This window comes from Plantibacter sp. VKM Ac-2876, assembly GCF_015350715.1.
In the GTDB taxonomy this organism is placed as follows: domain Bacteria; phylum Actinomycetota; class Actinomycetes; order Actinomycetales; family Microbacteriaceae; genus Plantibacter; species Plantibacter auratus.
Window position 1 is genome coordinate 1,078,885 of record NZ_JADKSI010000002.1, and the last position, 55,838, is coordinate 1,134,722.

The 55,838-nt window shown below is 69.5% G+C and carries 53 protein-coding genes, 1 tRNA gene and 1 riboswitch; of the genes, 29 read left to right on the top strand and 25 right to left on the bottom strand.

Translation table 11 applies throughout. The features are described 5' to 3' along the window. Window positions 1-166 precede the first annotated feature (166 nt). Both ITJ62_RS11495 and ITJ62_RS11500 read left to right on the top strand, forming a co-directional pair. Window positions 167-1,276, top strand: coding sequence for an ABC transporter ATP-binding protein (locus ITJ62_RS11495; protein ID WP_079705359.1), 1,110 nt, complete (start codon window positions 167-169; stop codon window positions 1,274-1,276). 104 nt (window positions 1,277-1,380) lie between these two features. After that, window positions 1,381-2,661 (top strand): DUF4032 domain-containing protein, encoded by a 1,281-nt coding sequence (locus tag ITJ62_RS11500; protein ID WP_064296363.1) that lies wholly within the window; start codon window positions 1,381-1,383, stop codon window positions 2,659-2,661. Window positions 2,662-2,757: 96 nt separating this feature from the next. Here the strand turns inward: ITJ62_RS11500 and rlmB are convergent, their stop codons facing one another. Next, window positions 2,758-3,768: a 23S rRNA (guanosine(2251)-2'-O)-methyltransferase RlmB gene (gene rlmB / locus ITJ62_RS11505; protein WP_137242092.1), complete on the bottom strand. Its 1,011-nt coding sequence runs from the start codon at window positions 3,766-3,768 to the stop codon at window positions 2,758-2,760. Beyond that, entirely contained in the window at window positions 3,758-5,212 is a 1,455-nt protein-coding gene (cysS, locus tag ITJ62_RS11510) for a cysteine--tRNA ligase (RefSeq protein WP_194602072.1), read from the bottom strand. Before cysS ends, rlmB begins: the two co-directional genes overlap by 11 nt. Window positions 5,213-5,252: 40 nt before the next feature. Between cysS and ITJ62_RS11515 the strand changes: the two genes are divergently transcribed. Continuing rightward, window positions 5,253-6,365, top strand: coding sequence for a winged helix DNA-binding domain-containing protein (locus ITJ62_RS11515; protein ID WP_194602075.1), 1,113 nt, complete (start codon window positions 5,253-5,255; stop codon window positions 6,363-6,365). Window positions 6,366-6,376: 11 nt separating this feature from the next. Here the strand turns inward: ITJ62_RS11515 and ispD are convergent, their stop codons facing one another. Then, window positions 6,377-7,621: a 2-C-methyl-D-erythritol 4-phosphate cytidylyltransferase gene (ispD, locus tag ITJ62_RS11520; RefSeq protein ID WP_194602078.1), complete on the bottom strand. Its 1,245-nt coding sequence runs from the start codon at window positions 7,619-7,621 to the stop codon at window positions 6,377-6,379. A gap of 46 nt (window positions 7,622-7,667) precedes the next feature. Next, a complete protein-coding gene (locus ITJ62_RS11525; RefSeq protein WP_064296368.1) occupies window positions 7,668-8,150 on the bottom strand; it encodes a CarD family transcriptional regulator in 483 nt (160 codons plus the stop codon). Window positions 8,151-8,361: 211 nt separating this feature from the next. On the opposite strand from ITJ62_RS11525, the gene ITJ62_RS11530 reads away from it, so the two are divergent. Next, the gene (locus tag ITJ62_RS11530; protein ID WP_194602081.1) at window positions 8,362-8,895 is read left to right on the top strand and encodes a hypothetical protein; all 534 of its coding nucleotides are present in this window, start codon (window positions 8,362-8,364) and stop codon (window positions 8,893-8,895) included. A 76-nt stretch (window positions 8,896-8,971) separates the two neighbouring features. On the opposite strand, the gene ITJ62_RS11535 is transcribed toward ITJ62_RS11530, so the two are convergent. Both ITJ62_RS11535 and ITJ62_RS11540 read right to left on the bottom strand, forming a co-directional pair. Beyond that, the gene (locus ITJ62_RS11535) at window positions 8,972-9,655 is read right to left on the bottom strand and encodes a response regulator transcription factor (protein WP_064296370.1); all 684 of its coding nucleotides are present in this window, start codon (window positions 9,653-9,655) and stop codon (window positions 8,972-8,974) included. Next, window positions 9,652-10,818, bottom strand: coding sequence for a cell wall metabolism sensor histidine kinase WalK (locus tag ITJ62_RS11540; RefSeq protein WP_137242097.1), 1,167 nt, complete (start codon window positions 10,816-10,818; stop codon window positions 9,652-9,654). Before ITJ62_RS11540 ends, ITJ62_RS11535 begins: the two co-directional genes overlap by 4 nt. Before the next feature lie 166 nt (window positions 10,819-10,984). Here ITJ62_RS11540 and phoU point away from each other — a divergent pair, with 166 nt between their 5' ends. Then, entirely contained in the window at window positions 10,985-11,653 is a 669-nt protein-coding gene (phoU, locus tag ITJ62_RS11545) for a phosphate signaling complex protein PhoU (protein ID WP_064296372.1), read from the top strand. Between the two features lie 76 nt (window positions 11,654-11,729). Here phoU and ITJ62_RS11550 read toward each other — a convergent pair whose 3' ends face one another. The 3 genes from ITJ62_RS11550 to ITJ62_RS11560 form a co-directional block, all read right to left on the bottom strand. Continuing rightward, window positions 11,730-13,151 (bottom strand): chaplin family protein, encoded by a 1,422-nt coding sequence (locus ITJ62_RS11550; RefSeq protein WP_194602084.1) that lies wholly within the window; start codon window positions 13,149-13,151, stop codon window positions 11,730-11,732. Window positions 13,152-13,261: 110 nt separating this feature from the next. Further along, window positions 13,262-14,128, bottom strand: a complete 867-nt coding sequence (locus ITJ62_RS11555) for a hypothetical protein (RefSeq protein ID WP_194602087.1) — start codon at window positions 14,126-14,128, stop codon at window positions 13,262-13,264. 162 nt (window positions 14,129-14,290) lie between these two features. Then, the gene (locus ITJ62_RS11560) at window positions 14,291-15,040 is read right to left on the bottom strand and encodes a phosphoglyceromutase (RefSeq protein ID WP_121289753.1); all 750 of its coding nucleotides are present in this window, start codon (window positions 15,038-15,040) and stop codon (window positions 14,291-14,293) included. A 71-nt stretch (window positions 15,041-15,111) separates the two neighbouring features. Between ITJ62_RS11560 and ITJ62_RS11565 the strand changes: the two genes are divergently transcribed. Then, window positions 15,112-15,936, top strand: coding sequence for a class I SAM-dependent methyltransferase (locus ITJ62_RS11565; protein ID WP_194602090.1), 825 nt, complete (start codon window positions 15,112-15,114; stop codon window positions 15,934-15,936). A gap of 19 nt (window positions 15,937-15,955) precedes the next feature. Here the strand turns inward: ITJ62_RS11565 and ITJ62_RS11570 are convergent, their stop codons facing one another. The 4 genes from ITJ62_RS11570 to ITJ62_RS11585 all read right to left on the bottom strand — a co-directional run bounded on the left by ITJ62_RS11570 (window position 15,956) and on the right by ITJ62_RS11585 (window position 19,382). Next, a complete protein-coding gene (locus tag ITJ62_RS11570; RefSeq protein ID WP_194602093.1) occupies window positions 15,956-17,080 on the bottom strand; it encodes an FUSC family protein in 1,125 nt (374 codons plus the stop codon). Between the two features lie 5 nt (window positions 17,081-17,085). Then, complete coding sequence (locus tag ITJ62_RS11575) at window positions 17,086-18,228, bottom strand: folate-binding protein YgfZ (RefSeq protein WP_194602563.1); 1,143 nt, start codon at window positions 18,226-18,228, stop codon at window positions 17,086-17,088. A 25-nt stretch (window positions 18,229-18,253) separates the two neighbouring features. Beyond that, a complete protein-coding gene (locus ITJ62_RS11580) occupies window positions 18,254-18,958 on the bottom strand; it encodes an FABP family protein (protein WP_192018296.1) in 705 nt (234 codons plus the stop codon). 133 nt (window positions 18,959-19,091) lie between these two features. Beyond that, window positions 19,092-19,382 (bottom strand): hypothetical protein, encoded by a 291-nt coding sequence (locus ITJ62_RS11585; protein ID WP_064296602.1) that lies wholly within the window; start codon window positions 19,380-19,382, stop codon window positions 19,092-19,094. A 110-nt stretch (window positions 19,383-19,492) separates the two neighbouring features. On the opposite strand from ITJ62_RS11585, the gene ITJ62_RS11590 reads away from it, so the two are divergent. The 8 genes from ITJ62_RS11590 (at window position 19,493) to pstB (ending at window position 28,605) form a co-directional block, all read left to right on the top strand. Continuing rightward, a complete protein-coding gene (locus tag ITJ62_RS11590; RefSeq protein WP_175116223.1) occupies window positions 19,493-20,182 on the top strand; it encodes a response regulator transcription factor in 690 nt (229 codons plus the stop codon). Further along, window positions 20,154-21,059, top strand: a complete 906-nt coding sequence (gene mshD, locus ITJ62_RS11595) for a mycothiol synthase (RefSeq protein WP_194602096.1) — start codon at window positions 20,154-20,156, stop codon at window positions 21,057-21,059. Before ITJ62_RS11590 ends, mshD begins: the two co-directional genes overlap by 29 nt. Window positions 21,060-21,149: 90 nt before the next feature. Further along, entirely contained in the window at window positions 21,150-23,345 is a 2,196-nt protein-coding gene (locus tag ITJ62_RS11600) for an RNA degradosome polyphosphate kinase (RefSeq protein ID WP_079705346.1), read from the top strand. Window positions 23,346-23,397: 52 nt separating this feature from the next. Further along, the gene (locus ITJ62_RS11605) at window positions 23,398-24,336 is read left to right on the top strand and encodes an NUDIX domain-containing protein (protein ID WP_191940681.1); all 939 of its coding nucleotides are present in this window, start codon (window positions 23,398-23,400) and stop codon (window positions 24,334-24,336) included. A gap of 193 nt (window positions 24,337-24,529) precedes the next feature. Further along, window positions 24,530-25,621: a phosphate ABC transporter substrate-binding protein PstS gene (gene pstS, locus ITJ62_RS11610; protein ID WP_342365660.1), complete on the top strand. Its 1,092-nt coding sequence runs from the start codon at window positions 24,530-24,532 to the stop codon at window positions 25,619-25,621. 139 nt (window positions 25,622-25,760) lie between these two features. Beyond that, window positions 25,761-26,705, top strand: a complete 945-nt coding sequence (pstC, locus tag ITJ62_RS11615; RefSeq protein WP_064296608.1) for a phosphate ABC transporter permease subunit PstC — start codon at window positions 25,761-25,763, stop codon at window positions 26,703-26,705. Next, a complete protein-coding gene (pstA, locus tag ITJ62_RS11620) occupies window positions 26,705-27,805 on the top strand; it encodes a phosphate ABC transporter permease PstA (protein WP_137242105.1) in 1,101 nt (366 codons plus the stop codon). The genes pstC and pstA overlap by 1 nt, the downstream gene beginning before the upstream one ends. Window positions 27,806-27,825: 20 nt before the next feature. Beyond that, complete coding sequence (gene pstB, locus ITJ62_RS11625; RefSeq protein ID WP_056007815.1) at window positions 27,826-28,605, top strand: phosphate ABC transporter ATP-binding protein PstB; 780 nt, start codon at window positions 27,826-27,828, stop codon at window positions 28,603-28,605. Window positions 28,606-28,730: 125 nt separating this feature from the next. Here pstB and ITJ62_RS11630 read toward each other — a convergent pair whose 3' ends face one another. The 3 genes from ITJ62_RS11630 to ITJ62_RS11640 form a co-directional block, all read right to left on the bottom strand. Further along, window positions 28,731-29,579 carry an anti-sigma factor domain-containing protein gene (locus ITJ62_RS11630; RefSeq protein ID WP_194602099.1) on the bottom strand — a complete coding sequence of 283 codons (849 nt, stop codon included), beginning with the start codon at window positions 29,577-29,579 and terminating at the stop codon, window positions 28,731-28,733. Further along, on the bottom strand, window positions 29,576-30,166 hold the full coding sequence (gene sigK / locus ITJ62_RS11635; RefSeq protein WP_229940357.1) for an ECF RNA polymerase sigma factor SigK: 591 nt from the start codon (window positions 30,164-30,166) through the stop codon (window positions 29,576-29,578). Before sigK ends, ITJ62_RS11630 begins: the two co-directional genes overlap by 4 nt. A gap of 348 nt (window positions 30,167-30,514) precedes the next feature. Continuing rightward, a complete protein-coding gene (locus ITJ62_RS11640; protein ID WP_191940678.1) occupies window positions 30,515-31,144 on the bottom strand; it encodes a DNA-directed RNA polymerase subunit beta in 630 nt (209 codons plus the stop codon). Window positions 31,145-31,273: 129 nt separating this feature from the next. On the opposite strand from ITJ62_RS11640, the gene ITJ62_RS11645 reads away from it, so the two are divergent. The 3 genes from ITJ62_RS11645 to ITJ62_RS11655 all read left to right on the top strand — a co-directional run bounded on the left by ITJ62_RS11645 (window position 31,274) and on the right by ITJ62_RS11655 (window position 33,011). After that, a tRNA-Lys gene (locus ITJ62_RS11645) sits at window positions 31,274-31,349 on the top strand. Between the two features lie 48 nt (window positions 31,350-31,397). Beyond that, complete coding sequence (locus tag ITJ62_RS11650; RefSeq protein WP_370581901.1) at window positions 31,398-32,363, top strand: pyridoxal-phosphate dependent enzyme; 966 nt, start codon at window positions 31,398-31,400, stop codon at window positions 32,361-32,363. 138 nt (window positions 32,364-32,501) lie between these two features. Then, window positions 32,502-33,011: a hypothetical protein gene (locus ITJ62_RS11655; protein WP_194602102.1), complete on the top strand. Its 510-nt coding sequence runs from the start codon at window positions 32,502-32,504 to the stop codon at window positions 33,009-33,011. A gap of 54 nt (window positions 33,012-33,065) precedes the next feature. Here ITJ62_RS11655 and ITJ62_RS11660 read toward each other — a convergent pair whose 3' ends face one another. The 3 genes from ITJ62_RS11660 to ITJ62_RS11670 form a co-directional block, all read right to left on the bottom strand. After that, the gene (locus ITJ62_RS11660) at window positions 33,066-33,719 is read right to left on the bottom strand and encodes a ScbR family autoregulator-binding transcription factor (RefSeq protein ID WP_194602105.1); all 654 of its coding nucleotides are present in this window, start codon (window positions 33,717-33,719) and stop codon (window positions 33,066-33,068) included. Between the two features lie 301 nt (window positions 33,720-34,020). After that, the gene (locus tag ITJ62_RS11665; RefSeq protein ID WP_194602108.1) at window positions 34,021-34,824 is read right to left on the bottom strand and encodes a hypothetical protein; all 804 of its coding nucleotides are present in this window, start codon (window positions 34,822-34,824) and stop codon (window positions 34,021-34,023) included. Between the two features lie 4 nt (window positions 34,825-34,828). Beyond that, window positions 34,829-35,440 (bottom strand): TetR/AcrR family transcriptional regulator, encoded by a 612-nt coding sequence (locus tag ITJ62_RS11670; protein ID WP_194602111.1) that lies wholly within the window; start codon window positions 35,438-35,440, stop codon window positions 34,829-34,831. Between the two features lie 106 nt (window positions 35,441-35,546). Between ITJ62_RS11670 and ITJ62_RS11675 the strand changes: the two genes are divergently transcribed. Continuing rightward, window positions 35,547-37,043 carry an MFS transporter gene (locus ITJ62_RS11675; protein WP_228498171.1) on the top strand — a complete coding sequence of 499 codons (1,497 nt, stop codon included), beginning with the start codon at window positions 35,547-35,549 and terminating at the stop codon, window positions 37,041-37,043. 81 nt (window positions 37,044-37,124) lie between these two features. Here the strand turns inward: ITJ62_RS11675 and ITJ62_RS11680 are convergent, their stop codons facing one another. Beyond that, complete coding sequence (locus ITJ62_RS11680; RefSeq protein ID WP_194602117.1) at window positions 37,125-37,481, bottom strand: DUF2200 domain-containing protein; 357 nt, start codon at window positions 37,479-37,481, stop codon at window positions 37,125-37,127. A gap of 117 nt (window positions 37,482-37,598) precedes the next feature. On the opposite strand from ITJ62_RS11680, the gene ITJ62_RS11685 reads away from it, so the two are divergent. Continuing rightward, on the top strand, window positions 37,599-38,675 hold the full coding sequence (locus ITJ62_RS11685; protein ID WP_194602120.1) for a CPBP family intramembrane glutamic endopeptidase: 1,077 nt from the start codon (window positions 37,599-37,601) through the stop codon (window positions 38,673-38,675). Here ITJ62_RS11685 and ITJ62_RS11690 read toward each other — a convergent pair. Then, a complete protein-coding gene (locus ITJ62_RS11690) occupies window positions 38,617-39,132 on the bottom strand; it encodes a YbaK/EbsC family protein (protein WP_194602123.1) in 516 nt (171 codons plus the stop codon). The genes ITJ62_RS11685 and ITJ62_RS11690 overlap by 59 nt on opposite strands. A gap of 79 nt (window positions 39,133-39,211) precedes the next feature. Continuing rightward, the gene (locus ITJ62_RS11695) at window positions 39,212-40,024 is read right to left on the bottom strand and encodes a DeoR/GlpR family DNA-binding transcription regulator (protein WP_064296618.1); all 813 of its coding nucleotides are present in this window, start codon (window positions 40,022-40,024) and stop codon (window positions 39,212-39,214) included. 83 nt (window positions 40,025-40,107) lie between these two features. Here ITJ62_RS11695 and galT point away from each other — a divergent pair, with 83 nt between their 5' ends. From galT to ITJ62_RS19045, 3 genes are all read left to right on the top strand, one after another. After that, on the top strand, window positions 40,108-41,259 hold the full coding sequence (gene galT / locus ITJ62_RS11700) for a galactose-1-phosphate uridylyltransferase (RefSeq protein WP_194602126.1): 1,152 nt from the start codon (window positions 40,108-40,110) through the stop codon (window positions 41,257-41,259). Continuing rightward, complete coding sequence (gene galK, locus ITJ62_RS11705; protein WP_194602130.1) at window positions 41,256-42,416, top strand: galactokinase; 1,161 nt, start codon at window positions 41,256-41,258, stop codon at window positions 42,414-42,416. The genes galT and galK overlap by 4 nt, the downstream gene beginning before the upstream one ends. Window positions 42,417-42,990: 574 nt before the next feature. Then, the gene (locus ITJ62_RS19045; protein ID WP_228498173.1) at window positions 42,991-43,467 is read left to right on the top strand and encodes a hypothetical protein; all 477 of its coding nucleotides are present in this window, start codon (window positions 42,991-42,993) and stop codon (window positions 43,465-43,467) included. A gap of 26 nt (window positions 43,468-43,493) precedes the next feature. On the opposite strand, the gene ITJ62_RS11715 is transcribed toward ITJ62_RS19045, so the two are convergent. Together ITJ62_RS11715 and glyA are read right to left on the bottom strand one after the other, a co-directional pair. After that, complete coding sequence (locus tag ITJ62_RS11715; protein WP_071259424.1) at window positions 43,494-44,366, bottom strand: bifunctional methylenetetrahydrofolate dehydrogenase/methenyltetrahydrofolate cyclohydrolase; 873 nt, start codon at window positions 44,364-44,366, stop codon at window positions 43,494-43,496. Between the two features lie 11 nt (window positions 44,367-44,377). Beyond that, window positions 44,378-45,649: a serine hydroxymethyltransferase gene (gene glyA, locus ITJ62_RS11720; protein ID WP_064296623.1), complete on the bottom strand. Its 1,272-nt coding sequence runs from the start codon at window positions 45,647-45,649 to the stop codon at window positions 44,378-44,380. Between the two features lie 42 nt (window positions 45,650-45,691). Continuing rightward, window positions 45,692-45,810: riboswitch (ZMP/ZTP riboswitch) on the bottom strand. Between the two features lie 159 nt (window positions 45,811-45,969). Between glyA and ITJ62_RS11725 the strand changes: the two genes are divergently transcribed. Then, a complete protein-coding gene (locus tag ITJ62_RS11725; RefSeq protein WP_194602136.1) occupies window positions 45,970-47,472 on the top strand; it encodes a family 20 glycosylhydrolase in 1,503 nt (500 codons plus the stop codon). A gap of 404 nt (window positions 47,473-47,876) precedes the next feature. After that, entirely contained in the window at window positions 47,877-50,087 is a 2,211-nt protein-coding gene (locus tag ITJ62_RS11730) for a sigma-70 family RNA polymerase sigma factor (protein WP_194602139.1), read from the top strand. A 39-nt stretch (window positions 50,088-50,126) separates the two neighbouring features. Here ITJ62_RS11730 and ITJ62_RS11735 read toward each other — a convergent pair whose 3' ends face one another. Continuing rightward, window positions 50,127-51,353 carry an MFS transporter gene (locus tag ITJ62_RS11735; RefSeq protein WP_194602143.1) on the bottom strand — a complete coding sequence of 409 codons (1,227 nt, stop codon included), beginning with the start codon at window positions 51,351-51,353 and terminating at the stop codon, window positions 50,127-50,129. A gap of 184 nt (window positions 51,354-51,537) precedes the next feature. Between ITJ62_RS11735 and ITJ62_RS11740 the strand changes: the two genes are divergently transcribed. The 5 genes from ITJ62_RS11740 to ITJ62_RS11760 are packed head-to-tail and all read left to right on the top strand — an operon-like array spanning window position 51,538 to window position 55,760. Continuing rightward, window positions 51,538-51,930: a MerR family transcriptional regulator gene (locus ITJ62_RS11740; RefSeq protein ID WP_161578547.1), complete on the top strand. Its 393-nt coding sequence runs from the start codon at window positions 51,538-51,540 to the stop codon at window positions 51,928-51,930. Between the two features lie 54 nt (window positions 51,931-51,984). Continuing rightward, complete coding sequence (gene purU, locus ITJ62_RS11745) at window positions 51,985-52,854, top strand: formyltetrahydrofolate deformylase (protein ID WP_194602569.1); 870 nt, start codon at window positions 51,985-51,987, stop codon at window positions 52,852-52,854. Between the two features lie 40 nt (window positions 52,855-52,894). Beyond that, the gene (locus ITJ62_RS11750; RefSeq protein ID WP_234993927.1) at window positions 52,895-53,251 is read left to right on the top strand and encodes a YrdB family protein; all 357 of its coding nucleotides are present in this window, start codon (window positions 52,895-52,897) and stop codon (window positions 53,249-53,251) included. Next, window positions 53,248-54,402 (top strand): N-acetylglucosamine-6-phosphate deacetylase, encoded by a 1,155-nt coding sequence (nagA, locus tag ITJ62_RS11755; protein ID WP_194602146.1) that lies wholly within the window; start codon window positions 53,248-53,250, stop codon window positions 54,400-54,402. The genes ITJ62_RS11750 and nagA overlap by 4 nt, the downstream gene beginning before the upstream one ends. Beyond that, the gene (locus ITJ62_RS11760) at window positions 54,399-55,760 is read left to right on the top strand and encodes an FAD-binding oxidoreductase (RefSeq protein WP_194602150.1); all 1,362 of its coding nucleotides are present in this window, start codon (window positions 54,399-54,401) and stop codon (window positions 55,758-55,760) included. The genes nagA and ITJ62_RS11760 overlap by 4 nt, the downstream gene beginning before the upstream one ends. Window positions 55,761-55,838 lie beyond the last annotated feature (78 nt).

The window sequence follows — 55,838 nt, forward strand, 5'->3', positions numbered from 1 at the left end:
AGGCCGGGAGCCGGCTGTGGGTCCACCGAGAGATCCACTGTCCGCTGGACCTTCCATTCACAGGTGGTCGTGGCATACTGGGACGGCGAACCGGCCATCGATGACGGGTTCGCGTCCATTCACAACGGATCGTCCGGCACGTACCTGCCGGTGAAGGAGAACAACCATGGCGTCTGTGACGTTCGACAACGCAACCCGTTTCTACCCGGGTGGCACCCGCCCCGCGGTCGACAAGCTGAACCTCGAGGTCGCCGACGGCGAATTCCTCGTCCTCGTCGGCCCGTCCGGCTGCGGCAAGTCCACCTCCCTCCGCATGCTCGCCGGCCTCGAAGAGGTCAACGACGGCCACATCTTCATCGGCGACCGCGACGTCACCGACGTGCCGCCGAAGGACCGCGACATCGCGATGGTGTTCCAGAACTACGCGCTCTACCCGCACATGACCGTCGCCGAGAACATGGGCTTCGCGCTCAAGATCGCCGGTGTCGGCAAGGAAGAGCGTGCCACCCGCGTGCTCGAAGCCGCCAAGCTCCTCGACCTCGAGGACTACCTGACCCGCAAGCCGAAGGCGCTCTCCGGTGGTCAGCGTCAGCGCGTCGCGATGGGTCGAGCCATCGTCCGTCAGCCCCAGGTCTTCCTCATGGACGAGCCGCTGTCGAACCTCGACGCCAAGCTCCGCGTCCAGACCCGCACCCAGATCGCGTCGCTGCAGCGTCGTCTCGGCGTCACCACCGTCTACGTCACCCACGACCAGACCGAGGCGCTCACCATGGGCGACCGCATCGCGGTCCTCAAGGACGGCATCCTGCAGCAGGTCGGCACCCCGCGCGACCTCTACGAGAAGCCGAACAACGTCTTCGTCGCCGGCTTCATCGGCAGCCCGGCCATGAACCTGTTCGAGGGTGAGATCGCCGACGGCGGCATCAAGCTCGGCGGATTCATCATCCCGGTCGAGCGCGAGATCACCGATGCCGCTCCGTCGAAGAACGTCACGGTCGGCGTGCGCCCCGAGGACATCACCGTGTCCAGCAACTCGGGCTCCGGCATCGAAGTGACCGTCGACCTCGTCGAGGAGCTCGGCGCCGACGGCTACCTCTACGGCCACACCGACGTCTCCGGCAAGCGCACCGACATCGTCGCTCGCGTCGACGGCCGCAACCACGCGCACATCGGCGACACCGTGTTCCTCGCGCCGACGCCGCACCACGTGCATGCGTTCGACTCGGCATCGGGTGAGCGTCTGGGCAACAAGCCGGTCGTGTCCTCCTCGATCTAGTTTCCCGCCGACGATGGTCGAGCGGTCGGTCTCCGATCGCTCGACCATCGTCGTTTTCGCTTGTCCAGTCTCAGCACGACGATCCCCGAGGAGCGCTCCGCACCATGTCCGGCGCATTGAACATCACCGCTGCCACCGTCGACCCGGCGCTGCTCGACCTCCCCTGGGAGCTCCCCCTCGAGAACTGGCCGAATGAGGCCATCGCCTCGCTCCCGAAGGGCATCTCACGCCACCTGGTCCGGTTCGCGAACCTGTCCGGCTACGTCATCGCCGTCAAGGAGACGACCGCGGAGATGGCGAAGGGCGAGTACGACATGCTGCGCACCCTGCAGCGCCTCGACATCCCCTGCGTCGACCCGCTCGCGGTCATCACGAACCGGAGCGACCGCAAGGGCCGCGAGCTGCCGAGCGTGCTCGTGACGCGGCACCTGAAGTTCTCACTCCCCTACCGTGCGCTCTTCCAGGGCACCCTCCGGCCCGACACCGCGACCCGCCTCGTCGACGCGCTCGCCGTCCTCCTCGTCCGCCTGCACATCGTCGGGTTCTTCTGGGGCGACGTGTCGCTGTCGAACACGCTCTTCCGGCGCGACGCGGGTGCTTTCGCGGCCTATCTCGTCGACGCCGAGACGGGCAAGCTCTACGAGGGCGGGCTGTCGAACGGGCAGCGCGAGAACGACCTCGAGATCGCCCGGGTGAACATCGCCGGCGAGCTCCTCGATCTCGAGGCCGGCGGACGCGCCGACGCCGAACTCGACCCCGTCACCGTGAGCAACGGCATCGTCGCCGCCTACCGGTCCCTCTGGAAGGAGCTCACGGGCTCCGAGTCCTTCGACGCGTCCGAGCGCTGGCGCATCACCGAGCGCGTCCACCGTCTGAACGAACTCGGCTTCGACATCGAGGAACTCGCGATCAAGACGACCGACGAGGGCTCGACCGTGCGGATCCAGCCGAAGGTCGTCGACGCCGGGCATCACCAGCGCCGCCTCCTGCGGCTCACCGGCCTCGACGCGGGCGAGAACCAGGCGAGGCGCCTGCTCAACGACCTCGACGCCTACTCGGCCTCGTTCGGGAAGGACGGGTTCGACGAGGAGATGGCGGCGCACGAGTGGCTCATCCGCGTGTTCGAGCCGGTGGTGAAGGCGATCCCGCGCGAACTCCGCGGCAAGCTCGAGCCCGCCGAGATCTTCCACCAGCTCCTGGAGCACCGCTGGTTCCTCGCGCAGAACGAGGGTCGCGACATCCCTCTGGCGGAAGCCGTCGGTTCCTACGTGAACACCGTCCTGCGGCACCGCCGCGACGAGGCGACCATGATCGTGCCGCCGACCGAGGCGATCAGCATCCCCGCCGCCATGACCGGACCGGTCGACTGGCGAGACCTCGTCTGACCACGTCCGTCACCTCGTCTGACGACAGACAGGCCCTCGGAACGGAGATCCGTTCCGAGGGCCTGTCCTCGTTCGTGCGGTGCGAGCGCCGATCGCCTACTCGGCGTTGCGGCGACGCGCGATCTCGTACAGCGTCACGCTGGCCGCGATCCCGGCGTTGAGCGATTCGGTCGAGGCCGAGATCGGGATCGACACGACCGCGTCGCAGGTCTCGGTGACGAGGCGGGACAGGCCCTTGCCCTCGCTGCCGACGACCACGAGGATCGGCTGGTCGGCGAGTTCGAGCCCGGGGAGGGAGACGTCGCCGTCGCCGTCGAGACCGATCACGAAGACGCCGCGCTCCTTGAACGCCTTGAGCGTCTGGGTGAGGTTGGCGGCCATCGCGACCGGCGTGCGAGCCGCCGCTCCTGCCGAGGTCTTCCACGCGGAGGCGGTGAGGCCCACGCTCCGGCGCTGCGGCAGGATCACTCCGTGACCACCGAAGGCTGCGGTCGATCGGATGATCGCACCCAGGTTCCGGGGGTCGGTGATGCCGTCGAGGGCGATGAACAACGGGTTCTCGCCACGGGAGATGACCTGGTCGAGCAACTCCATGGGGTGCGCGTACTCGTAGGGCGGCACCTTGATGGCGAGGCCCTGGTGCACGCCGTCGAACCCGGCCATGCGGTCGAGCTCCGGACGCATGACCTCGAGCACCGGGATCCCGCGTCGGGTGGCGATGCTGAGCGCCTCCTTCACCCGGTCATCCATCTCGATGCGGGTCGCGACGTACAGCGTGGTGGCTGGGATCTTCGCGCGGAGCGCTTCGAGGACGGAGTTGCGGCCGGTGACGACCTCGGACTCGTCGCTCGACTTCTGCTTGGTCCGGCCGTTCGTGGACGGGCGTCCGTTCTGGCCGGCCGCCTGCCTCGGCTTGCCGGTGCCGCCGGAGGCCGCGTAGCGCTCCTGCGCGGCCTTCCGCTTGCCGGCGGGGTGCCAGGCGCGGTCCTCGGCCTTGGGGGTCGGTCCACGACCCTCGAGCGCCTTGCGGCCGAGGCCACCGGTGCCCTTGGTGGGACCCTTCTTCGCTTTCTTCGGCCCGGTCGGGCGGGAAGGCTTACTTGCCACTGATACTCCAATGTGCTCCGGACGGGGTGTCTTCGATGGTGATCCCAGCCGCTGTGAGTTCGTCGCGGATCCGGTCGGCCGCTGCGAAGTCCTTGGCGACCCTGGCGTCCGCGCGATCGACGAGCAGACGCTCGACGAGTGCGGACAGGGATCGGTGAGTGACGGGGTCGGTGCCCGACGACCACGAAGGGTCGGTCGGGTCGATGCCGAGCACCCGGGTCATGTCGAGGACGGCGACCGCACGCTCGCGGGCTGTCGCCAGGTCGTCGCCGCCATCGAGGGCGGCGTTGCCGACGCGCACGGCGTCATGCAACACGGCGAGCGCGCGGGGGATGTTCAGGTCGTCGTCCATCGCCTCGACGAAGGCGGCCGGGAGCGTCGCTCGGCTGGCGGCCGTGGTCGTCTCGGTGAGCAGGTCGGCGCGGGCGGCACGATCGAGGAAGCCCTCGATGCGTCCGAGTGCGGCTTCAGCCTCGGCGAGTGCGCCCGGATGGAACTCGAGCGTCGATCGGTACTGCGCTGCACCGAGGTAGTAGCGGACCACGAGCGGCCGGGCTGCTGACAAGAGGTCGGCGGCGTAGACGGAGTTGCCGAGGGACTTCGACATCTTCTGCCCGCCGGTGACGGCGACCAGCCCGTTGTGCAACCAGTAGCGGGCGAAGGGGTCGCCGGCTGCGCTCGACTGGGCGAGCTCGTTCTCGTGGTGGGGGAAGCGGAGGTCGAGTCCGCCGCCGTGGATGTCGAACTCCTCGCCAAGGTACTTGGTCGACATCGCCGAGCACTCGATGTGCCAGCCGGGCCGTCCCTCGCCCCACGGAGACATCCAACTCGCCGAGCGCGGCTCCCCAGGCTTGGTTCCCTTCCAGAGCGCGAAGTCGCGGGGATCGCGTTTGCCGCGCGGGTCGGCGTCGGTCGCGGCCTCCATGTGCTCGGCGCTCTGCCGCGTGAGTTCGCCGTAGCGGCTCCATGAAGCGGTGTCGAAGTAGACGTCGCCGGAGTCGTCGGGAGCCGGGTACGCGTGCCCGGCGTCGATGAGCCGCTCGATGAGCTCCTGCATCTCCGGGATGCTCGCCGTGGCGCGTGGCTCGTAGCTCGGGGGCAGGATGCCCAGGGCACGGTAGGCGGCCGTGAACTCGAGTTCGTACCGGTAGGCGAGCGCCCACCACTCCTCCCCGGGCTGGGCGAACCCGCCCTCGACGCCGGCGGCGGCGTTCGCGAGGATCTTGTCGTCGATGTCGGTGACGTTGCGGACGAGCGTGACGCGGACCCCGGAGGCCGTCAACCAGCGTCGCAGCTGGTCGTAGACGAGCGCGCTGCGCAGGTGTCCGATGTGCGGAGAGGACTGCACGGTCGGTCCGCAGACGTACAGCCCCGCCTCGGCTTCGCGGAGCGGCACGAAGTCCCGGAGGGACTGCGTTTTCGAATCGTAGAGTCGGAGGGCCACGAGACCAGACTAGCCGCCGTCGTCCGGGCATGATGGTCCCATGACCACGGGACGCGACGACCAGCAGGTTCTCCGCGCGCGACTCGCGGCCCAGCTCCTCGCCGGAGCCGATCACCGCTCCCCCACGAGTGTCGTCTCGCGGCTGCTCGCGGTCCAGGCCCAAGACCTCGCCTCGTCGCTGTGGGCGGTCGGCGTCAGGTCGAGCGGCACGACGATGGACGAGGTGCTCGCGGCGCTCGAGGACGGCTCGATCGTCCGGTCCTGGCCGATGCGCGGCACCCTGCATCTCGTCGCCGCAGAGGACCTCGGGTGGCTGCTCGGAGTCGGTGTCCCGCGGGTCCGCTCGACGATCGCGGCCAGACACCGTCAGCTCGAGCTCGACCCCGAGACCTTCTCGCGCTCCCGTGCGCTCACCGAGGGCATGCTCAGCGGGCATCGACGCGTGACGAGGGACGAGCTGTTGACGGCCCACACCGATGCCGGGATCCCGATCGACGGACAACGAGGCTCCCACCTCATCATGGAACTCGCGATGTCGGGCGTGGTCTGCTGGGGACCGCCCGCTGGGAGACAGCAGGCGCTCGTCCTGAGTGAGGAGTGGATCCGCGCTCCGCGGGTGCTCGAGGCCGACGAGGCGCTCGGCGAGTTCGTCGTCCGGTATCTCACCGGCCACGGCCCGTCGACGATCGCCGACCTCACCTGGTGGTCGAAGCTCACGGTCGCCCAGGCGAAACGCGGCGTGGAGGTGGCCGCCGGACGGCTGGTCTCCGAGTCGCGCGACGGAATCACCCGTTGGTCGACGGCCGAGGGTGTCGAGCCGTCATCCGCTCCACGACCACCGCGGGTGCTCGCGCTGCCCGGATTCGACGAACTGCTCCTCGGCTACCGCGACCGCGAGTTGACGCTCCCGGCGGCGTTCGCAGACCGCATCGTGCCCGGCGCGAACGGCATCTTCCTCCCGATGATCACCGTCGACGGACGCGTCGTCGGCACCTGGCGCCGGCGGACGAGCGCGACCGGCGTCGTCGTCACCCCGACGCCGTTCCAACCGCTGTCGCAGCGGGTGCAGGCGGGATTCCGACGAGCCGCTGGCGAATACGGCCGGTTCCTCGGGCTCCGCGCGTCGGTCGACGAGGGCACGTCCGCCGTCTGAGGACCGACCCGTCAGCGGCGCTCGATGAGGGCGGTGGCGATGGCTGTGACACCCTCGCCACGGCCGGTGAACCCGAGCGCATCCGTGGTCGTCGCCGCGATGCTGACCGGCCCGTGGACGAGCGCGCTCAGCACGCCCTCCGCCTCCGTCCGACGTGGCGCGAACCGAGGGCGGTTGCCGACGAGCTGCACCGCGACGTTGACGACGACGAAGCCCGCGGCGTGCAACCGTTCGACAGCTGCTCGCAGGAAGACCTCGCCGCTCGCCCCGGCGAAGCGGGGGTCGTCCGTGCCGAACATGGAGCCGATGTCACCGAGGCCGGCAGCGGACAGCAGGGCGTCGATGATGGCATGGGCGACCGCATCCCCGTCGCTGTGTCCGGCCAGCGGCCGTTCCCCCGGCCAGCTGAGGCCGGCGAGGCTCAGCTCGCCGTCGTCGGCGAAGGCATGGACGTCGATGCCGATGCCGGTCCTGATCGTCGAGGTCGGCCGTGCGCCCACCTCCTGCGCCCGGTCCCGGTCCGCCAGGAGTCGCTCCGCACGCTGGGCGTCCCACGGGGTCGTGATCTTGAACGCCGTCTCCGACCCGTCGACGGTGAGGACGGGGTGTCCGGCGTCCGCGTAGAGTGCCGCATCGTCGGTGGCTGCCGCGAGGCGGTCCTCGGCGACGCGGAAGGCCGCGACGAGGGCATCGCGCGGGAACGCCTGCGGTGTCTGGACGGCTCTGAGGGCGGCCCGATCCACGGTCTGCTCGACGAGGGCGCTCGCGTCGACCCGTTTGATCGTGTCGGTCACCGGAAGCCCCGGTACGACCCCCCACCCCGTCCGCGCGGCGGCGTCGATCACCCGTTCGAACTGTTCGGTCGGGGTGAGTGCCCGTGCGGCGTCGTGGACGAGTACCGTCCGCACTCCCGGCCACAGGGCGGCGAGCCCGGCGAGGACGGAGGACTGTCTCGTGTCGCCTCCGACGACGACACGGAGGTGGTCGGCCGCCTTCCCCGCGGCGCGACGACCGATGGTCTCCGCCTCACCGACGCGATCGGCGGGGACGACGACGACGACCTGGACCGCGTCCCGCAGGCGGAAGACCGGGCCGAGGGCATGTTCGAGCACGGTGCTGCCGGCGATCGACACGAACGCCTTGGGGATCCCGGCACCGAGGCGCGTCCCACTACCCGCCGCCACGACGATCACGCCGACAGCCGGGCCGTCCAGGGATGGGTCGGCAACAGCACCCGGTTCGTCGATCGCAGTCATGCCACGAGCCTACTTCTCGGGCGCCGCGCCCGAGGGGACGGTCGGTTCAGGAGGCGAGGACCTCGTCGAGGACCGACGAAGCCTGCTCCTCGTCGGTCTGCTCCGCCAACGCCAGTTCGGAGACCAGGATCTGGCGAGCCTTCGCGAGCATCCGCTTCTCTCCCGCAGAGAGGCCTCGGTCCTGGTCGCGACGCCACAGGTCGCGGACCACCTCGGAGACTTTGATGACATCGCCCGAGGCCAGCTTCTCGAGGTTCGCCTTGTAGCGGCGGGACCAGTTCGTCGGCTCCTCGGTGAACGGCGCACGGAGCACGTCGAACACGCGGTCGACGCCCTCACGCCCGATGACGTCGCGCACACCGACCAGGTCGACGTTCTCGGCCGGGACCTCGATCATGAGGTCGCCCTGGGTGACGCGGAGCTTCAGGTAGAGCTTCTCCTCGCCCTTGATGATCCGGGTCTTCACCTCGGTGATGGTCGCGGCGCCATGGTGCGGGTAGACGACGGTCTCGCCAACTTCGAAGATCATGGGTCTCGGTCCCTTCAGCGTCTCCCAGAATACCACGGGACCCCTGATCAGAGCCGGGTACCGGGTGCGCCGCGGACCGGGTGGCGCACCGGCCGATCACGGGTCGACGACCCGGCCACACCCCTTCGCAGCCGTGGGCTAGACTCGAATCCGGATCCCGGGACACCTGTCACTCGTCTGCGCCCGGGGCCACCACATCTTGGAGGGTTCTGTGAAGGCGCGTCTCATCGCTTCCATCGTCGTCGCGGGTGCTGTCGCACTCGGCATGAGCGGTTGCAACCTCATCGCGCCGCAGGCGACCCTGAAGCAGTACGACGCCTCGGACGGCGTCGGTGTCACCGTCGGCTCGGTGGCCGTCCGCAACGCCATCGTCGTCTCCGACGACGGCGAGACCGGCAACCTCGTCTTCAGCGTCGCGAACCGCGACGACCGCGCCCACACGGTGCTGATCGAGATCGAGGGCAAGGACGAGCAGTTCCAGGTCCTCGCGGAGCCCGGCCTGACGACGTTCGACGGCTCGGGAGCCAACGACCCGCTGCGCATCGAGTCCCTCGGCACCCAGCCTGGAGCCGTCCTGGACGTCTTCTTCCAGTACGGCGACGAGACGGGCGCCACGGCGAGCGTGCCGGTCCTCACCGGCCAGCTGCTCGAGTACTCCACGCTCGTCCCGACGCCGCTGCCGACGGATGAGCCCACCGAGACGCCGACGCCGCTCGCGACGCCCACCACGGAGCCGACCGAATAACGCTCCGTCGCCTCACACGACCGAACGCCCCGCACCTCTTCGGAGGTGCGGGGCGTTCGTCCGTCTTGGACCTGCGTCAGGCCTCGAAGCGGTAGCCGAGCCCACGCACGGTGACGAGCATCACCGGTTCCGAGGGGTTCGCCTCGATCCGGGAACGGATGCGCTTGATGTGGACGTCGAGCGTCTTGGTGTCGCCGTAGTAGTCGCTCCCCCACACCCGGTCGATCAGCTGGCCACGGGTGAGAACCCGTCCGGCGTTCCGCAGGAGCAGCTCGAGCAGCTCGTACTCCTTGAGCGGCATCGGGATCGGCGCCCCGTTGACCTCGACGACATGGCGCTCGGTGTCCATCCGGACCGTGCCGGCCTCGAGCAGCACCTCCTCCTGCGCCTGGTCCGCCTCGACACGGCGCCGCAGCACCGCCCTGATCCGCGCGAGGAGCTCGCGGGTCGAGTAGGGCTTCGTGACGTAGTCGTCGGCGCCCAGCTCGAGCCCGACGACGATGTCGACCTCGGAGTCCTTCGCGGTCAGCATGATGATCGGCGTGCTCGAGACCGCGCGGATCTGACGGCAGACCTCCGTCCCGGGGATGCCGGGGAGCATGAGGTCGAGCAACACGAGGTCCGCGCCGCGAGCCGTGAATGCCTGGACCGCCGAGGGGCCGTCCTCCGCCACCTCGACCTCGTACCCCTCCCGTTCGAGCAGGTAGCTCAGGGGTTCACTCAGGGACGCTTCGTCTTCGACGAGCAGGATGCGGGTCACGGGGTACTCCTTGCCGTGCCGGTGGAGAGGTCCTCCGGCGGGGTCGTTGCTCTGGGGAGGCGGATGGTGAACGTCGAGCCACGGCCCAACTGCGACCAGACCTTCACTTCGCCGCCGTGGTTCTGGACGGTGTGCTTGACGATGCTGAGGCCGAGGCCGGTGCCGCCCGTGTGGCGGGACCGCGCCTGGTCGACGCGGAAGAACCGTTCGAAGACCCGGTCGCGGTCCTCTTCGGCGATCCCGACGCCCTGATCGGTGACGGCGATCTCGACGACGTCGTCGACCGCCCGGACACCGACACCCACGTGCGCGCCGGTGGGCGAGTAGTGGATGGCGTTCGAGATGAGGTTGTGCACGGCGACGACGAGCATCGCCTCGTCACCGTACACCTCGAGGTTCTTGCCGCCTTTGAGGGAGAGCCCCACCCCGGTCGCCTCGGCCGGCACGCGGTTCTGATCCACCGCCGCGGCGATGACCCGATCGAGGCGGACGAGTTCCGGCTGGTGGAGGGCGTCGGCCGCCTGCAACCGCGAGAGGTCGATGATCTCGGCGGTCATCCGGGTGAGTCGCTGTGACTCGGTCGCGAGCCGGCTGGCGAAGCGCTTCACCCGTTCCGGGTCGTCGGCCGCCGTGTCGAGCGCTTCCGAGAGGAGCCCGATGGCGCCGATCGGCGTCTTCAACTCGTGGCTGATGTTCGCGATGAAGTCCCTGCGGACCTCGTCGAGGCGACGCGCCTCGGTGTGGTCCTCGGCCAGGAGGAGGATGAAGCGAGAGCCGAGCGGCGCTGCGCGGACGCGCAGATGCCGGGTGGCCTCACCGAAGCGCCCGAGCGCGAGTTCCAGATCGCTCGTGACGGCCTCGCCGGTGCGTCGAACCTCGAGCGCGAGGTCGATGAACTCCTGGTTGTCGAGCACGCGGTCGCGCACCAGCCCGAGCGCGAACGCCCCCGGGGAGGCCTTCAGCACGTTGTTGGACGGGTCGACGACGATGCCCGCGCTGTCGAGGGCTTCGAGCACCTGGTCGACCCCGTCGGGCACGACCGGGTTGACGACCGTCGCGGCGCGCTCTCCGCGACGGAAGGCGAGCGAGGTGAGGGCGACGAAACCGCCCCCGACGATGAGGCCGAGTGCCAGGGCGATCAGCACCAACCACATGGTGTCCATAGGTACTACGTTACTCAGTCCGCCGAACGCCGAACTCGCGAATACCCCGCCACTTCGACGACTGTTCACGCTTGGGGCCCCAACTGTTAACCTTGGTTCGGCATCATCGGCGGAGCGGGCATCTGCCTGCCCACCGCCAGGTCACGGAAGGACGGCACCCAGAGCCATGCGCGAGGTATTCCAGCAGTCACTGCGAGAGGTCCAGGATCGCCTGGTCGAGATCGCCGAACTCGTCACGATCTCCATCGAGAAGGCGACGCAGTCCTTCGGCAACTCGGACGTCGCGGTCGCTGAAGAGGTCATCGCCAACGACAACCGCATCGACCAGCTCGCGATCGAACTCGACGAGCTCGCCATCGACATCCTCGCCCGTCAGCAGCCGGTCGCGCGCGACCTGCGCATCGTCGTGAGCGCGCTTCGGATCAGCGCGTCGCTCGAGCGCATGGGCGACATGGCCGAGCACATCGCCCAGCTGTCCCGGTACCGCTTCCCCGACAAGGCCGTGCCGAAGGGCCTGCGGACCACCTTCGCCGAGATGGGTCGACTCGACGTCTCGATCGCCCGCAAACTGACGGAACTGCTGCGCACCCAGGACCCGCGCATCGCCGACGAGATCCGGAACGACGACGACGACGTCGACGAGCTGCACGCCAGCGTCTTCGAGAAGGTCCTCGGCGACACCTGGAAGGGTGAGCCCGTCGCGACCGTCGACGCCACCCTGGCCTCGCGGTACCACGAGCGCTTCGCCGACCACGCCGTCTCGATCGCCAAGAAGGTCCAGTACCTCGCGACGGGCGACTGGATCCCCGAGGCGACCACGCCGGTGCACCACTGACCAGCTGATCCCGGACACCCCGACGAGCGGTGTCGACCCGAGACCGGGTCGGCACCGCTCGTCCGTTCGTGCGGGACTAGCTCATCCGACGACGGGTGATCGCGCCGCCTGCCAGGAGCAGGAGTCCGAGGACCGTGGCGAGACCGGCGAGCGGCAGGAGCTGACCCGCGGCGCTGCCGGTGTCGGCGAGCGTCGGCTCAGCTGAACGCGCGGCCGAGGCCGTCGTGTTCGAGCCGGTCGAGGACGCCGCCGTCGTTGTGGTGATCACCGTGGCGGGGACCGTCGGCACGACGGGGGTCACCGGGGTGGTGGGGTCCGTCGGGTCGGTCGGGTCCGTGGGGTCCGTCGGGTCGACCGGGGTGGTGGGATCGGTCGTCCCGGGACCACCGGTCTCGCTGTCCCCGATCACGGAGATCGCGTTGCCGCCGATCGTGACCGGCAGCTCCAGGCCGAGGTCGATCTGGTTCCCACCGCCAAGGCTGTCGTCACCATCCGTGGTCGACGTGCCGCCGCCGGACGATGCCGGAGCGGAGGCCGAGGTGCCCGTCGACTCGGAGTCGCCGATCACGCTGACGGCGTTGCCCACCACGGAGATCGGGAGCCCGACGTCGCCGAGGATCTGGTTCCCACCGGCGACACTGTCGTCACCGGTCGTCGTCGACGGCGCCACCGGTACAGCCGCACCACCCGACGTGGCAGGCGCACCCGCCTGCTCACTGCTCGAATCACCGAACAGCGAGATGGCGTTCCCACCGACCGTGACCGGAACGGTCACCACCGGCGACACCTGGTTGCCACCGGCGACACTGTCGTCACCGGTCGTCGTCGACGGCGCCACCGGTACAGCCGCACCACCCGACGTGGCAGGCGCACCCGCCTGCTCACTGCTCGAGTCACCGAACAGCGAGATGGCGTTCCCACCGACCGTGACCGGAACGGTCACCACCGGCGACACCTGGTTCCCACCGGCGACACTGTCGTCACCGGACGTGGCGGCCTCGTCGGTGACCGGCGAGGCGGGCTCCCCCGCGGCCGGTGCGGACGTCGCACCCGACTGCTCGGCATCGCCGATGATCGAGATCGCGTTGTCCTCGACCGTCACCGGGATGGAGACGGGCAACTGGACCTGGTTCCCACCCGCGACACTGTCGTCACCACTGGTGGTGGCGGCCGGCGCGGGCTCGGGTACCGGTGCGGGCTCCGGCGCGGGTGCCGGCTCCGGCGCGGGTGCCGGCTCAGGTGCGGGTGCCGGCTCAGGTGCGGGTGCCGGCTCAGGCGCCGGTGCCGCCTCCGGTGCGGACGTCGCCGTTGAATCGCCGACGACGCTCACCGCGGTGTCGACGATCTCGACGGGGGCCTCGAGGACCACGTCGACGAGGGTTCCGCCGAGGATGCTGTCGTCCCCGGACGTGTCGGCGTTGGCCGCCGTAGCGCCGAGGAACGTGAGTCCCGCGACGAACAGGCCACAGTAGAGGCCTTTCTTGACATACGAATTCATGATTCCTGCTCCTTGCAGAGTGACTGATGTGCTCCCGTGATCGGGAGGCTTCGGACCGTTGAACCGCCCAGTGGGCGGGCCTCCGCCGCGAACGGCAGAGTGGTCCGGGGTCAGTCAGGAGAGGTATCGGAGGGGAACGTGGGTGAAGCCGGAAGGTCTTCGTCTCGCGCGGGTCCGCGACGGTCGTCGCCGGGCGCAGGGAGGATGACGGAGATCGACTGTTCGGCCGCTGCGGGACCGCCGACGGCACCACTGGAGCCGGAGGACCCGGAGCCACTCGGCGTGACGGCCCAGCGGCCGTCGGCGTCCGGCAGCAGCGGAAGGTTCGCAGGGGTGGCGGGGAGGCTGGACGATCCGATGACGGCGGCGGGCACGGCCGCGGTGGACGACGTGTCTTCGCGATCCTGGCCGCCCGACACGATCGTCGAGTCACCCTGCTGGCCGGTCGGCGGCCCGAGGACCGTCGCCGGGAGGACCACGCCGACGGCGGTCGAGTCCGTGGCCGACACGTCCTCTGCCGGGCCCTGCGGAACCGCTGGGACGACCGGATCGATGATCGGCGTGCTGGGGACCGGGACCGCGGCGACGACGTCGGCGACGCCGGTCAACGTCTGGTCGACCGTTTGCACGACCGGATCGACGATCGCGGCGACGGGTGCTGCGCCGACGGTCTCCTCGACCACGTCGTTCACCACCGGTACCGCAGCGACGGTCTCGTCGACGACGTCGACCACCGGTTCGAGCACGGTGGTGTCGACGACGTCGACGACCTCGGCGACAGCATTGACGGGCTGTTCGAGCGAGCCGACGACCTCGGTCACCGCGCCCAAGAGCGACGGATCGGTGGCACCGTCGTCGGCATGCGCGGAGGAGGGCGACCCGAAGAGGGCTATCGCCGTGAACGCCGCAGCGGCGAAGCCACCGAGCGCCAGGGCGCGCCACAGGGGGAAACGGGTGCCGTCGGTCGACTGCTCCATGCGTATCCCCCCAATCGGGTTACAGTGCAGTCACTGTACGCCCAACTCCTAGGCGGTTCAACCCCCCTTTTTTGACATGGAAAACCCCGGCCAGAAGCACTTTCGGCGACGATGTCGCCAAGCCGCACTCCCGACCGGGGTGGTGGTTTGGTGGGGTTTCCGCTACTTCTTCCCCTGCGCCGCGACGGCGGCGGCGCCTGCTGCGGCGGCCTCGGGATCGAGGTACCGAGCCGGGGCGATCGGGCGGAAGTCCGCGTCGAGCTCGTAGACGAGCGGGATGCCGGTGGGGATGTTCAGCTCGGCGATCTCGTCGTCCGAGATGTCGTCGAGGTGCTTCACGAGCGCGCGGAGCGAGTTGCCGTGCGCCGTCACGAGGACGGTCTTGCCGGCAGCCAGGTCGACCGTGATGTCGGACTCCCAGTAGGGCAGCATCCGGTCGATGACGTCCTTCAGGCACTCGGTGCGGGGCAGTTCGCCGTCGATCCCGACATACCGGGGATCATCGGCCTGCGACCACTCGTCGTCATCGGCGATCGGCGGCGGCGGCACGTCGAAGGAACGACGCCAGGTCTGGAACTGCTCCGGACCGTACTCGGCGAGCGTCTGCGCCTTGTCCTTGCCCTGCAGCGCTCCGTAGTGACGCTCGTTGAGGCGCCAGCTGCGCTTGACCGGGATCCACATGCGGTCGGCGGTCTCGAGGGCGAGGTTCGCCGTCTGGATCGCGCGGGAGAGGACCGAGGTGTACAGCACGTCCGGGGTGATGCCGGAGTCGGCGAGCAGCTCGCCCGCTCGCTTGGCCTCGGTGACGCCGAGTTCGCTGAGTCGGACGTCGACCCAACCGGTGAACAGGTTCTTCTGATTCCAGTCGCTGTTGCCGTGGCGCAGCAGGACGAGGGTGTAAGTCTCAGGCATGTCCCCAGCATACCGACGGCGCATGACCGCGAGGTGGACGATGACCCCGCACCGTGAGGGAGAATGGGTCCATGCCCGTCGGATCGATCACCCGCGGGACGACGGGTACGAACCGGCTCCGGCGGGTGGACCGCTGGATCGCGACCCACCCCTCGCTCAGACGGACGACGAACCCGCTGGTGGTGGACCTCGGCTACGGCGCGAGCGGCGTCACAGCGTTGGAACTGCACGACCGGCTGCTCGCCGTCCGACCCGACGTACGGGTCATCGGATTCGAGATCGAGCCGGGGCGTGTCCGCACCGCTGACGCGCAGCTGCAGCAGGTGCGAGCGGGCACGACCCGGTTCACGCCGACGGCTGCGGTCTCCTTCGCACGCGGCGGGTTCGAGGTGCCGACCGGCGACGACCGTCCCGCGGCGATCCGGGCGTTCAACGTGCTCCGGCAGTACGACGAAACCGAGGTCACGGGGGCCTGGCGCCTCATGGCGTCGCGGCTGCAGCCCGGCGGTGTGCTCGTCGAGGGGACGTGCGACGAGATCGGACGGGTGTCCAGCTGGATCGCGGTCGACGACCATGGACGTGCGGAGTCGTTCTCGATCAGTCTGCGGCTCGCCGACCTCGAGCTGCCGTCCATCGTCGCCGAGCGATTGCCGAAGGCGCTGATCCACCACAACGTCCCGGGAGAACGCGTTCACGCCCTGATGACGGACCTCGACCGCGCGTGGCGCACGCATTCACCCCTGGCGGTCTACAGCCCGGTCCAACGATGGTTGGCGACCGTCCGGACACTTCGCGACAGCGGGTGGCCGGTGCTGGCCGGCCGCAACCGTTGGCGCCTCGGTGAGCTGACACTGCCGTGGTCGGCTGTCGCCCCGAATCCCTCCTCGACGGACTGAGTGTCGGGGAACGCTGCCGTCAGAGCGAGGGCAGCGCCGCCTGCGCCTCCGGCGTCGGCAGCCCCGTGGCCGTGAGCAGGTCGACGAGGTACGGCCGGAGCACGAGCACGAGCGCCTGCTCGGAGACCGAGGCGTCGGGGAGGACGGACACCGGCTCGAGGTGCTTCGCGATCTCCAGCAGGGACTGCCTCGCGACCGGCTGCTGGGCGATGTCGCCGATCGACTGCGACAGGATGCCGAGCGCGACGGAGGTCCGCGCGAGCAGGTCCGCGAGCTCGGGGCGGCTCGTGGCATCGCGCGACACGTAGTCGATGCGCCGGGCGATCACCCGGAGGTTGCGGGTCGCGAGGTCCATGCCGTCGAGCATGGTCCGCTGCCGTTCGAGGTCGAACACCGCCTTGCGGAGGAACGGCGAGATGCGCGCGATGGCGAGCCCTGAGTCGAGGGTTCCGCGCCACGCGTCCAGGGCCGGCTGGGTGGCCCTCGCCCGTGCGAGCGCGCGGTCCGCCTCCTCGAGGTCGCCGAGACGGAGGGCGGCGACGAGCGAGGCGAGAGTCCGGACGTGTTCGTCGATGAGCCGCTGGCCGTCCCGGCGAGCGCTCCGGCGCGGGTCGCGCGGGATGAGCGCGGTCGCGAGCAGGGCGAAGACACCGCCGATCAGGCCGTCGAGGGTACGCACGAACGGGCCCCCGTCGGGCACGGGCAGGAGCATGACGAGGACGGACTGCACCGCCGCCGCGATCGCGAACGACGCCGCCGGCGACAGGAACCGGGCGACGAGCAATGTGAGCACGAGCGCGACGGCGAGTTGCCACGTCCCCTGACCGAAGCCGAGGAGCAGGATCTCGGCCAGCGCGATCCCGACGCTCATCCCGACGGCCGTCTCGAGGACCCGGATCGGGCGGGCGTCGCGAACGAACCCGAGACTCGAGATCGTCACGGTCAAGGCGAGGAGTGGCACGGCGTGCCCGAGCACGTAGTGGGAGAACGCGTACGCGCCGATCGCCGTGGCGCTGACCTGGAGCACCGCCGGCACGGATCCGACGAGACGATGCCAGGCGTCACCGAGTGCGATGCGGCGACGAACCGCGGCGGTCCATCGGTCGACCCGTACGCCCGGGTCCGAGGCGTCGTCCGTCCCCACCGGGGTCAGCGCCGGACGGCGCCGAGTCGCGGCAGCCGCGGCACGTTCGCCGTGGCCCCGGCATCCGCCGGCACGACGATCTCCTGCGACGCCGCGACGTCGATGCCGTCGGCCTCCACCGTCAGCACGGCCGCCGGATCCGCGGATCGCTTGACGATCGCCAACGCCACCGGGCCCAACTCGTGATGGATCGCGCTCGAGGTGATGCGTCCGACAGGTTTCCGGGTCGCGTCGTCGCCGTCGCCGACGAGCACCACGTTCGAACCGGCCGGTGGCAGCACCGCGTCGGAGCCGTCGAGGAGGAGCATGACGAGGCGACGCGGCGGGTGCCCGAGGTTGTGCACCTTGGCGACCGTCTCCTGACCGCGATAGCAGCCCTTGTTCAAGTGGACTGCCGAGCGCAGCCAGTCGAGCTCGTGCGGGATGCTCCGCTCGTCGACCTCGGACTGCAACCGCGGGCGCCAGGCGGCGATCCGCAGGGCCTCGGCGGCCAGCGAACCCGCGGCGGAGAACGTCCCTGCACGGACCTGCTGCACGAGCGACTCGAGCTGCTCGCGCGCGACGATCGTCTCGGTCCACGTCCACGCTGCACCAGGGTGCTCACCCGTCGCGTACTGATGCCCGCCGACCGCGACCTCGGACCACGGATCGTGCCAGACGAGCGGCATGCCGTTCGGCGCTGCAGCCTCGACCGCGAGACCCGCCGCCGCACCGATCACGGCGTACTGCTCGGTCGCGATGGCCACCTCGACGCGCAGCATGAACCGCATCCGGTCGAGCCAGGCGTGGAGGGGCTCAGCATCGTCGGCCTCGGTGACGAGCCACGTGGTCGTGCCGTCGTCGAGCAGCTTGACCGCGTGCTCGATCCGGCCGCTCTGGTCGAGGAAGAGGGTCTCCGTCGAGGTGCCGGCGGACAGCGAGCGCAGCTCCTGGCTCGTGATGGAGTTGAGCCAGCTCAGCCGATCGGGGCCGGTGACCGTCACGATGCCACGGTTCGACAGGTCGACGATCGCCTTGCCGCCGGCGATGAGGCGCTGCTCGATGTTCGGGCTGCCGTAATGGGAGGGGATGCCGTGGTCGACGGCGTCCGCCTGTTCGACGGCACCAGGCAGCGTGAGGAAGGGCGAGCCCGGAATCGCGTCCGGCATGACCGCTTCGTTGGGAATGGTCACGTCAGTCGGCTTTGGCCAGGCGCGCCGAGGCGTGCGTCCGGAGGTCCTGTCCCAGGGCGGCGATGTCCCAGGCCCAGAGCAGGTGGTTCTCGACGAGACCGTACAGGCGGGTCGCGGCGGCGTACTCCTTGGCTCCAGCGGTGCGGACGACGGCGTCGGTCGCGAGGTCGATCCGCGGGCCGTCGATCTGGCCGAGGTAGAGCTCGCTCACACCGTTCGGGTGGACGATCGAGACCTGCAGCGGGAAAGCGCCGGTCGACGTGCGCAGGGTCTCGACCGATTGCGCGGTGCCGAACGGGCGGGGGCCCTGCCCTGGGAGCATGCCCGGGCCGGGGTCGCCCTCGATCAGCGGGCGTTCGAGGCGCCAGTAACCCGTCTCGGTGACGAGCGGCTCGGGCACACCGGACTCGTCCGCCGAGGCTCCGTCAGGCGCGACGTCCGCAGCGGCGTCGTCCGACAGGGCGTCCTCGTCCGTGGACGAGGCCCCCTCGGCGTCGCGCGGGGGCTGCTCGGGCAGGAGCCAGGTGTAGGAGTTGTAGTTCAAGTACGGCAGGCCGTCGTGGCTGAAGCTCACGCGCTGACCGAACTCGCGGGTCACGGTCTCGTCGCCGACCCGGTAGTCGATGACGCCGGTGCCCTCCCAGACGCCGATGAGCCACGACAGCGGGACCAGTTCGCTCGGCAGGCCGCTCGGGATCTCGATCATCGAGGGACCCGGACTAGCGCTGACCGCGGTACAGGTTCTTCAGCACGACCACCGCGGTGAACGCAATGGCGAGGCTGGCGAGGACGAGCAAGCCGATGAAGAAGATTTCGAGAGCGAGCAGCATGGGGAAAGTCTACCCCGAGGCCAGGGCGATGAGGCCATACACGGCACCGCCGATGGCGAGGATGAGGACGGCGCCGGTGACGCTCGTCGACATCCGATCGACGAATCCCACCTTCTGTCGCGTCAACAACTGTGCCGAGAACGCGGCCAGGGTGCAGAGGCCGAGCGTGGCCGACAGCCCGAAGAAGGTCTCCCCCGGGCTCCAGAGCAAGCCGGACACGACGACGCCGACGAGCGCGAGCGCCCAGATCGAGACGACACTGATCCAGCGCAGCCGGGGGGAGAGAGTGGTTTCGCTCACGGACCCATTGTCACAGAGCGGACGCCATCGGACCACCAGCGGGCGCCCGGTGCGACGTGGGGTGCGGTCGTTCGCCTAATATGGTTCCAAACTCAGTCGGGAGGATGCGCGTGGCGCAAATTTTGGTCTTGACCTCCATGGTCGGCACCGAGGTCCTCCCATCCCTCGGGCTCTTGAGCCACCGCACCCGGCAGATCCCCGCCGACCCCGCACAACTCGTGAACGCTCCGAGTTCGGACCTCGTCCTCGTCGACGCCCGCCAGGACCTCGCGAGCGCCAAGTCGCTCTGCAAGATCCTCGGTGCGTCCGGGCTGTCGGTCCCGCTCCTCCTCATCCTGACCGAGGGCGGACTCACGGCCGTCAGCGCCGACTGGGGCGTGAACGACGTCATCCTCGAATCCGCCGGGCCGGCCGAGGTCGACGCGCGGATCCGGCTCGCGATCGGCCGCGCCTCCCAGGAGCACTCGGCGAGCAAGATCCAGGCGTCGGGTGTCGTCATCGACGAGGCCAGCTACTCCGCGAAGGTCCACGGCAAACCGCTGGACCTCACCTTCAAGGAGTTCGAGCTGCTCCGCTTCTTCGCGACCCACCCCTCCCGCGTGTTCACGCGCGAGCAGCTGCTGAGCGAGGTGTGGGGTTACGACTACTTCGGTGGCACGCGAACCGTCGACGTCCACGTCCGCCGGTTGCGCGCCAAGCTCGGCGACCTCGAGCAGCTCATCGGCACCGTGCGCAACGTCGGCTACCGCTTCAACGTCTACGAGGACGATCATGCCCCGGCTGACGCTGTCGGTTCGTAACGTCGACGACGCCCGCACCCGGGATGCGCTCGAGCGCGTCGTGCGCACGGCGTCGCTCGTCGACGGCCAGCCGCCGTTCAGCGATCAGTCGCTCATCGACGTCGCCTCCGGCGCCCGGACGCTGATCCTCGCCGTCGAACCACAGGACCCGCCGGTCGCCCCCGACGACTTCGCCGTCGTGGGTGCGGCCATCCTCGGCCACGGCGAGCTCGAGTTCGTCGTCGAGCCCGAGTGGCGGGGTCACGGCTACGGTCGCGCCGCACTGCGCGGCGTCCTCGCCAACTGTCCCCCACAGGTGCGCATCTGGGCACACGGCGACCACCCCGCCTCCCGGGTGCTCGCACAGGAGTTCGGCTTCTCGCCGATCAGGACGCTGCTGCAGCTCCGCCTGACCAAGGCACCGGCGAGCCGCACGCGACCGGCCACCGCCGGGCACGCTGATGTCACGGTCGGCACGTTCCAGCCGGGAGTCGACGAGCAGGAGTGGCTCGAGGTCAACGCGCTCGCCTTCGCCGACCACCCCGAGCAGGGACGCATGACCCTCGACGATCTCCGCGCTCGAGAGGCCGAGTCCTGGTTCGACGCCGACGACTTCCTGCTCGCCCGAGGCTCCGACGGCGACCTCCTCGGGTTCATCTGGTTGAAGGTCGAGGACACGGTCGGCGAGGTGTACGCGGTCGGCGTGCACCCTGCGGCCAGCGGCCGAGGGCTCGGGCGACTCCTGATGGAGGCCGGCCTGGCCCGCCTGCGGGATCGACGGGTGGAGGCGGTCACGCTCTACGTCGAAGCCGACAACCTCCCCGCGGTGTCGCTCTACCGCTCGCTCGGATTCACCGACCACACCGTCGACGTGCAGTACGCGGGAACCGACGCCTGATCCCCTCCACAGCGGTGTGGCGCTGCGGCATTTACACAGTGTTCACCGCAGTCGTCGCGACCACCCCCGCCACGGTGTCATGATGAAGGCATGCCAGCAGACCCAACCGTGCTCGATGTCGGCCTCGATGGAGACGAAGAGGACTTCGACCCCGCCTTCGAGCGGAACGATCCCGCGCTGCCCGAACACCGCTACCTCGACCGCGAACTCAGCTGGCTCGCCTTCAACCAGCGTGTGCTCGAGCTCGCCGAAGACCCGGCGCTGCCCGTCCTCGAACGCGCCAACTTCCTCGCGATCTTCGCCTCGAACCTCGACGAGTTCTTCATGGTGCGGGTCGCCGGCCTGAAGCGCCGCATCCTCACGGGCCTGGCGGTCCCGACGAACGTCGGCAACGCGCCGGCCGACGTCCTGTCCGAGATCTCGCAGCAGGCGCACGTCCTGCAGGAACGGCACGCCCGCGCCTGGCACGACCTCGTCCGTCCCGACCTCGCCGAACGCGGCGTCACGGTCGTCACCTGGGACTCACTCGACGCAGCCGACCGCGAGTACCTCAGCGAATACTTCAGCAACCAGGTCTTCCCGGTGCTCATGCCGCTCGCAGTCGACCCGGCCCACCCGTTCCCCTACATCTCCGGCCTGTCGTTGAACCTCGCGGTCCGAGTGCGGAACACCCGCACCGGGCGCGAGGAGTTCGCCCGGCTCAAGGTGCCGCAGATGATGCCGCGCTTCGTCCGCGTCGGTCCGGCGGAGCGCCGTTCCGCGTCCCTGGACACCGCTCCCAGCGTGCGTTACATCGCCCTCGAGGAGGTCATCGCCAACCACCTCGGTCACCTCTTCCCCGGCATGGAGATCGTCGACCACCACGTCTTCCGCGTCACGCGCAACGAGGACATGGTGATCGAGGAGGACGAGACCGAGAACCTCATCCAGGCCCTCGAGAAGGAGCTGCTGCGCCGCCGGTTCGGGCCGCCCATCCGGCTCGAGATCACCGACGACATGGACGATGTCACCCTCGGACTCCTCGTCCGCGAACTCGACATCACCGAGCAGGAGGTCTACCGCCTGCCCTCGCCGCTCGACCTCGGCGGACTCTTCAGCCTCGCCGGCATCGACCGCCCGGACCTCCAGTACCCGAAGCGCGTCCCGACCACGGCGCTGCAGTTCCAGCCCGACGAGCCGAACGGCAAGCCCGACCTCTTCCGGTCGATCGCCCGTGAGGACGTCCTGGTCCACCACCCGTACGAGTCCTTCGCCACGAGCGTGCAGGCGTTCATCGAGCAGGCCGCCGCCGACCCGCACGTGCTCGCGATCAAGCAGACCCTGTACCGGACGTCGGGCGACAGCCCCATCGTCGAAGCACTCATCGACGCGGCTGAGGCCGGCAAGCAGGTCCTGGCGCTGGTCGAGATCAAGGCCCGGTTCGACGAGCAGAACAACATCTCCTGGGCCAGGAAGCTCGAGAAGGCCGGCGTCCACGTCGTCTACGGCCTCGTCGGACTGAAGACGCACTGCAAGCTCGCGCTCGTCGTCCGACAGGAGCGCGGGGTCCTGCGCCACTACAGCCACATCGGCACGGGCAACTACAACCCGAAGACGAGCCGCATCTACGAGGACCTCGGTCTGTTCACAGCCGACGACCAGGTCGGCAAAGACCTCACCCGCCTCTTCAACGAGCTGTCCGGGTACGCGATCGAGAAGAAGTTCAAGCGACTCCTGGTCGCGCCGCGCCACCTGCGCAAGGGACTCCTCAAGCACATCGAGCAGGAGCGCACGAACGCCGAAGAGGGCAAGCCCTCGGGGATCCGCATCAAGGTCAACTCGATGGTGGACGAGTCGATCATCGACGCGCTCTACCGGGCCAGCCAGGCGGGGGTCCCGGTCGACCTGTGGGTTCGCGGGATCTGCGCGCTGAAGCCCGGCCAGCCGGGGATGAGCGAGACGATCCGCGTGCGCTCCATCCTCGGGCGGTACCTCGAACACTCGCGCATCTTCTCGTTCCACAACGACGGCGACCCGCACGTGTTCATCGGCAGCGCCGACATGATGCACCGCAACCTCGACCGCCGCGTCGAGGCGCTCGTCAGGCTCACCGACCCGAAGCACCTCGAGGCGACCGCCGCGATGTTCGAGCAGGCACTCGACGAGCAGACGTCGTCGTGGTGGCTCGACGCCGACGGCGTCTGGACGCGCCACGCGGTCGACGCTGACGGACGACCGCTCACGGATCTGCAAGACTCCCTCATGCTCGAGACCGCGGCCCGCCGCCGGCCGAGGAACCGTCGCTGACGACTTCGCACCGCGACCCACCCGAGCACCACGACACGACGAGGCACTGACTATGACGACGACGGCAATCTATGCAGCCGGTGCCGTGTGCTGGCGCCTCATCGACGGCAAGGTCCACCTCCTCGTCATCCACCGGACGGTGTACGGCGACGTCACGATCCCCAAGGGCAAGGTCGATCCCGGGGAGACGCTCGCGCAGACGGCCGTGCGGGAGATCAAGGAGGAGACCGGCCTGAGCGTCCACCTCGGCGTGCCGCTCGGCGTCTCCACGTACCCCCTGTCGAGCGGTCGCGAGAAGATCGTCCACTACTGGTCCGCTGAGGTCACCGACCAGGCCGTCCGCGAGAGCACGTTCATCCCGAACGGCGAGGTCGCAGCGCTGGAGTGGGTCACCATCAAACGGGCACGGAGCTACCTCAGCTACGAGCGCGACGTGGAGATCCTCGACGCCTTCGCCGCGCTGGTCGACGAAGGCGTCACAGCCACCTTCGCCCTCATCGCGATGCGCCACGGGAAAGCCATGTCCCCCTCCGAATGGTCGGGCGAGGACGCGACCAGGCCGCTGGCGCCGCGCGGCGTCAAGCAGGCCGCGGGGAACGTCCCGACCCTGCTGGCCTTCGGCCCTCGCAAGATCGTGACGAGCACGGCCGTGCGCTGCGTCAGCACCGTCAGTCCGATCGCCGCGGCCGCGGGCATCGAGCCGAAACGCTCCGACCTCATCAGCCAGGACGCCTACGAGCGGGGCGAATCGGACGTCCGCCGGGTCGTCGGCCGCCGCGTCCGGGCGCTCAAGACGGCGATCCTCTGCAGCCACGGGCCGGTCCTCCCCGAGATCCTGCACGAGATCGCGCTCGCCACCGGGTCCACCCGAGGCTCCTACCTCGGCAGCGCCGCCGCACTCGAGACCGGGGCGTTCTCCATCGTGCACCTCTCCCGGACGAATCCGAGCTCCGGCATCATCGCGATCGAGACGCACGAACCCCGCGTCTGACCCGTCCGCGCGAACCCCCTGAACAGGGGCCGTTCGTGGTGCATTCGCGGCGTCGCCACGTCGGCCGCCATGAAGCCGTCGATATCCGTTCACCCGTTGTTTACCATCACGGGGGATGCTCGTCATGCCGCGTGGTTAGCGTCACTGACGAGCCAGCACCGGCTCGCACCCACACCAATGAATGGACACCCCTGTGAAGTTCTCACGTTTCGGCCGCGTCGCGGTCGTAGCAGCAGTCGCAGCCGTCGCACTGACCTCCTGCGCGGCCAACGAAGGCGGCGCCACCGCCACGAGCGCAGCCGCCAGCGACCTCAAGGGCAGCCTCGCCGGTAGCGGCGCGTCGTCGCAGGGCAGCGCCCAGGAAGCCTGGGTCGCCGCCTTCCAGACGTCGAACCCGGACGTCACCATCAACTACTCCCCCGACGGCTCCGGCGCCGGCCGCAAGGCGTTCATCGCCGGCGGTGTGCAGTTCGCCGGTTCCGACTCGGCGCTGTCCGACGAGGAGCTCACGAGCACCTTCGCCGCATGCGCAGCGGACACCAAGGCGATCGACCTCCCGGTCTACATCTCCCCCATCGCGGTCATCTTCAACATCGAGGGCGTCGACGAGCTCAACCTCGACGCCTCGACCATCGCGAAGATCTTCGCGGGTCAGATCACCAGCTGGGACGACCCGGCGATCGTCGCACTGAACCCCGATGCGAAGCTCCCCTCCACGGCCATCACCGCCGTCCACCGCTCCGACGACTCGGGTACGACGAAGAACTTCGCCGACTACCTGGGCAAGAACGCACCCGACGTGTGGACCGCTGAGCCGGCCGACACCTTCCCGTTCCAGTCGGGTGAGGGCGCCAAGGGCACCTCCGGTGTCGTCGACACCGTCAAGGGCGGCACCGGCACCATCGGCTACGCCGACGCGTCGAAGGCCGGCGACCTCGGTGTCGCGAAGATCAAGGTCGGCGAGGAGTTCGTCGAGTACAGCGCCGAGGGTGCTGCCGCCGTCGTCGAGGGCTCGCCGCTCGTCGAAGGCCGCGAGGCGAACGACATCGCCATCAAGCTCGACCGCGAGACCACGGACGCGACCCACTACCCGATCGTGCTCGTGAGCTACCTCATCGCCTGCCAGGAGTACGCCGACCCGAAGGTCGCCGACCTCGTCAAGGCCTACGCCGGCTACATCGCCAGCGACGCCGGCCAGGAAGAGGCTGCGAAGTCGGCCGGTGCTGCGCCGCTCTCCGCCGACCTCGCCAAGAAGGTCCAGGACGCGATCGCGACCATCAAGTAGTCCAACGGTCGAGCGTGCCGGGTCCTGCCCGGCACGCTCGACCTGCGTCACCAGCATCCGCAGTACCCGCAGTACCCGCAGTACCCGCTCCCCGAGCCTGTCGAGGGGCACCACCATCGCATCGAGAGAACGGGAACCAATGGCTGTCGAGGCCCTAGCTGCGAGACCCAAAGCCAAGCAACGAGTCGGCGACCGCGTCTTCTCGACGCTCTCCCTCGTCTCGGGATCACTCATCCTCGTCATCCTGGCGGCGGTCGCGATCTTCCTCATCGTCCAGGCGTTCCCCGCCCTCACGGCCGACTCGTCGTCGTTCACGGGTGCCCCGACGAGCTTCTGGGCCTATGTCGGCCCCTTCGTCTTCGGAACCATCTGGGCGGCCATCCTCGCCCTCGCGATCGCCGTGCCGCTCTCGCTCGGGATCGCCCTCTTCATCACGCACTACGCGCCGCGTCGCCTCGCGGTCGCCCTCGGCTACGTCATCGACCTCCTGGCAGCCGTGCCGTCGGTGGTCTACGGCCTCTGGGGCGCGCTCGTGCTGGCGCCGTTCGTCCAGCCCTTCTTCGCCTGGCTGTCCGAGAACCTCGGATGGATCCCGCTCTTCGGTGGCACGGTGTCCGGCACCGGTCGCACGATCCTCACCGTCGCCCTCGTGCTCGCGGTCATGATCATCCCGATCATCACCGCCATCTCCCGGGAGATCTTCCTCCAGACCCCGAAGCTCCACGAGGAGGCCGCACTCGCGCTCGGCGCGACGCGCTGGGAGATGATCCAGATGGCGGTCCTGCCGTTCGGCCGTCCCGGCATCGTGTCCGCCTCCATGCTGGGCCTCGGACGAGCGCTCGGTGAGACGATGGCTGTGGCTCTCGTCCTCTCCCCCGCCGCCGTCTACTCGTTCTTCCTGCTCACCTCGAGCAACCCGAACACCATCGCGGCGAACATCGCCCTGAACTTCCCCGAGTCCTTCGGCATCGACGTGAACAAGCTCATCGCCACCGGCCTGATCCTGTTCATCATCACCTTCGTGGTGAACTTCATCGCCAGACTCATCGTCAACCGTCGTAAAGAATTCTCGGGAGCGAACTGATGACCGCCACGACCGACCGCCGTCAGGCGTCCATCGCCACGCCGTTCTCCAACTCGCTCACCGCGGGCAAGCTGCCGAAGTTCGCACCGCTCACGATCCTCGCGGGCAGCCTCATCGTCAGCGGTGTCATCTTCCTGCTGCTGCAGCAGTCGACCGCCGACAAGAGCTACAACGTCCCCGGGGCAGTCGTGCTCGGCGCCGCGCTCTACGCGGTCACCGTGTACGTCGCGTCACTCATGGTCGAGGGTCGCCGGAAGGCCAAGGACCGCCTGCTCACCACCCTGGTGACCGCGGCCTTCGTCATCGCGCTCCTGCCGCTCGTCTCGGTCGCCATCACGGTGATCTCGGCCGGCGCCGCCCGGTTCGACCTCAACTACTTCTCGCTGTCGATGCGGAACGTCGTCGGTGAGGGCGGTGGCGCACTGCACGCCATCACCGGCACGCTGCTCATCACACTGGCCACGTCGGTCATCTCGATCCCGATCGGCATCCTGACCGCCATCTACCTCGTCGAGTACGGCCGTGGACGGCTGGCACAGGGCATCACCTTCCTGGTCGACGTCATGACCGGCATCCCGTCGATCGTCGCCGGCCTGTTCGCGTTCGCCCTCCTCGCGATCTTCTTCGGCCCGGGCGTCCGGCTCGGCATCGGCGGTGCCATCGCCCTGTCGCTGCTCATGATCCCCGTCGTCGTGCGGTCGAGCGAGGAGATGCTGAAGCTCGTTCCGAACGAACTGCGCGAGGCCTCCTACGCGCTCGGTGTGCCGAAGTGGCTGACCATCCTCAAGATCGTCCTCCCGACCTCGATCGCCGGCATCATCACCGGCGTGACGCTCGCCGTCGCCCGCGTCATCGGTGAGACCGCGCCCCTCCTGATCATCGCCGGCTTCACCCAGAGCATGAACTACAACCTCTTCGACGGCCCGATGATGACCCTCCCGGTCTTCGTGTACACCCAGTACGCGAACCAGGGCACCGACGGGGCCTCCTACGTGGACCGCGCCTGGACCGGCGCGCTCGTCCTCATCCTCATCGTCATGGCGCTGAACCTCATCGCCCGACTCATCGCCAAGATCTTCGCCCCCAAGTTCGGCCGCTAGGCCGCGAGCAAAGGAACCCCGTGTCCAAGAGCATCGAAGTCAACGACCTCAACGTCTTCTACGGCAGCTTCATGGCTGTCGAGGGCGTCTCCCTCCAGATCCAGCCCCGCACGGTCACCGCGTTCATCGGCCCCTCCGGCTGCGGGAAGTCGACCTTCCTCCGCACCCTGAACCGCATGCACGAGGTCATCCCCGGCGCACGCGTCGAGGGTGAGGTCCTGATCGACGGCAACAACCTCTACGGCCCGGGCGTCGACCCGGTCCTCGTCCGCCGTCAGGTCGGCATGGTCTTCCAGCGCCCGAACCCGTTCCCGACGATGAGCATCAAGGAGAACGTCCTCGCGGGCGTCAAGCTCAACAACCGGAAGATGTCGAAGTCCGACCAGGACGCGCTCGTCGAGCGTTCGCTGCAGGGCGCCAACCTGTGGAACGAGGTGAAGGACCGCCTGGACAAGCCGGGCTCCGGGCTCTCCGGTGGTCAGCAGCAGCGTCTCTGCATCGCCCGCGCCATCGCCGTCTCCCCCGACGTCGTGCTGATGGACGAGCCGTGCTCGGCCCTCGACCCGATCTCCACGCTCGCCATCGAAGACCTCATCGAAGAGCTCAAGCAGGAGTACACGATCGTGATCGTGACGCACAACATGCAGCAGGCGAGCCGCGTCAGCGACAAGACCGCCTTCTTCAACATCGCGGGCACCGGCAAGCCGGGCAAGCTCATCGAGTACGACGACACCACCACGATGTTCTCGAAGCCGTCCGTCCAGGCGACCGAGGACTACGTCTCGGGTCGCTTCGGTTGATCTGACGCCGGCATCACGACAGCCCCGCCCGGGATTCCCGGGCGGGGCTGTCGTCGTCTGCAGCAAGTCCGCGCGTCTGTCGAGGTGAACCTGTCGATAGGCTCTCGCGGACCGGAGCGAGCGGACTACGCCGTCTCGATGACCATGATCGGGTCGGTGGTGGGCTGCTTGGAGCCGCCCTGCGGCTCGACCGTCACGCCGACCTTGTCGCCCGCGCTCATGGCGCCGTCGAGGACCCGCCAGGTGGTGCCGTTCGCTGCGGAGAAGGTGCCGGCCGAGACCGGGCCTCCCTCGCCGATGTACCAGAGTTCGTAGACCTTGTCGGACGGCAGGGAGCCGAGTCCGTCGACGAGCAGGGCGGACTTGCCGAGCTCGCCCGACCAGACGAGCGTCGCCGTCGCATCGTCCATGGACACCTTCGCGCGCTGGACGTCGGACGCCGCGTTGATCTCCGCGAGCGCGACCGTCTGCGTGAGGGACCCACCGCCGAAGGTGTTCGCGAGTCCGACACCGCCGAAGATGAGGCCGACCGCTGCTGCGGCGCCGACCACCATGCCGACGGCACTGCGACGCCACCGTGAGGCGGCCTTGCGCTCCGCCGCACCGACCACCGGGGTGGTGGCTGCTGCGGGGGCCGGCGTGGCGATCGGTGTCGAAACCGGCGCCTCGTCGACGTCTGGAACCGCGGTCGGAAGCGCCTGCACCTCGGCGACGGGAGCATCGACGGGGGCGTCAGCGGGCAGCTGCGGCAGGTTCTGGATCGCGGCCATGAGCGAGTTCTTGAGCGCCGCCGACGGCTGCACGGGAGGTGCTGCGAGGTCGAGCATGGCGACGGTCTCCTCGAATTCCGCCGCTTCCTCGCGGACGGACTCGTGTTCGGCGCGCAGGCGGTCGAACCGCTCCTGCTCGCGCGGGGTCAGGGTGTGCAGCGCGTTTCCGGCTGCCAGGTCTGTTGCATCGTCTCGCTCGGTCATGTACGCACCCCCAACTCGTCTCGAAGTCTGATCATTCCGTCTCGCAACCTGGTCTTCACCGTACCGATGGGCACGCCGAGCAGGTTCGAGATCTCGCTGTGACTGTAGCCGCCGTAGTAGGCGAGCGAAACAGCTTCGCGTTGCAGCTCGCTCAACCGGACGAAGGCGCGCTTGACGCGTTCGTGCTCGATCCGGATCTCGACCGTCTCCTGCACGTTGTCGACACGCTCGTCGAAGTCGCGGATGCCGATCTTGAGATCGCGGTCACGTCCGGCCTGTGAGGCCCGCACACGGTCGATCGCACGACGGTGGGCCATGGTGAGCACCCAGGTCGTGGCCGTACCCTTGCCCGCCTCGAACTTCTGGGCGTTCTGCCAGACCTCGAGGAACACCTCCTGGGTGACCTCTTCGGACTGTGCGTGGTCGACGAGCACCCGCTTGACGAGTCCGAGGACCCGCGGCGCGATGTGGTCGTACAGCTCGCTGAACGCGACCTGGTCGCCGCCGGCCACGCGGATGAGGAGCGCGTCGAGCACGTTCGCCAATGACACCTGCGGTGCAGCGTCGGCTTCCGGTCCCGTGGTCACAAGTCTTAGCTTCTCACGGACACCGGCCGTTTGCGCGACGCCCACCCGAGGTCGGGTCTGCGTGTACAGTGCGGCGGTCATACACGGAGTTCGGTGCCGACCCGGGATCCGATTGGAGGAATCGACGCGATACGGCACCCCAGTTCCGGTGTCATCACGGAACGGGCGGCGGGCGACGGAAGACATCCGCACAACGTAAGTGCCAGGCCGCAGAAACGCCTCTCGGCGCAAGGCCGCTCGAAGCGGCGATTTTTGGAGCCCGGGGTTACTGCGGCCCGGCTGAATCAGTGTAGCAAGTGATCGGCGATGGATATTCCCAGGCACCGAGCCTTGACCGGACGGGTCGCGTCAGTCCAGGGAGTCGGTGCGCCACAGTCGGGCGCAGCCGGCGAGCTCCTCGGCGATGGTGCTGAACCGCGCGGCCTTCGTGGTGAGTCGCGCGGCGTCGGCGGGGTCGACCGCGTCCCGGTCGTCCGCGAGGGAGGTGCAGCCGACCGCGTTGATCCGGCAGAAGGACGCAGCCCGCTCGAGGGCGATCGCGAAGTCGCCGGTGTACAACCCGCGGAGGATCTGGTCGGCGAGGACGATGATCTCCTCTGGGCCGGTCGGCTCGGCCGCGCCGGCGATCACGGGGTCGACGGTGGTGATGAGCTCGGTGCCCCGCTGGAAGCTGAAGCTCGTCCCCACCGGGTCCTGCCGGATGAGCAGGCGCAGCAGGTAGATGCGCCAGAGGGCTCCGGGGAGACTCCGCGGGCTGGCGTGCGACCAGAGTTCGGCGATGGCGTCGATCCCGTGCTCGTCCGTGTACGTCACGAGGCGGTCGACCACGGCAGGGTCAGGGTCCGCCCGCACCCGGGTGAGGAGTGCGACGGCCGTCTCGTGCGTGATCCTCGACACGGCCTCCGGGTCGAGACCACCCTGGATCGCTTCGAGCATCGACGGCGGCAGCTTCGTCGGACGATGGAATCCCTCGGTCATGGCTGCTCCTCCCCGCGACGCGCTTCGCGCACCCGACAACGGTACTCGCCCCGGCGGGCGATCCTCCCCCGTGGCCCGGACCCGCGCGTCAACGGGTGCCGCCGAAATCTCGTAGAGTAGAGCGCGTATGGGCCTGTAGCTCAGTTGGCAGAGCATCGGACTTTTAATCCGCGGGTCGTGGGTTCGAGCCCCACCGGGCCCACCACGACGCACGACGCCGACGGATGCGATCTCGTCGTGACGAGGGGGACCCGTGAACGGCGATCAGCAGCTGATTCCCGACCCGACGTTCGTGTCGGGTCCGACGCAGGTCCACCTCGCGGACCGGCTCGCGGTCGCGATCGGACTCGACGCGGGCGACCTGCTCATCAAGCGCGACGATCTCATCGGTCTCGGCGGCGGCGGGAACAAAGCGCGGAAGCTGCAGATCACCATGGGCGAGGCGTTGCGGTCTGGAGCGGGCGCCGTCCTCACGACCGGAGCCCCACAGAGCAACCACGCCCGGCTGACAGCGGCCGCGGCCGCCCGGGTCGGCCTCCGGTGCGTGCTCGTGCTGCAGGGAGAGGCACCGCCGAAGCCGCTCGGCAACGTCCTCCTGGATCAGTTGTTCGGCGCGCACATCGTCTGGTCCGGTGACGCGTCCGCGGAAGCCGTCGCCGACGACCTCCAGACTGGCGGTTCCCTCGGATCGGTCTCACGGATCCCGTTCGGCGGGTCGAACGCCGCCAGCGCGAAGGCGTACATCGACGCCGCCGGGGAACTCCGGAACCAGGTCCCCGACGTCCGCCACGTCGTGGTGGCGATCGGTTCCGGCGGCACGATGGCGGGGCTCGTCTCCGGTCTCGGAGCGGAAGTCGTACTCGGAGTCGACTGCGGCGCCGTGCCGGACGGACGCGCAACCGTCGCTGGACTCCTCGCCGCCATGGGCCACGGCGACCAGTATCCCGCTGAGTCCCTCCGGGTCGATCGCTCGCAGATCGGCGCAGGGTACGAGCACCTCACGGACGGCACCCGAGCTGCACTCACGCTCGCCGCGGAGCGTGAAGGACTGCTCCTCGACCCCACCTACACCGGTCGTGCATGCAGCGGACTCGTCGATGCCGTCGCGCGTGGTGACATCCGGCCGGGCGAGCGGACGGTGTTCCTGCACACCGGTGGGTTGCCCGGGCTGTTCGGTCACCCGGCGTTCGCCGGATCCGACGCAGAACCGCCAGTCTGAGTTCCGTCTCGGGTCAGCGCGTCAAGGTCGCCGGTGTGTGGTCGTCGTTTCCTCCGGCTCGGCGCGCGTCTTTCTGGAACCATCGCCGTCGTGACGCCGGTGCTGTGCGGGTGTTCCTGTCGCAGGTAGGTTCGATGCATGGCTCAGACGCAGAACATCCAAGCTTTCCGGAAGATGGTCGATGAGCCGTTGGCCACCTGGCCGAGTGCCTTCGTGGTGCTCCTGGCGGTGTTGGGCGTCGGCTTCGTCACAGCGGCAGCGTATGTCGGCCCCTTGGACGGCTATTCGGAGGAAGAGCTGGCGGAGACGCTGCCGATCTTCGTGTCCTCGTTCGGGGCGTTCGTCTTGGCCGCCGGGGTCGTCGTCCAGCAGGGTGCAGGAACGGTGCAACTCCGGATCGACACCGTCGTGCGTGCAGTGGAGCGTCTGACCGAGCCGACTTCCGCGCCGTCTCCGGGGACTCCTGCAGACGAGGCGCTGCTTCGCCGCTTCGGGGCGGAGATGGCGGGGTACATCGAAACCGTGACACGGCTGCGTCGACGCCTCGGCCTCGCCAAACGGACGAGCGCGGGCCTCGTCGGCAGCGCCGTGGTGATACTCGGTGGTGGTGCGGCGCTGAGTTGCTGGGCGCTGCCGGTGCTCACCTGACACCAGTCCATTGGACGGAGGGCTGGCCGAGCCTTGCGTCGCGCGCGCCCCGGCCTAAACGCCGAAAGCGTCCTCCCGGACGCGCGTCGCCGCTGACCGCCGCGCCTCGGGGACGATGGCGTCGATCGCGAGCCGCCACATGCGGTCCACCGACGCTGCGATGTCCGAGCGCCCGACCGTCGCCTGGGCGGTGAGCTGGACACCGGTGAAGAATCCGATCAGCGTGCGGGCCAGGTCCGGTGCCGACATCGAACTCACCAGGTCCCCGGCTTGCAGCGCCACGTCGAGCTGAGCGGCCGTCCCCGAGATCCAGTCCTCGTAGAACGCGCCGGCCGGTTGGCTCAGCGAACCCTCATCGAGCGTGAGTCTGATCCCGGCACGGACCACCGGGTCGTTCTCGAGTTGGTCGACGATGGCGCGCGAAACCCGGATGAGCCGCTCGAGGACCCCGTCGTACTGTTCCGTCACCCGTGCCATGAGCGGCATCGACCGGTCGTGCTGCTCGTGGATGACCGCGAGGGCGATCTGCTCCTTCGACTTGAAGTGGAAGTACATGGACCCCTGCGAGATCCCGGACGCTTCCGCGATCATCGACAGACTCGCGTTCCCGTAGCCGATGCGGTCGAAGACGGTCGCGGCGCCCTCGACGATCGCATCCTGCGTCACCTGTCCGCGTTCCTGCGTGGGCGTTCGCCGTGTCCCCGGCATCCTGACCTCCTCGGGCAGCCTGTGTTCCGACTCCGATCCATCGGCGCCGTATCCGTCGACCGTGGCCGGTCGGGGCCTCAGCCTAGAGGCTCGGAGCTCGCACAGCCGAGATCCTCTTGATTACTGGTGCGACCGACTTATTCATGACACACTGGTGGAGGTGATGCCGCCGCAGTCCGCGCCTCAGTGGTCTGTGTGTTCGCGACGGGGGTTTGCGATGCTCACCGCCTCGACCGGTGGGTCACGCAGGGATCGGGGGATCCAGCGCTGCGTGATCCACCCGGTCACACACGCGCCGTGATCAGCGCGCGAGCAGCTCCGGGAGGCCGGCCACCGTCGCCTCGTCCGCGAGGCTCGCGTCGACCGAGACGAACGACAGGACCGTGACGGGGACGCCGAGACGCGCGGCTGCCTCCAGTTTGTGGTGGCCGTCGAGCACGAAGTGCACGAGACCCGTGTGGGCGTCAGCGCTGTCGAACGGCTGCGTCCGGTCCAGCACGGAGACCGCGAGCACGGTCGCCGCTCCCCCGGCCCGAAGCCGCTCCTCGTACGAGGCCACGCGCTCGCGGTCGTTCCAACCGGGCGGCACCATCGGCACCAGGAACTCGAAGAGGGTCTCGTGATCGCCGGTCGTCCGGGTCGGGCCGCGGTAGTAGCCGGTCGCCGGGTCCTCCGGTGCACCGAGCGTGGGGTCGATGCCGCGGTGCGCGACCTGCTCCCGCGAGAAGTAGTCGTGATCGTCACCCGGAGCGACCAGGACGGGCTCGATGGACAGCAGGAGCGGCAGGTAGGTCCCCTCGGGCAGGATCGTCGACACGAGGTCGCGTGACGAAGGATCGTCGATCGCGGGCACGCCCTCGTCCAGGTGATCGTGCAGTGCGTCTGCGGCGAGCGCCCGAGCACCCTCGTCCAGACGACGGAACAGCAGCGCGCAGGTTCCGCACGGGAAGCTCAACTCGAACGCCTCCGCACCATCGACGATGAGGTGGCGTCCGCCCGGCTCACGGAAGCCGGAGAAGCGCAGTGCGGCGTCGTGCGTCCCGAGGCGGACCGGCGCGGCGTGATCGAGCAGCCCGGTTCGAGATCGGGCGGGTCCGTCGGTCATCGAGCTACTTCCGGACGGCCGGGATGATGACGCCGTCGATCACCGAGATGAGGAAGTCACGTGTCACCGGCTCCCGCAGCATGAGGACGCGGTAGCTGACCATCGCCTGGCTCACGAGCGCCAGGGTCTCCACATCGGCGTCCGCGCGGATCTCTCCGCGGTCGATCGCGCGCTGCAACAGGAAGCGGTTGACGGCCATGCGCGGCTCCACGATGGCCGCGTGGATGGACTCGGTGAGCTCCGGGGCGTCCGAGATCATCGACATCACGCCGGCGAACACACGCATCTTGCGCTCACCCTCGGCGATGGACGGCGCCTTGATCATCGCGACGAGGTCGCCGCGGAGTGAGCCGGTGTCGGGCAACTTGGAGAAGTCGGGATCGATCTGCTTCATACAGGCGACCGCGTCGATCACGAGTTCCGACTTCGACGCCCACCGTCGATAGAGCGTCGCCTTGCCGGCCTTCGCCCGCGCGGCGACCATGTCCACCGTCATCCCGGCGTAGCCCGTGTCGGCGAGGACGTCGAGCGCCGCCTCCAGAATCTCCGCGTCGCGGGAGTGGTCACGCTTGCGTCCGAGCTTCGGGGCGTCGATCGGAGTCTCGAGCTGCGTCATCGCGGCCCACCTCCCTTTCGTCTCCTGAAACAGCATAGTTCAGGAACTTCATAGTTCTGGAACTGTTTGGTTTCGAAACTCTTCGGTTCCGTATATGCTCCTGGTCATGACTTCGAACAGTACTGCCGGAACCCCGGCCGTCTCCTCTCGCCGGTGGTGGACGCTCGTCACCGTCGGCCTCGCCCAGCTCATGGTCGTCTTGGACGCCACCGTGGTGAACATCGCGATGCCCGCCGCCCAGGCAGACCTCGGATTCTCCGACGGCGACCGCCAGTGGATCGTCACCGCCTACTCGCTCGCCTTCGGCAGCCTGCTGCTCCTCGGCGGACGCCTGTCCGACCTCATGGGCCGGAAGCGGGCGTTCATCATCGGGCTCGTCGGGTTCGCGATCGCCTCGGCCCTCGGAGGCGCCGCCGACTCGTTCGGCACCCTCCTCGCCGCACGGGCGCTGCAGGGCGTCTTCGCAGCCCTCCTCGCACCGACCGCGCTCGCGATGCTCACGACCACCTTCACGATCCCGAAGGAGCGCGCCCGCGCGTTCGGCGTCTTCGGTGCGATCGCCGGCGCGGGTGGCGCGGTCGGACTCCTCCTCGGCGGATTCCTCACCGAGCAGTTCGACTGGCGTTGGAACCTGTACATCAACGTCGTGATCGCCGTGGTCGCCATCGTCGGGGCGGTCCTCTTCATCACCACCCCGAAGACGACCGGCCCCCGCCCCAAGCTCGACGTTCCGGGCACCGTCCTCGTCTCAGGTGCGTTGTTCAGCCTCGTCTACGGCTTCGCCAATGCCGAGACCGACGGCTGGGACTCGCCGCTCAGCTGGGCCTTCCTCGCTGCCGCAGCCGTCCTCCTCGTCGCGTTCGTCCTCTGGCAGCGCCGGGCCGCGCACCCGCTCCTCCCGTTGTCGATCGTCCTCGACCGCAACCGCGGCGCCGCGTTCATCTCGGTCATGATCGCCGGCGCCGGCATGTTCGGCATCTTCCTCTTCGTCACGTACTACCTGCAGGCCTCGCTCGGCTACTCACCGCAGCAGACGGGCTTCGCCTTCCTCCCGATGATCGCGATGCTCGTGCTCGCCGCACAGCTGGGGACCAACCTCCTCGTCCCGCGGTTCGGCCCGAAGGTCATGGTGCCGTTCGGGATGACGCTCGGGGCGATCGGCATGCTCCTCCTCACCCGACTCGACCTCGACAGCTCCTATGTCGGCAACGTCATGCCGGCGCTCATGGTGCTCGGCTTCGCGATGGGATCGATCATGCCCGCCTCGATGCAGACCGCGACGCTCGGTGTCGACCGGGCGTTCGCCGGGGTCGCCTCGGCGACGGTCAACACGAGCCAGCAGGTCGGCGGGTCGATCGGTGTGGCGCTGCTCAACACCCTCGCGGCGAGCGCCGCCACGGCTTACGTGACCGACAACGCGCCGCCCACCCCCGAAGTGCTCGCGCAGGCTGCGATCCAGAGCTACCAGACCGCCTACTTCTGGGGTGCCGGGTTCTTCGCGGTCGGCGCGGTGACGGCGGCACTGCTGTTCCGCCGACGCAACCAGGGACTCGCCCTGCACCACGCCCCGGAGGCGTCCGCGGAACCGGTGCTCGCGCACTGATCCCACCGGGTTCCGAGCAGACGGCCGTCGCGCACTCGCGCGGCGGCCGTCTGCGTCATCGGAGGGCGACGCGGTCGGCGGTCAGGCGGAGGCGCGGAGGATCGAGGTCATCTTCTTCCCCTTCGCGACCTCGTCCACGAGCTTGTCCAGCTGACGGACACGCTGCATGAGGGGATCCTCGATCTCCTCGACGCGGATGCCGCAGATGAGGCCCGTGATGAGCGACGCGTTGGGGTGCATCGCCGGCGCTTCGGCGAAGAAGGTCTCGAAGTCCGTACCGTCGGCGAGCACCCGTTCGATCGCGGCGTCGTCGTAGCCCGTGAGCCAGGTGATGACCTGGTCCACCTCGGCCTTCGTGTGGCCCTTCCGCTCCGCCTTCGCGACGTAGAGCGGGTACACGCTGGCGAAGCTCGTCGTGAAGATGCGGTGTCCGGCCATACCTGGCAGTCTCCCATCGTCGCGCGTTCGGGACCAGGCCGATCGCCGGCTATCCGTCGCTCGTCGTCCATCGCTCGGGGGACGCGTCCTACCGCGACGGCTGCCTACCCTGGCAGCATGACGAATCCCGGACAGCACCCGCAGACGCCTTCGCCATCACCCTCGACGCACGTCGATCCCGTCGCGCCGTCGCCGCAGCTCGCGACGTACGACCACGCCCTTCGCGCCACACCGGCCTGGTGGCGCGGGGCCCTTGCACTCCTCCTACTCGTCGTGGGGTTCCTGATCCTCTCGATCGCGCTCGGCGGCATCGCGCTCATCGTGGACGTGGCCACCGGGGCGTACACGCTCGACGACGTCGCGAACGGCCTCATGACGCTGACACCGGTCACGATGCTCGCGAACAACCTGTCGCTCGCCGCGCTCATCCCGGTGTCGATGCTCATCCAGTGGGCGATCTTCGGTGTCCGTCCGCGGTGGCTGTCCTCGGTGGAGGGGCGCTTCCGCTGGCACTGGCTCGGGCGTCTCGCGCTCATCATCGTCCCGGTGTGGATCGTGTACGTCGGCGCGTCCGTCCTGCTCTCGCCGCTCGAGCCCATCGTCGTCGAGGGCACCATGATCGCGATGCTCGCCGTCGTGATCCTCACGACGCCGCTGCAGTCGGCGGGCGAGGAGTACGGGGCGCGCGGCCTCATCCAACGTTCCGTCGGATCCTGGTTCAGTCGACCGATCACCGCGTTCCTCGTCGGCACGGTCGTCTCCGGCGCGGTCTTCGCCTCGGTGCACTTCGCCGGCGACCCCTGGCTCATCGCCTACTACTTCGTGTTCGGCGCCTCGATGTCCTTCGCCGCCCGCGGGACCGGTGGCCTCGAGGCGCCGGTGCTCATCCATGCGACGAACAACGTCCTGCTCCTCGTCCCCACGGCCCTCATGTCGCAGACCGACCAGGTCTTCGAGCGAGGCGAGGGTGCCGGCGGACCGTTCATGCTCATCCCGATGGCGCTCTGCGTCGCCGCAGCCGTCGTGAGCACCTGGTGGGGACGCAGGAACGACGTGACCGCGACGGCTCCGCTGCCGCCGAGTCGGGTGACGAAGCAGCACAAGACGCCGCCGGCCGCCGTGGCCGCTCCGGTGGCTACGCCGACGCAGCAGCCGACGACCCCGCAGGATCCGTCGGCGGCTCCACCGCGATGACCTGCCCGCCGGTCACCCGCACGAGCTCCTCGAAGGTCGTCGGGAACACCGTGTGCGCATGGCCGGCCGCGGCCCAGACCTCCGGGTAGGCGGCGAGCGCCTCGTCCACATAGGTGCGGATCGGTTCCGGGTGGCCGACGGGCGCGACGCCACCGATCACCTGTCCCGTCGCCGCCTTGACGATCTCGGCGTCAGCACGCTTCAACCGTCCACCGAGCCGCTCGCCGACCCAGGCGGTGTCGACACGGTGGGCGCCGCTCGTGAGGATCAGCGTCGGCTCGCCGTCGAGCGTGAACACGAGGGAGTTCGCGATCGCCCCGACCTCGATCCCCAAGGCCTCCGCTGCGAGCGCGGCCGTGCGTGCAGCATCGTCGAGCCAGGTGACCTCGCCCTGAGCCCCGCGGTCACGCAGCGTCTGCTCGACGATGGACACGGCAGGATGCGCTCGATCACTCATGCGACCATGCTGCCGCATCGGGCCGTCGGCGCGCGAGTGCAGGGGCGCCGCGGGGGACGCCGCGGGACGCGGCGCGAGGTCAGTCGCCGAGTGGGACGAGCGTCACCGCGAGTCCCGCTTCCCGGAGGAGTGCGATGGTCTCGGGCGCGGCCCCGTCGTCGGTCAGGAGGGCGTCGAAGGCCTCGAGCCCGGCGATCCGGCCGAGCTGCCGCACACCGAGCTTCGAGGCGTCGGCGACCACGACCACCCGCTCGGCGGCGCGAACCATCCTGGCCTTCACCTCGGCCTCGGGCAGGTTGACGTTGGTCACGCCATGGCCCGCGTCGACACCGTTGCACCCGATGAAGGCGAGATCGGCGTGGACCTGGCCGAGCAGCGAACCCGCGAGCGGATCGACGAGCGAATGCTGGAGCGGTCGAAGCGACCCACCCGTGACGATCACCGAGAACCTCGGGATCTCCGACTCGAGCTCGAGCGCGATGGTCAGGCCGTTCGTGATGACCACGACGTCGGCGAGGTCGCGGCGAGCCTTGAGCGCGCGGGCGAGGGCGAGGCCGGTGCTGCCGACGTCGACGATCACGCTCTGACCGGAGCGCACCATCGCGGCCGCCGCCTCACCGATCCGCTGCTTCGCGTGCGCGGAGGTCGCGGTCGCGAGTTCGATCGGCGACTCAACGGCGCCGCGTCCCTGCACGGGCATCGCACCTCCGTGCACGCGGACGGCCTCGCCCTGGTCGACGAGGGTGTCGAGGTCCGTCCGGGCGGTCACCCGGGAGACGCCGAAGTCGTCGGAGATGTCGGCGACGCGGACGAAACCGCGCTCATCGAGGAGCTCGCGGATGCGGTCGCGTCGCAGTGGGGCGGGCAACTGCATCGGCTCGTCGTCGGACATGCTTGAATCTTCGCTGACTTGCCTATACTTTTCAAGGCGAAACGTTGTACGTTTCCTTTCGACAACCCGTTCTGAGGATCCCCATGCCCCCACTCGACGACACCTTCGTCCTCGACCCGGCGATCGCGAGCTCGACCCAGCGCCTCGCCGACGGTCGCGAACTCATCTACTTCGACGACGTCGACACGACGCTGCCCGCGGAGCGCCTGCCCGACGCACGCGAACTCGCGCCACGACCACCGACCGCATCCATGCGCCAGGACCCGCTGACGGGTGAGTGGATCTCGATCGCCGCCGCCCGCCAGAACCGCGTGATGCTGCCACCCGCGAACCTCGACCCGCTCGCACCCGCGAGCCCGTCCAACCCCTCCGAGATCCCCGACCAGTACGACGTCGCGGTCTTCGAGAACAAGTCCCCGTCCTTCGGACCGCTGCTCGAAGACGAGAACGCACCGGTCGATCTCGCCGACCTCGAGGCGATCGGGATCGGCCGGACGCGCACCTCGGTCGGCCGCTGCGAGGTCGTGAGCTTCAGCCCGTCGAGCACCGGCTCCTTCGGTTCGCTGTCCCGCACCCGGGCGCGCACGGTCATCGAGGCGTGGGCCCGCCGGACGCACGCGCTGTCGCAGATCGACTCGATCCAGCAGGTGTTCCCCTTCGAGAACCGTGGCGAGCAGATCGGTGTCACCCTCCACCACCCGCACGGACAGATCTACTCCTACCCCTACGTGACCCCGCGCACGCAGCGACTCATCGCCGCGAGCGAGGCCTACGGTCCCGGACTCTTCGCCGACATCCTCGCCGCGGAGCAGGCTGACGAGCGCGTCGTCCTCGCCGGCGAGCACTGGACGGCGTTCGTCCCGTTCGCGGCGCGCTGGCCCATCGAGGTGCACCTGCTCCCCCACCGGCACGTGCCCGACTTCGCCGCGACCTCGCTGGAGGAACGGGACGAACTCGCCGTCCTCTATCTGCGGCTGCTGCGCGGCGTCGACGCCCTGTACGACACCCCGACCCCGTACATCGCCGCCTGGCACCAGGCCCCGACCCGTGTCCACCGCGACGAGCTTCGACTCCACCTGCAGCTCACCTCCCCGCGTCGTGGAGCCGACCGCCTGAAGTACCTGGCCGGCTCCGAGGCCGCCATGGGCGCCTGGATCGGCGACGTCCCGCCCGAGACCACCGCCACCGCCCTGCGCGCCGCGATCGCCGCAGCCGACGAGGAGAACCCCGTATGACCGACCTGCAGCGCACCGCCACGAGCGGATTCGAGAACGCCTTCGGCAGCGAACCGCACGGCCTCTGGACCGCGCCCGGCCGCGTGAACATCATCGGCGAGCACACCGACTACAACGACGGCTTCGTGTTCCCGATGGCGATCGACCGCCGCACCGTCGCAGCCGTCCGGCGTCGCGACGACGACCGCATCCGGGTGTCGAGCAGCTTCTCGCCCGAGATCGTCGAGGTCTCGGTGCGCGCGCTCGATCCCGACGCACTGCAGGGCTGGTCCGCCTACCCGCTCGGCGTCGCATGGGCGCTCGGCCAGTTCGGGGCACCCTTGCAGGAGGTGCCCGGGGTCGACATCTACATCGACTCCGACGTCCCGGTCGGGGCCGGCCTCTCCTCCTCCGCGGCCATCGAGGCCTCGGTCGCCGTCGCACTGAACGAGATCTGGCACCTCGACCACGACCGCCGGACGCTCGCGAAGATCTGCCAGCTCGCCGAGAACCGGGCGGTCGGCGCACCGACCGGCATCATGGACCAGTCGGCGTCGCTCCTCGGCCGGCGTGACTGCGGCGTCTTCCTCGACTGCCGTTCGCTCGAGACCGACGTCATCCCCCTCGGCTTCGAGGAGCACGACCTCGAGCTGCTCGTCATCGACACGCGCGTCGAGCACGCCCACGTGTCGGGCGGGTACGCGGCACGTCGGGCGTCCTGCGAGGCGGGTGCCGCAGCGCTCGGCGCCGACTCGCTCCGCGACGTCACGGTCGGCGACCTCGAGCGCGCTCGTGAGCTGCTCGACGACGAGACCTTCCGCCGCGTCCGTCACGTCGTGACGGAGAACCAGCGTGTCCTCGACACCGTCCGGACCCTGCGCGAGCACGGCCCGACGTCGATCGGCGAGCTGCTCGTGGCCTCCCACGCGTCGATGCGGGACGATTTCGAGATCTCGGTTCCGGAACTCGACCTGGCCGTCGAGACGTCGATGGCGGCCGGTGCGATCGGTTCGCGGATGACCGGTGGTGGGTTCGGGGGTGCGGCGATCGCCCTGGTCCCCGTCGCCCTGGCGTCGGCCGTTGCCGAGGCGGTCACGGCGGCGTTCGCCCAGGCGTCCTTCACCGCCCCGACCATCTTCCCCGTCCGCCCCGCCGCCGGAGCCACCCGAGAATCCTGACCTTCCCCTCCCCTGCCCGCGAACTGTCAATTCCGGCTAGTCCCGGCCGCCCGGACTAGCGTCGAGTGACAGTTCGCGGGCAGGGTGTGGAGAACTTCCGACGCCGAGACACCGCAGTCGGCACCGTGGTGGGATGGTCCGCCGACGTCCCCTCCCCCTCGAACTCAGCAAGCAGCCGTTCTCCATGGCCGACGCCGACGAACTCGGCGTGCCTCGATCGCGGCTACGAGCGCGCGACCTCGCCACGCCGCACCGAGGCGTCCGGGCACCGCTCGACCAGCCCACGGACATCCCCGGACGCTGTCACGCCTATGCCCCTCTCCTGCACGATGGGCAGTTCTTCAGCCACGTGAGCGCGGCGGCCTTGCACGGCCTCCCCGTGCCCACCTGGGAACAGGAGGCACCACTCGATGTCGCGTCCGTCGCCCCGGCACGCGCCCCGCGAGGAGCGGGGGTGCGCGGACATCAACTCGACGGGGACCACTGGGAGGTCGTCGTCGTCGAGGAACTGCCGGCGCTGACCGCCGTCGACGCCTGGTGTCAGCTCGGAACCCGGCTTCCCTTGGATGACCTGGTGATCGCCGGCGACGTGCTGCTCCGCCGCAAGCGACCGCTGGCCTCGGAGCAACAGATCGTCCGTGGGCTGGCACGGATGAACGGCCGTCGCGGCGCGAAACGTCTGCGGCTCGCATTCTCGATGATGCGGCCGCGGACGGACTCGCCGATGGAGACCGCGTTGCGCCTGCTGATCGTCCGCGCGGGCCTTCCGGAACCGCTCGTCAACGAGGTCATCTCGGACGACCACGGACGGTTTCTGGCCTTGGGCGACCTGGTGTATCCCGAACAGCGGGTCCTCGTCGAATACGACGGCGGCACCCACTTCACGGATGAACGGCAGATCTTCCACGACATCGATCGCCTCGACCGAGTCATGGCAGCGGGCTGGCGGGTCATCCGGGTGAATCGCTCACACCTGACGGACCCGTCACCCATCCTCACCGCCCTGGCTCGCGAACTGTCACTTCCGGCTAATCGCGGGGCGCCGGACTAGCGTCGAGTGACAGTTCGCGGGCTGGGTTAGGGGGTGGCCATGCGGACGACGTTGGCGAGGAGACCGACGCGGGTCATGGGGCCGACACCACCGGGGTTCGGGCTGATCCACGAGGCGACCTCGGCCACGTCAGGGGCGACGTCGCCGACGACCCGGGACTTGCCGGTCTCGGGGTCGGTCTCGCGGCTCACACCGACGTCGAGGACGATCACGCCGGGCTTCACGGCATCGCGCGTGACGATCCCGGGGACGCCCGCCGCGGCGACGATCACGTCGGCGGTGCGGAGGATGTCGTCGAGTCCGACCGTTCCGGTGTGCGTCAGCGTGACCGTCGCGTTGTATTCGCGACGGGTGAGCAGCGGGCCGATCGCGCGACCGACGGTGACCCCGCGGCCGACGACGACGACGTGCTTGCCCGCCCAGCTGATCCCATGGCGTTCCACCAGCTCGATGACGCCCTTCGGCGTGCACGGCAGCGGCGTGTGGATCGGGCGGTTCACGTTGAGCACGAGACGACCGAGGTTGGTCGGGTGGAGCCCGTCGGCGTCCTTCTCGGGATCGATGCGCTCGAGGATCGCGTCGGTGTCAATGTGCTTCGGCAACGGGAGCTGCACGATGTAGCCGGTGCAGCTCTCGTCGGCGTTGAGCTCGTCGAGGACGGCCTCGAGCTCCTCCTGCGAGACCGTCTCGGGCAGGTCGCGTCGGATGGACTCCATGCCGACCTCGGCGCAGTCGCGGTGCTTCCCGGCGACGTACCACTGCGAACCCGGGTCGGACCCGACGAGGACGGTGCCCAGCCCGACCGAGATGCCGCGCTCCTTGAGCGCGGCCACCTCGATCGCGAGTTCGGACTTGATGGCGGCGGCCGTGGCCTTACCGTCGAGGATCTGTGCGGTCATGCGCCCGCGCCCTACTGCTGGAGGCCGGGGTAGAGCGGGAAGCGCTCGGCGAGCGCCGTGACGCGCTCCCGCAGGGCCCCGGCCTCGGCACCGTTGCGGAGCGCGAGGGCGATGATGTCGGCGACCTCGGCGAACTCGGTGTCGCCGAAGCCACGCGTCGCGAGCGCCGGCGTACCGATCCGCAGGCCGGAGGTGACCATCGGCGGGCGTGGGTCGAACGGCACCGAGTTGCGGTTGACCGTGATGCCGACCTCGTGGAGGAGGTCTTCGGCCTGCTGACCGTCGAGCTCGGAGGTGCGGAGGTCGGCGAGCACGAGGTGCACGTCGGTGCCGCCCGTGAGGACGTCGATGCCGGCGGCCTTCGACGCCTCGGAGGTGAGCGCCTCGGCGAGGAGCTTGGCACCGCGGAGCGTCCGCTCCTGGCGGTCCTTGAACTCCGCCGTGGCGGCGAGCTTGAACGCCGTCGCCTTGGCGGCGATGACGTGCATGAGTGGTCCGCCCTGCTGGCCGGGGAACACGTTCGAGTTGAGCTTCTTGGCGAGCTCCATGTCGCGGCTCACGATGAAGCCGGAGCGCGGGCCGCCGATGGTCTTGTGCACGGTGGAGGACACGACGTCGGCGAACGGCACGGGTGACGGGTGGACGCCTGCGGCGACGAGGCCGGCGAAGTGCGCCATGTCGACCCAGAGCTTCGCGCCGACCTCGTCGGCGATCGCGCGGAACGCGGCGAAGTCGAGCTGGCGCGGGTAGGCGGACCAGCCGGCGATGATGACCTGCGGCTTGTGCTCGAGTGCCTTGTCGCGGACGACGTCCATGTCGACGAGGAAGGTCTCAGGGTCGACGCCGTAGGAGACGGCGTTGTAGAGCTTGCCGGAGAAGTTGAGCTTCATGCCGTGGGTGAGGTGACCGCCGTGGGCGAGCTCGAGACCGAGGATGGTGTCGCCGGGGGTGGCGATCGCCGAGAGGACCGCGGCGTTGGCCGTGGCGCCCGAGTGCGGCTGGACGTTCGCGTACGCGGCACCGAAGAGGCTCTTGGCCCGCTCGATCGCGAGGGACTCGGCGATGTCGACGAACTCGCAGCCGCCGTAGTAGCGACGACCCGGGTAGCCCTCGGCGTACTTGTTGGTGAGGACGCTGCCCTGCGACTGCAGGACGGAGACGGGCACGAAGTTCTCGCTCGCGATCATCTCGAGGGTGTTGCGCTGGCGACCGAGCTCCTGCTCGAGGACCGCTGCGATCTCGGGATCGACCTCGGAGAGTGGCGCGTTGAAGGTGTCGGACAAGACTGGCTCCCTTTTGTGACAGAACGGATGTCGGTGATGTGCCGTTTCGGCCCAGGCGTGCGGCCGAATCCGCCCTTGTCTTCAAGGTGCAGGGTCGCTCCCCGATGGTGAACCATCTGAGGCGGAGCGGAACTCCGTCTATACGCCAGTTGCGACTGCTAGCAGCATAGCAACGGGACGCCCGACGCGCACCGTCCTGTGGAGAGGCCGGGCAGCGGTGGGGGCCGGTGTGTCAGGATGGCTCGACGCTTGTTCACCCTCCGAACAAACCCCGTTCCAGCCCCCACGATCCCGCGTCGCCGACGCCGAAGGAACCGCGCATGAGCCTGCTGCCCCGCCCCGTCTCGCAGACCACGGACGCCTCCGCTCCCCCGTTCCGGTTGTCGGCGGATTCGGTGATCCGTACCGACCCGTCGGTTGCGACCACAGCTCGGATCCTCGCCGACGCCTTGCGCACCTCGACGGGGTTCGCCCTCCCGGTCGAGACCACCGGCACGGAGGAGGTCGTGGCCTCCGCGGGTACGGACATCACGCTGTCGATCGACCCCAGCCTGTCGACGACGAGCGGGGCCTACCGATTGACCGCCGCGGTCTCCGGCGTCGAGATCGTCGGCGCGGACGCCGACGGGGTCCACCACGGCACGCAGACGCTCAGGCAGCTCCTCCCGCCGGCCAACTGGGCGCCGACGGCCGGCGCACAGGACTGGATCATCTCCGCGACCGTCATCGACGACGCTCCGCGCTTCGCCTACCGCGGCGCGATGCTCGACGTCGCGAGGCATTTCTTCACGGTCGCGCAGGTGCAGCGGTTCATCGACCAGATCGCCGCACTCAAACTCAACCACCTGCATCTGCACCTCACCGACGACCAGGGCTGGCGCCTCGAGATCGCCGGGTGGCCGGAGCTCACCGGGATCGGTGCGGCGACCGCGGTCGGTGGAGGCACGGGCGGCTCGTACAGCGCCGACGACTACCGGGCGATCATCGAGTACGCCGCCGACCGCCGCGTCACGATCGTCCCCGAGATCGACGTCCCCGGACACACGAACGCGGTCCTCGCGGCGTATCCGGAACTCAACCCGGACGGCGTCGCCCGCCAGCCCTACACCGGCACGGAGGTCGGCTTCTCGAGCCTCGACATCCATGCCGAGTCCACATACGAGTTCCTCGACGACGTGTTCACCCAGCTCGCCGCGATGACCCCGGGCCCCTACCTCCACCTGGGCGGCGATGAAGCGCTCGCCACCACTGAGGAGGACTTCCTCCACTTCGCCCGTCGGGTGTCCGAGCTGATCGCCACGACCGGGAAGACCGCGATCGCCTGGCACGAGTTCGGCGCGTCTCGGGACCTCGCCCCCGGCACCATCGGCCAGTACTGGAACTACGTCTCCCCCGAGGACGGTCACGCCGCCAAGCTGCACTCGTTCGTCGATCAGGGCGGGCAGGTCATCATGTCTCCGGCCGACGCCGCCTACCTCGACATGCAGTACCCCGACGTCGCGACGGCCGGCCTCACGTGGGCGGACGGGCCCACGAGTGTCGAACGCTCCGCCGTCTGGGAGCCGACCGAGATCGTCGAGGGCGTCGGTGAGCAGGACATCCTCGGCGTCGAGGCCCCGCTCTGGACGGAGACTGTGGCCGACGTGCAGACGCTCGAGTTCCTCGTCTTCCCTCGTGTCGCGTCCATCGCGGAGATCGGATGGTCGGAGCGACGCGCGCCGGACTGGAGCGACTTCCGGGTCCGGCTGGCCGAGCTTGCTCAGGGATGGTCGGCCGCGGGCATCGCCTTCCACCGCTCCCCTGAGGTCGGCTGGCTCGACTGATCCGAGCGACGGTCGGAAAGGCGGCCGGGAGTGATGCTCGCCCCCGAGCACCACTCCCGGCCTGTCGACGGGTACGCACGAAGGCGCCCCCTCCCGTCGAGATCTGCAACGTTTCGGGTCCGTTGCCCGATGCACACCGGCCGTGGCGCGCATCGTGGCCGTCCGAGGACGACCCAGCCGGGTCCCCGTCGCCGGGAATCCTGCTGTTCATTCTGAGAGAGTGCATCCCGAGCAGGTCATGACGCGGTTTCCCAGAACAATCGAAACGGATCTTCCTCGGCGCCAGCGGCTGTCCGCGAGACACCTCGTGCCAAGATGAGGAATCGGCGTCATGATCCCGCTTCACCCGACTCTCTTGAGCGGGCACGGTGCCCGGTAGTGCGCAGCTCGCAGACGGAGGCATCATGAGCCTGGACACATCCCCGGCTTCATCGCTCACCGAGCGATCGGATGCCGAGCTCATCGAGCACACCCGCACGGGCTCGCAGGACGCCTACGCGGAGCTGTGGCGACGGCACTCGAACGCCGGACGGACCGTCGCCAGGTCCGTCACCTCGAGCCTCGATCCCGACGACCTCGTCTCGGAGTCCTTCGCACGCATCTATCAGGCGGTCCGCCGCGGGAAGGGCCCCACCGGCGCCTTCCGCCCCTACCTGTTCACGACCATCCGGAACACGGCTGCCGCTTGGGGCCGATCACGTCGGGAGACCTCGCTCGACACCCTGGACTCCTTCGAGGACCCGGACACGAACGAGGCGTCCTCGATCGAGGCCCTCGACCGCAGCCTGAGTGCCCGAGCGTTCCGAAGCCTGCCGACCCGGTGGCAGGTGGTGCTCTGGTACACGGAGATCGAGGCGATGACGCCCGCGGAGGTCGCGCCGCTCCTCGGGATGAAGGCCAACTCGGTGGCCGCGCTCGCCTACCGAGCACGCGAGGGGCTGCGCGAAGCGTGGATCCAGGCGCACCTGCAGGCCGTCGACGACGACTCGGAGCACGCCTTCACGATCAGCAGGCTCGGATCGTACGCGCGCGGGAACCTCTCCGCGCGGGACACGGCCAAGGTCGAGTCGCACCTGGACGCCTGTCAGCGGTGCACCATCGTGGCCGCTGAGGCGAAGGAGGTCGGCTCGCGCATGGCGCTCGTCCTCCTCCCCCTCGTCGCAGGCGCTGCCGGTGCGGCCGGCTACACCGCGTGGTTGCAGACGAACGGTGCGTCGACGACCGCGGTCGCCGCGATGCCGGCCGGCGTCACCGGCGGGGTCGCACTGACGGCACACCTGAGCACCTCGGTGGCGGCCTCCGGCGGAGCAGCGGCTTCCGGAGCAGCCGGTTCCAGTGGTGCCGCGTCGGGTGCCGGCGTCGCGGGTGCTGCGACGGCGGGTCTCTCCGGTGGGATCATCGCCGCGATCGGCATCGGCGTCGTCGCGGTGGTGACCGCAGCCGCGCTCGTCCTGGGTCCGGTGGTGTTCCCGCCCGCAGCCGACCCGGCGACCTCCGTCTCCGCCGGCGAGACCAGCGACCCCGCCGCCGTGCCGACACCGGGCGCGAGTCCGACCACGGGTCCGACGACGTCGCCGTCCGCGCCGACGACCCCGACACCCTCGGGACCGATGCCCACTCCCCGGCCGACGCCCGGCCCGGGTGCGACGCCGCCTCCGGTCGCCGACCCGCAGGTCCCGTCGCCGACGGCGCCGCCCGTCGCCCCTCCCGTCGATCCGGTGGACCCCGTCGATCCGACGGACCCCGAGGAGCTCCCGGCGCCGACGATGGCCGCCGACACCGGTGGCGGCTTCCTGTGGCCTTCCTTCAGCGGCACCGCAGCGGCCGGCGCCACCGTCGACATCCTCGACGGCGACGCGGTCGTCGCGTCGACGGTCGTCCCGCCCTCGGCGCGGCGGGCGTCCGCCACAGCCGCCCCCGAGACCGGGACCTGGTCGACCGGCCCGGTCGACCTCGGCCGCTCGGGCACCTTCGTCCTGACCGTCCGCCAGACCCTGGGCGACGAGGTCTCCGTGTCCGCCGAACCGGCCACCATGTCGATCAGCGGGCCGGCCGTCACCGGGCTCCGGACGGTGCTGTCGGTGCAGTTCCTCGATCCGACCGGCCCGCTCGTGGTCGTCGGTGCTCCGAACGGCGCGGTCGGATACACGATCGACGGTGGAGACGAGCAACACGTCGCGCTCGACGCCGACGGTCGAGCGACGCTCACCGGCGCCGCCGTTGCCGTCGGGTTCCACGAGCTCAGCGTCTGGAGCGTCGACCCGTCCGACCCATCGCGCGTGGGACCTGCGACCTCCGTCGAGTACCTCTCGCTGACCGGACTCCTGAGTACCGAGGCCGCCGTCGATCCGGCGACGGCCACGCTCCCGGAAGCGGTTCTGGACACCGCACCGGAGGCGGTCCCCGCTCCGGTCCCGCTTCAGGCCGTCGTCGACCCGATCGCGGAGCAGACCCCGGCGGAAGCGGCTCCCGCGACGGAGACGGACGTGTCGAGTACGACCGAGCCGGATCCGGCGACGGAGACACCGGTGGAGACCGCGCCCGACGTCACCGCGCCGACCGATGGTGCGGACGCCTCACCGGCGCCGACGACGGACGAACCGTCTGTACCGTAAGCGGTCCCGCTGAGCGCGTCCGCAACGGCTCGTGCTCGATCAGACGGACTCGCGCCTGCGGGTGCGCAGCACATCCGCCGCGAGGAGCGAGGTCGCGACCACGGCGAGGCACACGTACACCCACGGCAGCACGCCGAGACCGATCTCGGCGAGGAGCAACGCGCCGAGCGCCGAGCCGCCACCGATACCCGTGTTGAACGCGGTCGTGTAGAACGCGTTCGCTGTGTCGCGGATGCGCGGGCTCGCCGCGTGCAGGAGGCGTGTCTGCATGAGCGGCGGCAGCATGCCGAAGGCCGTCCCCCAGAGGAAGAACGCGACGAGCGCACCCGGAAGCCAGCCTGCCGAGAGGGCGAGCACGCTCACCATGGCGGCGGACACGGTCAGGGCGACGAACAGCCCCGTGGTCGCACGCCTCGCGAAGACGCTGCCGGTGAGGATGAGGCCGATCGCGCCTGCGACGCCGTAGACGAGGAGGAGGATGCTCAGCTGGCCGGCCGGGACACCGACCTCGCCGATGAGGAACGGTGCGATGTAGGTGTAGAACGCGTAATGGCCCGCCATGATGACGCCGACCGCGATGCAGACGATCGCGACCGGGACGATGCTCGGATCACGGCCCGTGGCACCCGAGGCTGCCGCGTGCGACTCCTCCCGACCGACGGGCGGCAGCTTCCACCACACGACGACGGCGCCGAGGAGCATCGCCGCGGCGAGGACGCCGAACGCGAGTCGCCAGCCGAGCGCGTGCCCGAGCGCGGTGCTGAGCGGGACGCCGAGGACGAAGGCGAGCGTGCCTCCGGCGATCGTCACGGACACGGCACGGGCGAGCTGTTCCTTCGGGACCAGGTGACCGGCGTACGCGCCGACGACCGCCCAGAAGACACCATGGGCGAGCCCGCCGAGCACCCGGGTGGCGACGAGGAGTTCGTAGTTCGGGGCGAGCGCGCCGAGACCGGTGCTCACGCCGAGGACGACGATGACGGCCACGAGCAACGCGTGTCGCGGGACACGCCTGGTGAGGTGGATGAGCGCGGTGCTGGACAGCACCACCGTGAACGCGAACACGCTGACGAGGAGCCCGATCTGCGACTCGGTCACGCCGAGCGAGGTGCTCATCTCCGGCAAGAGCCCGGTCGGGATCATCTCGCCGGTGACGGAGAGGAAGGTGCCCGCCGCGAGCGCGATCAGGCCGACCCAGGGGAACGGCGGTGACGACGGCTTGGAGGGTTCGGCGGCGCGCGCCGAGGAGGGCGAAGAGGAGGTCATCGGATTGCTCCAACGATGGCGTTCACTCGTCGGCTGACGCGGCGGACGAGTTCGTCTACGCGCTGATGTGCGCGCCCAGGGTCAACCGACATCCGGCGACCGCGGACGAGTCTACCCGAGGGTGGGAATGCGGAGGGCTCGATCCGACGTTGCAGCTGACGTGAAGGTGACAGAGAGGCCGCTCATGCGCATTGCAGAACTCGCTGAACGAACGGGTGTCCCGGCCACCCGGCTCCGCTCCTACGAGGAGGAGGGACTCCTGGTGGCCGTGCGTGCGTCGCACGCGCCCGACGAGTACGAACCGTCCGCGATCGACCACGTCGTCACGGTCGACAACCTGTTCGACGCGGGGCTCACGACCCGTCTCGTGCGCGTGGTCCTCGATCTCGACGACGCACGCACCTCGCGTGCCGTGCCCGACTGCTCCCGCGCGACGGCCGAGTCGCTCCACGCGCAGATCGCCTCGATCGACGCCCGCATCGACTGCCTGCGGCAGAGCCGCGAGACGGTGCGGTCGTACCTGCGGCAGTCCTCCCACGCCGACCTCGTCGACGAGCGGTCCGTCCCTGCGGCTTGAGCCGTCGGGTCCCGGTAACCTGAGTCGGTGACGAACTCGACCGATCCCTCCGCTGTGCCATCGACCACGCACGAGCGCTCCGTCCACTGGGTGCTCTCGATCATCTGCGAGGACCAGCCAGGCATCGTGCACGCGATCAGCGGTGCGATCGTCGAGGCCGACGGCAACATCACCGAGAGCCAGCAGTTCTCGAGCGATGACACCGGGCGGTTCTTCATGCGGCTCCAGGTCGAGGCGGCGGTCTCGCGCGAGCGCTTCGAGGCGGCCATCGCACCGGTCGTCGAGCGGTACGCCCTCCAGTGGCGGCTCGACGTCGTCGGTCGTCCGCTCCGGACGCTCGTCCTGGCCTCGACGGCGGCGCACTGCGTCAACGACCTCCTCTTCCGCCAGCGGGCCGGCCAGCTCCCGGTCGAGATCCCCCTCGTGCTCAGCAACCACGGTTCGCTCCGCGATCTCGCCTCCTTCTACGGCGTGCCCTTCGAGGCGCTGCCCGTGACGGACGCGGCATCGAAGGCGGCGTTCGAGGCCAGGGTCGTCGAGGCCGTCGAGGAGCACGACATCGAGCTCGTCGTCCTCGCCAGGTACATGCAGATCCTCTCCCCCGAGCTCTGCGAGCGCCTCGCCGGTCGCGCCATCAACATCCACCACTCCTTCCTGCCCGGTTTCAAGGGCGCGAACCCCTACAAGCAGGCGCATGCGCGCGGCGTCAAGCTCATCGGCGCGACGGCGCACTTCGTGACGAGCGACCTCGACGAGGGACCGATCATCGAGCAGAACGTCGTCCGCGTGGACCACTCCCGCTCCCCCTCGGAGCTCGTCGCCATCGGTCAGGACGAGGAGAGCCGCACCCTCACCCAGGCGGTGAAGTGGTTCGCCGAGGACCGCGTCCTCCTCGACGGTGCACGCACGATCATCTTCCGCTGACCCGGAGCGGGCTCCCGGCCACGCGCCGTAGAATCGTGTGGTGTCTGAACGAACTCCCGCCGACGTGAAGATCGGCCCCAACGAGATCCTGCGGTTCTTCCTCGAACTCTTCGCCTTCTTCTCGCTCGGCTTCTGGGGCGTCGCGGTGTGGCCGTTCCCGCTGAACGTGGTCGTCGGGATCGCCGCGCCGGTCGTGGCGATCATCCTCTGGGCGCTGTTCCTCTCGCCGCGCGCCGTGATCCGCATCGACCTCTACGGCCAGGCGGTCGTCGAGCTCCTCATCTTCGCGGCGGCGGCGCTCGCCTGGTTGCACCTCGGGCAGCCGATCATCGCGACCGTCTTCGCCGTGGTCGCCGTCGCCAGTGGTGTCGTCCGCGGCCGGAAGCAGCTCGCATGACCGAGCTCCTGATCCACTCCGCCACCAAGGTCGACGTCGGCGGCCACCAGGACGCCTTCTGGCTGCACGCGGTCGACGGGGTCATCCGCTCCACCGGCACCGGCGACGACTGGCGCTCCATCCCCGTCGGCGACGGCGCATCCGTCCACGACGCACACGGCGGCCACCTCACGCCGGGGTTCATCGACCTCCACGTCCACGGTGGCGGCGGGTCGTCCTTCGACGACGGACGCGACGCCATCGGACGCGCACTCGCGGTGCACCGGGCACACGGGACCACGAGGACGCTCATCAGCCTCGTCTCGAACCCGGTCGACGCCCTCGTCGCGAGCCTCGACGGGATCGCCGACCTCGTCGCCGAGGATCCCCTGGTCCTCGGAGCCCACCTCGAAGGTCCGTTCCTCTCACCGGTCAAGAAGGGCGCGCACGACCCCGGTGCGCTCATCGACCCGAGCCCGGCGGTCGTCGAACGCCTCATCGACGCGAGCCGAGGCACGCTGCGGCAGATCACGATCGCTCCTGAGCTGCCGAACGCCCTCGAGGCGATCCAGGTCCTCGTCGAGGCCGGCGTCATCGTCGCCGTGGGCCACACCGACGCCGACGAGGCACTGACGAAGACGGCCTTCGATCTCGGCGCCAGGCTCGTCACCCACGTGTTCAACGCGATGAACGGGATCCACCACCGCGCGCCCGGACCGATCATCGCCTCCTTCGCCGACGAGCGGGTCACGGTCGAGCTCATCCTCGACGGCGAACACGTGCACCCCGACGTCGCCAAGCTCGCCTTCGAGCAGGCCCCGGGCCGTGTCGCACTCATCACCGACGCGATGGCCGCAGCCGGCTCTTCCGACGGCCGTTACCTCCTGGGCGCGCTCGAAGTCCAGGTGACGGACGGTCTGGCGCGGCTCGTGGAAGGCGACTCGATCGCCGGCTCCACGCTGACGCTCGACCGGGCGCTCCGACTCGCCGTCGCGAGCGGTGTGGCGGCGGACGCGGCGGTCGGTGCCCTCACGAGCACCCCGGCCCGGGTCCTCGGCCTGGCCGACCGCTTCGGTCGACTGGCCCCGGGATACGCCGCGGACGCCGTCCTCCTCGACCACCAGTGGAACGTCCAGGCGGTCTGGGCCGACGGATCAGCCCTGCCGCGATGACGACGCCTCCCGTCCTCGACGCCCTCCGTGACGCGCTCGGCGACGCGGTCTCGACGACGGACGCCGTCCTCGCGGACGCACGGTCCGACAAGTCCGGACACGTGTCGGACGCCCCTCCCCTCGCCGTGGTCTCCGCGCGTTCCATCGAGGACGTCCAGACGGTCATGCGCATCGCCACCGCGACCGGGACGCCGGTCGTGACGCGCGGAGCCGGTACCGGACTGGCCGGCGGCGCGCTCGGCGGCGCGGGCGAGATCGTCCTGTCGACGCTCGAGATGCAGCGCGTCCTGGAGATCAACGAACCCGACCTCCTCGCGGTCGTCGAACCGGGCATCATCAACGGCGCCTTCAACGACCTCCTACTCGCCCGAGGACTCTGGTTCGCTCCCGACCCGGCGAGCCGCGCGATCTCGACCGTCGGCGGGAACATCGCGACCGGTGCCGGCGGCCTGCTCTGCGCCAAGTACGGCGTGACGCGCGACGCCGTCCTCGCCCTCAAGGTGGTCCTGGCCGACGGACGACTCATCAGCGTCGGGCACCGGAGCGTGAAGGGGGTCACCGGCCTCGACCTCACGAGTCTCATGGTCGGCTCCGAGGGCGTCCTCGGCGTCATCGTCGAGGCGACCGTCCGCATCCGGCGCGTGACGCCGGGCACCGTCGCGACCATCGCCGGCTACTTCCCGAGCGTGGTCTCGGCAGCGGAGGCCACCGCCGCCGTCACCGCGTCCGGTATCCAGCCGTCGATCATGGAACTGCTCGACCCTGTCGCGCTCGTCGCCGTGCACCGCTACCTGCAGCTGCCGACCCCGACCAGCGGCGAGGCGCACGTCGTGATCCAGACCGACGGCCCGAACGCCGAGGCGGAGGCCGCCGCGATCCTCGATGTGCTCCACGCCGGCGGCGGGCGTGCCGAGATGTCCACCGACCACGCGACAGGTGAGCACCTGTTGGCCGTCCGCCGTGCCCTGCACCCCTCGCTCGAGCAGTTCGGCACCCCGCTCATCGAGGACGTGTCGGTCCCCCGCAGCCAGTTGGCGGCGATGTTCACGGCCATCGGCGAGATCGAGCGCCGCTACGGCATCTCCATCCCGACGGTCGCGCACGCGGGCGACGGCAACCTCCACCCGAACTTCGTCTTCGAGGGTGTCGAGGTACCCGACCTCATCTGGCAGGCCGCCGACGACCTCTTCACCACCGCACTGCGGCTCGGCGGTACGCTCACCGGCGAGCACGGCATCGGCCTGCTCAAGAAGCGCTGGCTCGGCGACGAGCTCGGCGAGGATCAGCTCGCGCTCCAGCACGGGATCAAGCGGCTCTTCGACCCCGAGAACCTCCTCAACCCGGGCAAGATGTTCTGAGGCCCTTCGACAGGCTCAGGGACCGGAACAGGATCTGGACCGGAACAGCTCCGGGAAACGGCGACAGGCTCAGGGGCC

Excerpts from the sequence above, each read along its gene's own strand:
- ITJ62_RS11695 (WP_064296618.1), bottom strand. The coding sequence starts at position 40,024 with ATGTCCGACGACGAGCCGATGCAGTTGCCCGCCCCACTGCGACGCGAC.
- ITJ62_RS11525 (WP_064296368.1), bottom strand. The coding sequence starts at position 8,150 with ATGATCTTCGAAGTTGGCGAGACCGTCGTCTACCCGCACCATGGCGCC.
- mshD (WP_194602096.1), top strand. The coding sequence starts at position 20,154 with ATGCCCCGGCTGACGCTGTCGGTTCGTAACGTCGACGACGCCCGCACC.
- ITJ62_RS11600 (WP_079705346.1), top strand. The coding sequence starts at position 21,150 with ATGCCAGCAGACCCAACCGTGCTCGATGTCGGCCTCGATGGAGACGAA.
- ITJ62_RS11565 (WP_194602090.1), top strand. The coding sequence starts at position 15,112 with ATGCCCGTCGGATCGATCACCCGCGGGACGACGGGTACGAACCGGCTC.
- ITJ62_RS11555 (WP_194602087.1), bottom strand. The coding sequence starts at position 14,128 with ATGGAGCAGTCGACCGACGGCACCCGTTTCCCCCTGTGGCGCGCCCTG.
- ITJ62_RS11730 (WP_194602139.1), top strand. The coding sequence starts at position 47,877 with ATGAGCCTGGACACATCCCCGGCTTCATCGCTCACCGAGCGATCGGAT.
- pstC (WP_064296608.1), top strand. The coding sequence starts at position 25,761 with ATGGCTGTCGAGGCCCTAGCTGCGAGACCCAAAGCCAAGCAACGAGTC.
- ITJ62_RS11690 (WP_194602123.1), bottom strand. The coding sequence starts at position 39,132 with ATGAGTGATCGAGCGCATCCTGCCGTGTCCATCGTCGAGCAGACGCTG.
- ITJ62_RS11630 (WP_194602099.1), bottom strand. The coding sequence starts at position 29,579 with ATGACCGAGCGAGACGATGCAACAGACCTGGCAGCCGGAAACGCGCTG.
- ITJ62_RS11665 (WP_194602108.1), bottom strand. The coding sequence starts at position 34,824 with ATGACCGACGGACCCGCCCGATCTCGAACCGGGCTGCTCGATCACGCC.
- ITJ62_RS11575 (WP_194602563.1), bottom strand. The coding sequence starts at position 18,228 with ATGCCGGACGCGATTCCGGGCTCGCCCTTCCTCACGCTGCCTGGTGCC.
- ITJ62_RS11500 (WP_064296363.1), top strand. The coding sequence starts at position 1,381 with ATGTCCGGCGCATTGAACATCACCGCTGCCACCGTCGACCCGGCGCTG.
- ITJ62_RS11740 (WP_161578547.1), top strand. The coding sequence starts at position 51,538 with ATGCGCATTGCAGAACTCGCTGAACGAACGGGTGTCCCGGCCACCCGG.
- ITJ62_RS11735 (WP_194602143.1), bottom strand. The coding sequence starts at position 51,353 with ATGACCTCCTCTTCGCCCTCCTCGGCGCGCGCCGCCGAACCCTCCAAG.
- ITJ62_RS11580 (WP_192018296.1), bottom strand. The coding sequence starts at position 18,958 with ATGATCGAGATCCCGAGCGGCCTGCCGAGCGAACTGGTCCCGCTGTCG.
- ITJ62_RS11515 (WP_194602075.1), top strand. The coding sequence starts at position 5,253 with ATGACCACGGGACGCGACGACCAGCAGGTTCTCCGCGCGCGACTCGCG.
- pstA (WP_137242105.1), top strand. The coding sequence starts at position 26,705 with ATGACCGCCACGACCGACCGCCGTCAGGCGTCCATCGCCACGCCGTTC.
- ITJ62_RS11560 (WP_121289753.1), bottom strand. The coding sequence starts at position 15,040 with ATGCCTGAGACTTACACCCTCGTCCTGCTGCGCCACGGCAACAGCGAC.
- ITJ62_RS11660 (WP_194602105.1), bottom strand. The coding sequence starts at position 33,719 with ATGCCGGGGACACGGCGAACGCCCACGCAGGAACGCGGACAGGTGACG.
- ITJ62_RS11540 (WP_137242097.1), bottom strand. The coding sequence starts at position 10,818 with ATGGACACCATGTGGTTGGTGCTGATCGCCCTGGCACTCGGCCTCATC.
- ITJ62_RS11655 (WP_194602102.1), top strand. The coding sequence starts at position 32,502 with ATGGCTCAGACGCAGAACATCCAAGCTTTCCGGAAGATGGTCGATGAG.
- galK (WP_194602130.1), top strand. The coding sequence starts at position 41,256 with ATGACCGACCTGCAGCGCACCGCCACGAGCGGATTCGAGAACGCCTTC.
- ispD (WP_194602078.1), bottom strand. The coding sequence starts at position 7,621 with ATGACTGCGATCGACGAACCGGGTGCTGTTGCCGACCCATCCCTGGAC.
- galT (WP_194602126.1), top strand. The coding sequence starts at position 40,108 with ATGCCCCCACTCGACGACACCTTCGTCCTCGACCCGGCGATCGCGAGC.
- ITJ62_RS11550 (WP_194602084.1), bottom strand. The coding sequence starts at position 13,151 with ATGAATTCGTATGTCAAGAAAGGCCTCTACTGTGGCCTGTTCGTCGCG.
- phoU (WP_064296372.1), top strand. The coding sequence starts at position 10,985 with ATGCGCGAGGTATTCCAGCAGTCACTGCGAGAGGTCCAGGATCGCCTG.
- ITJ62_RS11640 (WP_191940678.1), bottom strand. The coding sequence starts at position 31,144 with ATGACCGAGGGATTCCATCGTCCGACGAAGCTGCCGCCGTCGATGCTC.
- ITJ62_RS11670 (WP_194602111.1), bottom strand. The coding sequence starts at position 35,440 with ATGACGCAGCTCGAGACTCCGATCGACGCCCCGAAGCTCGGACGCAAG.
- nagA (WP_194602146.1), top strand. The coding sequence starts at position 53,248 with ATGACCGAGCTCCTGATCCACTCCGCCACCAAGGTCGACGTCGGCGGC.
- ITJ62_RS11675 (WP_228498171.1), top strand. The coding sequence starts at position 35,547 with ATGACTTCGAACAGTACTGCCGGAACCCCGGCCGTCTCCTCTCGCCGG.
- ITJ62_RS11725 (WP_194602136.1), top strand. The coding sequence starts at position 45,970 with ATGAGCCTGCTGCCCCGCCCCGTCTCGCAGACCACGGACGCCTCCGCT.
- ITJ62_RS11685 (WP_194602120.1), top strand. The coding sequence starts at position 37,599 with ATGACGAATCCCGGACAGCACCCGCAGACGCCTTCGCCATCACCCTCG.
- ITJ62_RS11495 (WP_079705359.1), top strand. The coding sequence starts at position 167 with ATGGCGTCTGTGACGTTCGACAACGCAACCCGTTTCTACCCGGGTGGC.
- ITJ62_RS11605 (WP_191940681.1), top strand. The coding sequence starts at position 23,398 with ATGACGACGACGGCAATCTATGCAGCCGGTGCCGTGTGCTGGCGCCTC.
- ITJ62_RS11715 (WP_071259424.1), bottom strand. The coding sequence starts at position 44,366 with ATGACCGCACAGATCCTCGACGGTAAGGCCACGGCCGCCGCCATCAAG.
- ITJ62_RS11680 (WP_194602117.1), bottom strand. The coding sequence starts at position 37,481 with ATGGCCGGACACCGCATCTTCACGACGAGCTTCGCCAGCGTGTACCCG.
- ITJ62_RS11760 (WP_194602150.1), top strand. The coding sequence starts at position 54,399 with ATGACGACGCCTCCCGTCCTCGACGCCCTCCGTGACGCGCTCGGCGAC.